This window comes from Halalkalibacter sp. HAAS-P014, assembly GCF_056619965.1.
In genome coordinates this window covers 1-56,996 of the sequence record NZ_JBWQTV010000005.1, presented here as the reverse complement: position 1 = coordinate 56,996, position 56,996 = coordinate 1, and the positions used below count along the sequence as shown (strand labels likewise).

Genomic DNA, 56,996 nt, shown 5'->3' with positions numbered 1-56,996 from the left:
CAATTTCCTTTACAGCATTCATTAACTCGAATCGGCTACCGTAGTTAAGAGCAAAATTTAAAATAAGCCCTGTATTATTTTCCGTATCTTTTACCGCTTTATCGACAGCCCTTTTCGTATGTTCCGGTAAGCTCTCAATACTCCCCATTAAACGCACTTTCACATTATTTTCCATTAGGGACGGTAACTCTTTCTTAAGGAATCGTTCAGGAAGCTTCATAAGAAACTCAACTTCTGTTTTTGGTCGCTTCCAGTTCTCTGTTGAAAATGCGTATAATGTTAAGACTTCCACACCAAGTTCATCTGCTTTACGAACAATTTTATTAATGATCTTCATTCCTTCACGATGACCAGCTATTCTTGGTAGACCTTTTTGTTTAGCCCATCGTCCATTTCCATCCATGATAATAGCTATGTGTTTTGGAATGTTTATATCATCTAATTCTGTTGTTTTCTCTTCTGATGAATAAGATGTTTTCCACTTTGATATTTTTTCAAGCATGTTGGCGCCCTCCATATGTGTAGCAGCAGGTTCATTCTTCTATCTTTACCTTTTTTAATGGTACTCATAACCACTAAGAAAGTGTAAAAAACCCCCTATAATGAAAAGAGGGTCTTTTACTATGTCTATTTTACATGGAACTAGCTTATACTTCCATAACTTCTTTTTCTTTCTGCTCTGCTACATCATCAACCTGAGCAATACTTTTATCCGTTAACTTTTGAATATCATCTGTACTGCGACGAAGTTCATCTTCTGTCATTTCGCCATCTTTTTGACCTTTTTTCAAGTCATCGTTTGCATCGCGACGAACGTTACGTATTGCTACTTTTGCATCTTCAGCTGCTTTTTTCACCAATTTAACAAGGTCTTTTCGACGCTCCTCTGTTAATGGTGGGATCTGAATACGGATCACTGTTCCATCATTAGACGGAGTCAACCCAAGGTCAGCCATCTGAATTGCACGCTCGATATTAGCAATAGACGATTTATCAAAAGGCTGGATTACTAGTAATCTCGCTTCAGGAACTGAAATCGTTGCTAATTGATTAAGAGGTGTCTCAGCACCATAATATTCTACCGTTATACGATCTAGTAATGCTGGATTTGCTCGGCCGGCTCTTAATTTAGCTAATTCACGATTTAAAGCTTCAATGGCTTTTTCCATACGTTGTTCTGCATCTTTTTTCACTTCAGCTGACATTATGAGTTCCCCCTTACTAATGTACCAATTTCTTCACCAAGTACTGCTCGCTTAATGTTTCCTTCTTCCATAATTGAAAATACAATTAACGGAATATCGTTATCCATACATAATGATGAAGCTGTCGAATCCATAACAGCTAAACCTTCTTTTAGGACATCCATATAAGAAATCTTCGTATATTTCTTCGCATTAGCATCAACAGAAGGATCTGCGCTATAAACACCGTCTACTTTGTTCTTAGCCATAAGGATTACTTCTGCCTCAATCTCCGCAGCTCTCAGTGCAGCAGTTGTATCTGTAGAGAAATACGGATTACCAGTTCCAGCTGCAAAAATAACAACACGTTTCTTTTCAAGGTGTCGAATAGCCTTTCTGCGTATGTACGGTTCTGCTACTTGGCGCATTTCAATTGAAGTTTGTACTCGCGTTTCTACACCAATATCTTCTAAGCTGTCTTGCAAAGCCAAAGAATTCATAACCGTTGCTAACATCCCCATGTAATCAGCCGTTGCACGATCCATCCCTTTGGCACTACCAGCCATCCCACGCCAGATATTGCCACCACCAACAACAACAGCTACTTCCACTTCAAGTTCAACAATTTCTTTTACTTGCTTTGCTACAGATTGAATAACTAGTGGATCAATACCATAACCTTGTTCTCCGGCTAAAGCTTCACCACTTAGCTTCAATATTACTCTATTATATTTTTGCATGAAAACCTCCGACATGAGATGAAGTTTTTATTAAACTCTTTCAAAAAAGGGACACATTGTGCCCCTTTCAACATTATTTCTTAACTTGAGACATTACTTCTTCAGCAAAGTTATCTTCGCGTTTTTCCATGCCTTCTCCAACTTCATAACGGATAAAGCTTTTTACCGTCGCGCCTTTGCTTTGAACATATTTACTTACCTTTTGATCTCCATCTTTAACAAATGGTTGATCAAGAAGACATACTTGTTCAAAGAATTTAGAAAGACGGCCTTCCACCATTTTTTCAACAATATTTTCAGGTTTCCCTTCATTTAGTGCTTGTTGCTTAAGCACTTCACGTTCACGTTCAACCTCTTCTTGTGATACTTCATCACGAGAAACATATGTTGGGTTGATTGCAGCAACATGCATTGCAACATCCTTTGCAAGCTCAGCATCAGTTGAATTACCAACAACTGTTAGGACACCAATACGTCCACCCATATGTAGGTACTCACCGAATACATCGCCATCTTCTTTTTCAATAATTTCAAAGCGACGAAGAGAGATTTTTTCTCCAATTTTTGCAATAGAAGCATTTACAAATTCTGAAACAGTTTGTCCTTCTGCAAATGGTTGGTTTAGAGCCTCTTCGACTGAAGAAGGTGAATTAGAAATTAAGTGAGAAGCCAAATCGCTAACTAATTTTTGGAAATTTTCATTTTTCGCAACGAAGTCAGTTTCAGAGTTCACTTCAACAATAATCGCTTTATTGCCTTCTGTTTTTACGAAAGCAAGACCTTCTGCAGCTACACGATCTGCTTTCTTTGCAGCTTTAGCAATTCCTTTTTCGCGAAGAAAGTCAACTGCTTTCTCCATATCACCGTTTGTTTCAGTTAATGCCTTTTTACAATCCATCATTCCTGCGCCAGTTTTTTCACGTAACTCTTTTACCATGCTAGCTGTTACAGCCATTAAAACCGCCTCCTTAATAGTGTCAGTATGTACAGGTATATCAAACGATAAACCAAATAATTAGCTAATTAAGTTTACAAAAAGGGTGGTAAAGGGTAATCCCCCTTTACCACCCTTTTTTAGTAAATGAAATTAAGCTGTAGTTGTTTCTTCAACTTCTTCTTCCTCTGCTGCTTCTTCAGCAGAAGTAGCTTCGATTACTGCATCAGCCATTTTACCAGTTAAAAGTTTAACAGCACGAATTGCATCATCGTTACCTGGGATAACATAATCAATTTCGTCAGGGTCACAGTTTGTATCTACAATCGCAACAATCGGAATGTTCAATTTATGAGCTTCCGCAATTGCAATGCGCTCTTTACGAGGATCAATAACAAAAAGTGCATCAGGAATTCCTTGCATATCCTTGATACCGCCTAAGAACTTCTCTAAACGTTCCATTTCCTTTTTAAGAAGAATAACTTCTTTTTTAGGAAGAACATCGAATGTACCGTCTTCTTGCATTTTCTCAAGGTTTTTAAGACGAGTAATACGCTTTTGGATTGTTTCAAAGTTCGTTAATGTACCACCTAACCAACGTTGGTTAATGAAGTACATGCCACAACGCTCAGCTTCTTCTTTAACTGAATCTTGAGCTTGTTTTTTTGTACCAACGAAAAGGATTTTTCCTCCGTCAGCTGCTAAGTCACGTACAAAATTATACGCTTCCTCAACCTTTTTGACTGTCTTTTGTAAGTCAATAATGTAAATACCGTTACGTTCTGTGAAGATGTAGCGATCCATCTTAGGGTTCCAACGACGAGTTTGGTGACCGAAGTGTACCCCAGCTTCTAATAATTGCTTCATGGAGATAACTGCCACATCAAACACCTCCTTTAAAATTGGTTTTTTTAGCCTCCGCTCTCATCATCTCTACGCGACACTGGAAATCCAGCACCATCACATAAATTAGAAAGCGTGTGTGATTAACACCGTTGTTTACTATATCATAACAAAAGTGGTGTTGCAAGCAAATTTAGACATTAACGATAAAATTTCAACATTAGCTCAACTTCGCCTTTTCCTAACCTTAACTTTTTCGCAATTTGTTCAGCATCTAGGCCTTGCTTAGACAAGGCAATTACTTTAGCTGTATCTGATTGCTCATAAATTGCATCTTTTTCTAGAGTAGGAATCGTTGGAGGCTGATATTGGTCATATTCCTCTTGTTCTTGTGTGCTTTTTTTATCTAGCTCAAGTTGATTGCGATTTCTATTTTCATTCTTTTTGCTTGCATCGTCATCAACATTTTCACTTTTAATCTTTCGCTCCTCATCACTTTTGCCTTTTTCGACTAGTTTTATTAACCGTTCATTTTCTTCTTTTATCTCTGCTGTATATGAAAGAAGCAAGTCTTCAATTTCTCGTTTCAACATTTCGTTATTTTCACCAGAGTGAACGGGTACCTGCCTTTTCATAAGCGTTAATATCCAAAGAAATGTAAAAGCATGCAGAAGTAGACTTATCGTAAGCAGTAATGTAGTCATAATAATCCTTTCTCATCCAGAGACGTCTATCGTTTTTCCTTTAAAAGGATGTTCAGCTTGTCTCTCATCTACATCTTGATTGTGATTATGTTCCTGATTTGGGGCATTTCCACCTTTGTTCCCTTCATCCCGATTCAATCTTGCTTGTTCTGATGAATCTGACTCATTCACTTGTTTGCGCTTTCGCTCATCATTTTCTTTTTGATACTGACTGATTAAACCTTGACTAACCTGGGCACGTTGTTGCAATTGCTCTTGTAACTTACCTGTTTTTTGCGAGATTGGAACTGATCCTTGTGCTTCAATTGGACGCAAACTCATCGTTAAACCTCCCTATACTATTATTTAGCTGAGATGATGATTTCACTTTCAGAAAATGAAATTTTCGGTTGATAATAAGTTAGCGAAAGGTTTCTTCTATATTTCCCAAATTGAACACGTACATTGGGATAAATGACTTTTTCTGCTGTTATAAACCCTATATTATTATAGAGGTTTTCATCTTGAGTGTCAGGTAACGCTTTTGTTAATTCATCGATTCTTTGTTTCGTTAACTTAAATGAGTTCTGTACCTTAAGCTTCATTATTTTTTCTTTACTATCTAATTGACCTTTTTGTTTTTCCTTTTCTAAATAAAGCTTTAACAATTTACCAAGTTTCATAAACTCTTCTTTTGTGAGGCTAAGCTTCCTTTCGATATCTTCTCTATCATTGACCAGGCTTTCATTTGTTCCGACAAAAAGGCTAGTTTTCGTTTGCATAGCATTTCCGATTTCATTTGCCTGGATGCTTTTTTTAGCTGATAGAACTCCCCCAACTATTAAGCCTTTTCCTTCTATGCAAATTATCTCTTCATCAGATGTACATGTACTATGTAAAATAGCTTGCCTCACTACCAATGAACCTTTGCTTGTTACATGCCCCTCATTAACAAATGTCGTTTGAACTAAACCTCCGGCTTCAACATACGATTTGTTCTGTCCAACGATTCCAGCGCCGATAAAAATCGAGCCACCAGCTTTTAATTTAGCAGCCTCCACCGTTCCAAATACTCGAATATCGCCTCCTGCTTCCACCTTAAATCCAGCAGGAACATTCCCTCGAACAATAACATTTCCAACAAAAGAAATATTACCTATCTCCATATTAACATCACTAGAAACCTCAAATATTGGGTGCACATGAACTGTAAAATTTTCAATGCTTACTTGACCATCGATAAGCGAATAAAGAGCTTGTTCTTTTTCAGATAAACGTGTATTCTTTCCTTCGCGTAAAGAAAAATCTTTACCAGGAATAGGTAAAAGTTCTTCACTATAAACATTATAGCCACTTTCACCATCAGTAGCATTTATCTTATGTCCTACCTTATCTCCTATTTGAGCAGAAGGAATTTCTAGAATATCTTTTAAATTCACTTTCTTCAATGAATGTAATTCTTTTTTTGGCCCTTTTGCTGTTATCGGTTGTAAATAAGCTGGCTCCCCATTTTTTGGAGGAATTCCTTTTGCTATTTCGAGTGGGGTTGAAAACGTTTCGTTCTTTGTTGTAAGCATCGCTATTACTAATTGATCAACCCCATATGTTATACCAATTTTTTCTAAAAACTCATAAAACATATCAGTAGAAACTTTTATTTCATCTGGAAGCTTCTTATGTTGTACAATAAGAGCTTTCATCTTATTCTTTGTAACAGTAACTTCATAAAACGATGCTAAGTCGCACATGTTTTCCAATCCTTATTCTAGATTTTGTTTTTTTTATTTAGAACTTGCTGAAGTTTAAACAGTGACTTGGAGTGTATTTGTGAGATACGCGAAGTTGATAAATCGAGAACTTGTCCTATTTCTGTTAATGTTAATTCCTCATAATAAAATAAACTAATAACAAGTTGCTCTTTTTCTGATAATCGACTTATTACTTGTGCTAGTTCCTTTTTTGTTTCATCGGCAAACACATGTTGTTCAGGAGTCTTCCCCTCTTTATCCTCAATCGTTGCTGCATACGTTTCATGTCGGTCCAATTCTTGAGTTTTTTCATCGATTGATAATAAATTTGCAGTGTAATTCTCTGCCATAACTCGTTCAACATCTACTGTATCCATATTGAGCTCGCGAGCAACCTCTTCACTTGTCACAAATCGCCCGTTCTGCTGCTCTAGTTTTTCTATTGTCGCTTCAACTTTTTTTATCCTATCTCTCATCGATCTTGGAAGCCAGTCTTCTTTTCTTAAACCGTCTAGAATCGCACCTCTAACACGAAAAGATGCATAGGTGTCAAACTTTAAATCTCGATTAGGTTCAAATTTTTCAATTGCATCATATAAACCTATCAAACCATGACTTTTTAGATCCTCCTTTTGAACACTCCTTGGAAGTCCGACCGAAATTCGCTGAACGTGGTAATGAACCAGGGGCATGTAACGACGAATTAATTCATCACAAGCAGTATAACTTCGTTCCGCAATCCACTTATCCCAAAGAAGTTGGTCTTCTACTGTTGTTACATGTCCCATAAAGCACCCTCCACTACATACTTATTGATTAATTTATAAAGGAAAAAGTCATTCAACTTGATAAATTAGATTTGTTTTGTTCCTTTATTCACCGTACGAATATGTAATAATTTTGACTCTGGATTAAATTCAATCGTTCTACCACTCTTCCCTCCTACGTCAGCTGACATAAGAGGGATTTTTAATTCTTTTAATTTCTCTTTTACAGCGTCTACATTACGGGGGCCAATTCTCATTAGGTCACTGTTTCCTGCAGAGAAAGAAAACATTTGTGCCCCCCCAGCAATCTTAGCTTTAAGATAATTTTTTGCACCCTTTTTTTTCATTGCTACGATTAGAGCTGGGATTGCTGTATCCGCATATTTAGCTACATTCACATTCTCTTGTCTGGAAAGAGAAGAACTAGGTAACATAATATGTGCCATCCCTGCAATCAAGGTAATTTCATCGTAAAGGACGACACCGACACATGAACCAAGTCCTGAAGTTCGAATCGTGTTTGGAGGAGTGACGACATTAAAGTCTGCCATCCCGACTTTAATAATATCACTCATCAACACCCACTCCTAATACCGTAAAGATTTTCCCAAAGGTTTCAGGATCAGGCAGTAAGAAGAAATGCCCTGAAATTTGTTCTTTTTCCAAACCCACATCTACTTCCATAATCTGTGTGTCTACCACAATGGCATAATCACTTACTTGAGAGACTGGAAGCAGACCATAACTTAAAATAGCTCCAGCCATATCTACGCTAATATCAGGAACAGATGGTTGAATTGATAAATTCATAAAATCTGATAAAGAAGATAAATAGGAGCCAGCTAAAATATTCCCAACCTCTAGAAGAGCAGAAACCCCCATCTCTTCATAGGGAGGATCTTTTAGCTGAAACGATTCCTGTTTTAACAAATGGCGTACTAACTTTTCCGAATCTTCAACAGTTGAAATAAAAAACAAACTACCTGGTACATCCCCCATAATTCTTAAAAAAATTGCAGCAACCTGCGTATCAGCACCTCCCACTTGTTCTGGAAGATCTTGAAATGCGACAATTCTAACTGCAGGCACGCTCATATTAATCGTCTTATTTAGCAACTGGGAAAGAGCTGCTGCTGCATGTCCCGCACCGATATTTCCGACCTCTTTTAATACGTCTAAATGGTATGGCTTAAAACTCTTGATTAAATCCATTTAATACTCCCCTCGCTATATACTCCGGGCTATACATTCAGCTATTTGATTAACATGAACACATTCATCCACTAACTTCGTTTGAATCGCCACTTTAGGCATGCCAAAAACAATACAAGATTCTTCTGCTTCGACTATTGCATAGCAAGAAGATTGTTGTTTTAATTGTATCAGTCCATCCGTGCCGTCTGAACCCATCCCAGTCATAATGACAGCTACAGTTTCAATTTCACCAAATTGGGCTAGGGATTCAAACAGAACATCAACAGACGGACGATGTCCTCGTCGTGGTTCTTCTTTATGTGTGTCGATAACGTAAGCTGAACCTATTTTCTTTACGCAAAGATGGTAGCCTCCTGGGGCGATGTAAGCTGTTCCATTTTGTAAAACTTCCCCTTTTTTCGCCTCTTTCACGGTAATTACTGAAAGCGAATTTAACCTGTTGGCTAGAGAGGATGTAAAACCAGGTGGCATATGCTGCACTATTAATATAGGAGCCTCTATTGATGTGGGAAGCCTAGTTAACACATCCTTTAATGCACGTGGTCCACCTGTTGATGTTCCGATTGCGACTATTTTCTTTTTTTCAGATTTCTTGTAATGATTAATATTAAGATTGAGATGTGGCGAAGGAGCTGTTTGTCGAAGCTTAGCCTTAGTAGCTTGTAATACTTTTTCTATGAGGATATGCTTCACTTTTCCTATATCTAGAGAAATCGCCCCTGAAGGCTTGGCTACAAAATCTACTGCGCCATACTCAATAGCAAGTAACGTATTTTCAGCTCCAACACTCGTTGTGCTGCTCACCATGACAACTGGACAAGGAGCTTCATCCATTAGGTGCTTCAAGGTTTCAAGCCCATCCATTATCGGCATTTCAACATCAAGAGTAATGACATCAGGCTCTAAAGTTTTTCTTTTCTTGAGAGCCTCTTCACCATTACGGGCTGTTCCAATTACGTTAATTTTTGGATGTTGATTAAGTATTTCAGATAACACTTTTCTCATAAAGGCAGAATCATCTACCACAAGTACTTGTATAATTTTCCCCAATTCTATACACTTCCTATAGCGAATCAGATTTACCCACTTTTATAGCTTGCTTCATTTTATAAATAAACTTCCTGAATTTTGTTTGCTCTTGTTCTTTCTCACCAACATAGGCTGCTACAATTTGATTCATGGCTTTGCTAGCCTTTAGATGCTTATTCCAAGTTACGAAAGGTGTCTGAGCTTTTACTGCTTTTGATACATGTAGATCATCTGGAATAGACCCTAAGGCTGTAATTTCCTTTTCAAGGAATTGCAAAGCAACCCTTTTAAAACTATCTATTGTTCGTTGCCCCTCTTTTTCAGAATCAGCACGATTAACAATTAAGAATAAAGGCTTTTCGTTTTCTGTTAGATAAATGTACTTTAGCATAGAATACGCATCGGTTATTGAAGTTGGCTCAGGTGTCGTTACAAGAAAGACTTCATTTGCAGCAAGAACAAAAGCTAAGCTTTCTTTTGAAGCTCCTGCACCCATATCAAGAAAAATATAATCAAAATTACGACCAATTTGTTCAAGTTGCGTGAAAAAACGTTGCAATTTCTCCTCATTTAAGTTGGCTAACTGTGAGAACCCTGAACCACCTGCAATATATGAAATCCCGACCTCCGATTCCTCGATTATGTCCCAAACAGATAATTGATTTTCCAGCATATCCATCAGATGATACTTTGGAGAAAGCCCCATTAAAATGTTTAAGTTCCCCATACCAATATCTAAATCGAGTATGACAACACGTTTGCCAAGTTGAGATAAAGTGATGGCGAAATTCAAACAAACATTTGATTTTCCTACTCCACCTTTCCCACTAACAACCGCAATTACTTTTCCCTCATTTAGATTGTTTAAATCAACTAACTTTCTCAAGTTTGTCGCTTGATCATTCATTGCGATCACCTAATAAACAATCTATTAATAAAGATTCAGATGCCTCCATAATATCATCTGGAACATTTTGTCCAGTCGTGATATACGCAATTCCTAAGTTAAGTTCAAATGGTATATTGGCAATTGCTCCATACGTACTTGTTTCATCTTGCTTTGTTAAGATCACTTGATTTAACGGAATGAGATTAAATTTATTGACAATATCTTTCATATCCTCATATTTTGAGGCTAATGAAAGAACTAGATAAGTTTTTGCATCTTGCTCAAAATCGATCACTTTTGATAACTCCTCAACATATAAATGGTTTCGAAAATTACGACCAGCAGAATCAACAAGTATAAGATCATAGTGTTCAAATTGTTCAATTGCTTTTTTAAAATCTTCTATTGAATACGCTACTTCCAGTGGAATATTTAAAATTTTTGCATATGTCTTTAATTGCTCAATTGCTGCAATCCGATAAGTGTCTGTCGTGATCAGCGCAACCTTCTTCTGTTTCTTTAGCACACAATGAGCAGCTAATTTCGCAATGGTGGTTGTTTTCCCAACACCGGTTGGCCCAACGATATTGATGACTTTCTTATCAAAAGACAGGCCACCAATTGGGACCGTTTTTAACAGCGAAGACAAATACGTATATAACTTTTTATTAATATCAATTTCATTTCGTTCATTAGACGAATGCTCAAACCACTCTTTCATCAGCTGTTTCATTATGGTTAAGCGAACGGTTTCAGTTACACCTTGCTTCCGTAACTGATCGTCTATTACTTGAAATGGCTTTGGGTATTCGTTCGTTCTGTAGTTTTTATCTTCATTTAATCCTTGTACTAGGTCTTTCAATTGATTAATCTCTTTTAATAAATGACCTTGTGTTCGAACATCTTCTTTCGGTGCAGGTGTTGAAATAGAATGTCTCTTTTCAGTACGTGAAATAGAATCGTGTCGTCGATGTCTTGGAGCTTTGGATAAACTCGGGTCAATTGCTGCAACTACTTCAACCTGCTTTTTTGTAAAAAAACCAAGGAATCCACCAGTTTCAAGTTCTTTTGAGTTCAAAATAACGGCTTCATCCCCCAGTTCCGAACGAATCAATTTCATGGCCTCGTGAATCGATTGTGCTTTATATTTTTTCACTTTCATTCTACATTCACCACTCCTACACTTTGCACTTCAACATCAGCTTCCAATTCATTGTATGACAAGATTGGAATATGGGGTAAATACCGTTCTATTAATTGTCTAACATACATACGTACAGCTGGGGAGCAGAGAATAACAGCTTGTTGCCCCATTTGAGCAAGGCGATCCGTTTCAGATGCAGCAGATTCTAAAATCGCTTGAGATGTATTCGGATCCATCGATATAAAATTTCCGTGTTCTGTCTGTTGAACAGCATCAGCAACTTTCTTCTCTACATTCCCACTAAGTGTAATAACATACAGTGGTTCCCCAGGTGTCGTCATCTGTTTTGATATTTGTCTCGATAAAGACTGACGCACATACTCCGTTACTAAATCCATATCCTTTGTCAAATGACCATAGTCAGCAAGAGTTTCAAAAATAATTGGCAAGTTTCGGATGGATATACTTTCTTTCAAAAGATTCTTTAATACCTTTTGAATCTCACCAGTTGAGAGTGTGTTAGGTGTTACTTCTTCTACAAGAGCTGGATAAGTTTCTTTTAAATGTTCAACAAGCTGTTTTGTTTCCTCACGCCCTAATAATTCGTGTGCATGACGCTTAATCACTTCCGTTAAGTGAGTTGAAACAACCGATGGTGGATCAACAACTGTATAACCGGACAATTCTGCTTGTTCCTTCATCTCTTCCCCGATCCATTGTGCTGGCAAACCGAATGCTGGTTCAACCGTGTCTATTCCAACAATACTCTCGTCATCAAAACCTGGACTCATAGCCATATAATGATCAAGTAGTAAATCACCTTTCGCAATTTCATTTCCCTTTATTTTAATTGTATACTCATTCGGTTGAAGTTGAATGTTGTCACGAATGCGAATAACCGGAACAATCATACCAAGCTCAAGTGCCATTTGACGCCTGATCATTACAACCCGATCAAGTAAATCTCCTCCTTGATTTGCATCGGCTAGTGGGATAAGACCATAACCAAATTCAAATTCAATAGGATCAATTTGTAATAGATTGACGACACTTTCTGGTGACTTTAAATCATCTTGTTGTTCCTCATCGTCCGTTTGCTCTTCTTCATTTAATGTCACTTCTTCATTTTTTGCTAAGAAATAGCCACCTACTACAAGCAATAGTGCAATTGGAAAAGTAAACATTGGACTTATTGGCGTTATTACACCTAGAAGAAAAATCGTTCCACCAGCAATGTAAAGCATTTTAGGATATGCAAATATCTGTTTAGTAATGTCATGCCCTAAATTCCCTTCAGATGCAGCGCGTGTGACAACAATTCCTGTAGCCGTCGAGATAAGTAAGGCAGGAATTTGACTGACAAGACCATCTCCAACAGTTAAAAGCGTATATGTAGCAGCTGAAGTCGATAAATCCATGCCCATTTGCATCATCCCAATAATTAACCCAAACAGTAAGTTAATGATAACAATGACAATACCAGCAATTGCATCCCCTTTAACAAATTTACTCGCACCATCCATTGAGCCATAAAAATCCGCTTCTCTTTCTATTTTTTCACGTCGTTCTTTCGCTTCAATATCTGAAATCATACCAGCATTTAAATCTGCATCAATACTCATTTGTTTACCAGGCATAGCATCTAGTGTAAAACGAGCTCCTACTTCTGATACACGTTCAGCCCCTTTTGTTATAACGAGAAATTGAATCACAATCAAAATAAGGAATACAACAAAACCAACTAATGCGTTTCCACCAACTACGAAATTTCCAAACGTGTCTATAACATTTCCGGCATTTGCCTCACCCAGAATAGAACGTGTAGTTGAAACATTTAACCCTAGTCGAAATAACGTAACTAGTAAAAGCAATGTCGGAAAAATAGAAAATTGTAATGGCTCCCGAGTATTCATTGCAACGAGAATTATGATAAGGGCAAGAGATATATTAATAATAATTAAAAAATCCAACATCGCCGTTGGTAACGGGATGATTAGCATAATAACGATAAGAATAACACCTAATAAAACTGATAGGTCTCTTGCTCCCACAAAACGTCTCCCCTAACTAAATCAATATTTATTCATTAATTTACTTGTTTATTTTTTAAACGATAGACATATGCAAGTATTTCTGCTACTGCCTTGAATAATTCTTCTGGAACCTGATCACCTATATCGGTTTGATGATACAGAGCACGTGCTAAAGGTCTATTTTCAACGGTTATAACGTCGTGTTCTGACGCAATACCTTTAATTTTCTGAGCCATAAAATCAACACCTTTTGCAACAACAAATGGTGCATCTGCTTTTTCCTCATCATAACGCAGTGCAACGGCAAAATGCGTAGGATTCGTAATAACTACATCAGCTTTAGGAACTTCCTGCATCATACGTTGCATCGCCATTTCCATTTGTTTCTGCTTGCGTTTTGATTTAATTCTTGGGTCACCTTCCATATTTTTATGCTCATCTTTAATATCTTTTTTTGACATTTTCATTTGTTTTTCGTGGTCATATTTCTGATATAGATAATCAGGTATCGACAATATGAGCAAAAGGATCGCAACAGAAATACCAAGAGTAGCTGTCAATTGGGCAATGACAATAAAACCATCACCTACACCTTTTTGTGAAAGCATCATAACTTCTTCTAAACTAAACCAAATAATAATAAAAACAACAACGCCCGCTAACGAAATCTTCAATAATGATTTCAACAGCTCTACAATTGCCCGAATCGAGAAAATTCGTTTTGCTCCCTTGATTGGGTCAAGCTTTGATAGCTTCATTTTAATAGCTTCTGGTGCAAACAGTACACCAACTTGGATAAGACTAGAAAATACCCCCGCTATTAATGCAATAAGCATGATTGGAAATAAGACAATTGCTGCTTCAAAGACCAACTCTAAGAACATATCCCAAATATTTGCTTCGGTTACCTCCATTAACAGGTAAGATTGAAAGGTATGTTTTAATAAATCAATAAGTGTCTGTCCCAGTAATCCTCCAAATAACCACAAGAATAAAAAAACCAACAGTAATATAATAGCGGTATTAACGTCGGTACTTTTGGCTACTTGTCCTTTTTTACGACTGTCTTGGCGCTTTTTCGGGGTTGCTTTTTCCGTTTTCTCTTCGGCAAAATACTGAAGGTCAACTCGTAATTTGAACTTGTCCATACTATGCCCCCCCGAGTAATTGTAAAAGCGTTCGCATTGCTATTATCATTTGATCAAATAAGCCCTGAACGATCATAAAAAAAACACCCATGTAAATCGTTAGTAGTATTAAACCAACAAGTATCTTTAGTGGCATCCCAACGACAAACACATTCATTTGTGGTACAGCTCTTGAAACCATCCCAAGCCCAACATCAACTAAGAAGAGTGAGCCCACAATCGGAAAAGCCATTTGGAATGCGATAATAAACATCGCGTTAAAAGTGGTGACTATATATTGAATGATATTCTCTTGACCAAAAGGAAGAAAGAGTTGATCCATTGGAACAAAATGATAACTATAGAAAATACCATCTAGCAATAAGTGATGTCCATCTACTAGTAACAAAAAAAGCAATGCAAATGTATATAGATAACTACCTGTTAAAGGAGTTTGGGCCCCGGTCTGTGGGTCTACAACATTGGCGATCATAAACCCCATGCTATAATCAATAAAACCTCCAGCCACTTGGATAGCATATAAAAGAATAGCAGCAATTAGCCCAACAAATAACCCAACTAACACCTCTTTGATAATAATTAAATAATACATGGCATCAATGATAACTACTGGTGAATCAAGGGTAAATACCATCGTCCAAGCTAAAAAAAGAGCTAGTCCAATTTTTAATGTATTGGGAATAGAACGGTGTGCATAGAGTGGCAAAACTGCTAAAAAAGCAAGAACTCTAACAAAAACGAGCAGAAACGCTGGTAATAAATTGATAAACTCAAGCATTATCCTATAAACCTATGGAGGTTACTAAAAATATGATAAGCAAAATTAGTAACATTCGACAGCATCCATGGGCCAAAAAGAATTAATGCGGCAAAAACCCCAACAATCTTAGGAATAAATGCCAGCGTTTGCTCTTGGATTTGCGTAGTTGCCTGAAAAATGCTAACTAAGAGACCAAGTCCAAGTGCAACTATTAAAAGAGGGCCAGCAACAAGCAAAACCGTCCATACTCCATTTTCAGCCATACTAATAACAAATTCAGGACTCATACAGTCACCATCCCCTAATTAAAGCTAAGCAACAATGATTGAACAATCAAATACCAACCATCTACTAAAACAAATAATAAAATTTTAAAAGGTAAAGCAATCATAACCGGTGGTAACATCATCATCCCCATTGACATTAATACACTAGCAACAATCATATCTATTACTAAAAAAGGAACAAAAATAAGAAACCCTATTTGAAATGCCGTTTTTAATTCGCTAATCGCAAATGCTGGGACCAAGGCTGTTAAAGGAATATCATCAAGCGTTTCTGGTCGATCCAGACCCGCATATCCCATAAAAAGTGCTAAGTCTTTCTCACGCGTATGATTAGCCATGAATTCTTTAATTGGTAATGCTGCTTGGTAAAAAGCTTCCTCTTGATCAATTTCACCTTCTAAGAAAGGAGTTAACGCAGTTTCATTCACTTCAGCAAATACAGGTGCCATAATAAAAAATGTAAGAAAAAGAGCAATCCCGATTAAGACCTGATTCGGTGGCATCGACTGAGTGGCTAGCCCTTGCCGAACGAACGATAAGACAATGACAATTCTTGTGAAACTTGTCATTAAAATTAGAATTGAAGGCGCCAAAGACAGAATAGTCAATAAGAGAAGCAATTGAATTGTTGTCGCAACATTCGCAGGCTCATCCGTAAGAAAATCTAAATCTAAGCCTGGGAGATTTGTGACTGCTGAAATGATGAAACTATCGAGCATTATTTGTCACTCTCCCTTACAGCATCTTGTAATTTTTTTTGTGATTTAGATACATCTTCTAATTGATTTTCTAACAAGCTCTTAAAAGGAACGTTTTTAGAGACTGAATCTGTCTGCTTTTTTTGTGTAGACTCTTTTTTAAGAGTTAGTTGATTAGTCACCCAGCTAAAAATCCTATTAATGGGCTGATCAAATTGTTCTAATTGCTCTTGATAACTACCCACAATCGCTTTAATTTCATCTTCTTCTTCAATTTCTTTCAATAGTTGTATTGAGTCACCAACGCCAACAACTAGTACACGATTCCCTACTTTTACTAACTGGACTGATTTATTTGCTCCAAGGGGTACTCCTCCAATATTTTGGAGGTTTTGCGAAGAACGATAAGATTGTGATCGTCTACTCAAGAAACGCAATAGAGCATAAATGAGTACAATGACAAGAGCTAGTGCACTAATCATTTGCGCAAAAATGAGGAAGGTGCTTCGTTCTGCCAGTATTTCTCCAGACGCTTCAGCTTCCTCTTCATAGATAATAGCGTCGCTTTCTTCAATACCAGCCGGTTCTTCTAAATTACCGTCCCCATTTAAAGTCTCCGAGACTCTTCTATTATCATCTGTTGTCTCTGCTACAACAGCCTCTTCAAAAATACAAACAGATAGAATCAGAATCAGAGCCATTACAAAAAGATTTCTGCGCATATATATAGCTCCCCCGTTTCGTTCTTATTACCTTAACCTAACGTTTTATTTATAGCCTCGAGAACTCGATCAGCTTGAAAAGGTTTTACTATAAAATCTTTCGCGCCAGCTTGTATTGCATCAATCACCATTGATTGCTGCCCCATAGCCGAACACATTATAATTTTAGCACTAGGGTCAATGGCTCTAATTTCCTTCAATGCAGTTATTCCATCCATTTCTGGCATTGTTATGTCCATTGTAACAAGATCTGGGGACAGTTCCTTGTACTTCTCAATAGCTTGTCCCCCATCATTTGCTTCCCCTATAACTTCAAAACCATTTTTGGTTAAAATATCTTTAATCATCATTCTCATAAAAGCTGCATCATCAACAATCAGCACTTTTGCAGACATAAGTTTAATTGCCTCCTATTTTAAATTTTTAATCCGATCCTGTTGACTTACAATATCCGTAACTCTAACACCAAAATTCTCATCTATTACGACAACTTCTCCCTTAGCAATCAATTTTTGATTAACTAAAATATCAACTGGTTCACCAGCTAATTTATCAAGCTCAATTATAGAACCCTGTGTAAATTCAAGAATTTCTTTAATTGATCGTTTCGTTCTTCCTAATTCAACTGTTACTTGAAGTGGAATGTCTAATAACATATCTAGATTGTTAGACTCACTTTGTGTGAGATTAGGTGTTTCAAAAGTAGAGAAAGCAGCAGGTTGAACGTCTACATTACGCTCAGCAAACCCTCCTAAGTGTTGCTGGGCTCGTTGTTCATATGGAACAGTTGAAGGTTGCTCATAAAGACCATCATTTGTAGATACCTTATCTTTTTCCTCTACATGCGTATTGACGGCCTCTTGCACCGGCTCGGAGTTTAGTTGATTTGTTGGCGCCTCTAGTTTCGGTTTTTCTTCCTCAATAGTATCTTCATTAGGATTCATCAATTCTTCGACTAAATTCTTTGCAAACGAAACCGATAGTAACTGCATGATATTTGAATCTATTAAATCTCCTACTTTAAGACGAAAAGAAGTCTTAACAAGAATCTCATCTTCTGGAACTTGAGAGGTACCTTTGTCCTTTTTTATATCCAATAAGTCAATTCCAGGAGGAGAAATATCTACCCGTTTATTAAAAATCGTTGACATCGATGTAGAAGCAGATCCCATCATCTGATTCATTGCTTCTTGCACAGCACTAATGTGCATCTCACTCAAGTCTAATGAAGGATCAATTCCATCACCACCTAACATTAAATCGGCAATGATAGCAGCATCCTTCGTTTGGATAACTAGTAAATTTACCCCTTGAAACCCTTCTGTGTATTCGACATGTACAGCAACATGAGGTTGAGGAAATTCTTCCTCTAGTTTCTTTCTATAGATTACAGAAAGCTGTGGCGTGGTAATATCAACTTTTTGATTTAATAAAGTTGATAATGCAGTCGCAGCACTTCCAAAAGATATATTCCCTATTTCACCTAGAGCATCTTTTTCAATTTCTGTTATATAGTCCGATAATTGTAGTGCCTCGTCACGATCCTTCGCTTCATCTTCATCTGGACCACTTACACCTTTTAGTAATTCATTAATTTCGTCTTGGGAAAGCATGTCATCATTCATTTTCCTCTGCCTCCTCAATTATTTCCGTTACTTGGACAGCAACTTGGTTTTTGATTTTCCCTGGTTGTGCATAATATTTTTGTTCACCACCAACTTTAACAGTAAGTGGTCTATTGATAGGTTGATCTAGTTCAATCACGTCTCCAACACTTAAATGTAAAAATTCATGAATAGAAATTTCAGAGCAACCGAGCTCCGTTTGAATTACTAATGGCGCCCTTCTTATGTTAGTTTCAATACTTTCTATTTCCCCAGATTGTCGTTGTTTTTTCTTCTCCTGCATCCAATAATGAACTGATAGTTTTGGTAATACCTCTTCTAATACAACGTGTGGTAGACAAATATTAATCATACCTGATGTTTCTGCAATGGTTGTAGACAGCGATATAACAACAACTGTTTCATTAGGAGATACCATTTGCAAAAATTGGGGATTCACTTCTATCTCTTCCATAACAGGATCAAGTTCAATTACCGAACTCCACGCTTCTTGAAAGCTATCCAATGTTCTTTGGAAAAGTTGTGACATGATTCTTGTTTCAATTTCAGTTAAATTATCTATCTTATTAACACTAACTCCCTTTCCCCCTAACAAACGGTCTAACATAGCATAAGCAATATTAGGATTGATCTCCATCAACAACCTTCCATCTAATGGATACGGTTCAAACACATTCAGTATCGTCATTTTAGGGATAGAGCGTATAAATTCTTCATACGGAAGTTGATCAACAGATGTAACTGAGATTTGCACGTATGTTCGTAATTGAGCAGAGAAATAAGTGGTTAATAGGCGAGCGAAATTCTCATGTATTCGAGAAAGACTACGAATCTGGTCTTTTGAAAATCGCAAAGCTCTTTTAAAGTCATACACTTTTACTTTTTTCTCTGTTTCTTCTTTTTTTAATTCTTCAGCATTCATTTCTCCAGTAGAAAGTGCTGATAACAGGGCATCAATCTCACCCTGCGATAAAACGTCAGCCAAGACCCTCACCTCTTTATCCCGATGTACAACTACCGTTATTGAATGATCCAAGTATTTGTATATACTCGAACAACTTCTCCTTCTTGCATCAGTATATTTATTTGATCACGAATATCACTTTCGAATGTCTCAATCCCTTCAGAACCGGTTAAATCTGATGAGCGCTTACTTGATAGAGATCTTATAATAATATTGTTTACTTGAAAATCTCTTTTCTTTATTTCACTTAATGCTGACCTGTTATCTACTTGTATCCGAAACGAAGCTCGGACATAATCATTAGAGAGCAGGTTTGTCGTTATTTCATTCGTCTCAAACGATAAATTAATAATCTCGTCGATTGTTGGCTCAGCGTTTGGATCGGGTTCATGCATATATTGATTAACGAGTACTAATACCAACACACCGACAAGCGTCAGGGCCATTAAGATGATGAGCATTATGTTTACTAGCTTATTTTTAAACATCAAGACCCCTCCACATTTTTATGAACCGAAATTAGTCCTATTTGAGTAAACCGACTGTTGATAATCTTCTTTACCTCTTCCATAGAGTTACGAACGACTATTTTCTTCCCACTTATAAGTGTAATTGTTGTATCGGGAAAAGCCTCAATTTGTTCTATTAACATTGCATTTAGCAGGAACGGTTGACCGTTCAAACGAATAAGTTCAATCATAGATAAATGAATGGGCTAGACGATGCTAGCCCAATCCTCCTTAGAAATGGTCATAGTATAGTTAAAAATACTAAATTTAGTTTATCGTTTTAAGTTTACAAGCTCTTGTAAAATTTCATCGGATGTTGTAATAATTCGAGTATTTGCTTGGAATGCACGTTGAGCAACAATCATTTCTGTAAATTCTTCTGATAAATCGACATTAGACATCTCTAACGTACCCGCAACTAACGAGCCTGTCCCTTCTAAACCTGGAGTTGTGACATCTGCGTCTCCAGAGTTTACAGAAACTTGATAAAGGTTACTCCCTGCCTTCTGTAACCCTTCAGGATTCGCAAAGTATGCTAACGAGATCATAGCAACTGTATCTAAATTTCCTTCTGCGTCAATAACATTTACTGCACCCGTTTGACTAATACTAAAACTTTGCGAATCTGCAGGTATGTTTATGATCCCATTATCTTCATCTAGTAGATAGTAACCATCTGAGTTAACAATGTTACCATCTTGATCTAAATAAAAGTTACCTGCCCTACTATAAAAAGTATTGTCTCCTTCCATCAGCCTAAAATAACCATCTCCCGAAATTCCAAGATCTAATTCACGATTTGTATTTTGAAGGCTACCTTGCGTATGAATTGTATCAATCGAAGCTAATTGTGAACCTAACCCGACTTGTCTCGGGTTAGTACCACCTAAATTCTCTCCCGGCCCTGATGCGCCAGCAATTTGTTGGCTAACCATATCTTTAAACGTTGTTCGGCCCTTTTTATATCCAAAAGTATTCACATTGGCAATATTATTTCCAATTGTATCCAATTTCGTTTGCATATTGTTCATTCCAGAAATACCTGAGTACATTGAACGTAACATGTTAGATCTTCTCCTCCTATTGACTGCTTCTGTCAGTCCACAGTCAAACGACTTCCCTTATCGGGTCCAGTCCATTTTTTTAATCCATAATAATTGTACCGTTTATATTGGTAAAGATTTGGGCTTGTGCTTCTTCACGATTTAATACCGTTATAACTGTATCATTTTCTGCACTAACAACTAGTGCAGCAGTATTAGTAATAACTAAAGAGTCTTTTACACCTTTTAATTTTGCTTCCTTGACCTTATCTTGGATTGCCAACCATTCTTCCTGAGAAAATTCAATTCCCCTAACATCCATACGCTGTTTGGCATGTTTGCTCAGCTCTAGCTTTGTTGTCGTTTCTAACTCCTGTTGTAATAATTTATGAAATTGATTCACTTGTGATGGTTTAACATTTTTACGAGCGGGCTTTGGAAGTGTATGCAATGATTGTGCATGAATCCTTGGATCCATTTTCACGCCACATCCTTATAGCTCTATTTTTTATACTTCATTTGTTTTCAGTGTTTCATCTGCCTTACTTACTTGAACTAGTTGTTCATTACTGATCCATCTACCGTCATCAAGCTGAATCCGTAATTGTCCGTCTGATTCAAGTTTCACTGACGTTACTATGTTATCAAGAAATTCTGTCCTTGATCGGTATTCATCAATTGGCGCTTCACGCTTCCACTGAACTTTCTTACCAATCAGTTCACTATGTTGAACTAAGTTTTGGCTCGATTGCATCGAAACAAATTTCTGCATCGCTTGATTCATATTTGTCATTTGCTCTAAAGAAGAGAATTGGGCCATTTGTGAAATAAACTCGCGATCGTCCATAGGATTTGCCGGATCCTGATTTTGAAGTTGGGTAATTAAAATCTTCAAAAAGTCATCCTTCCCTAAAATCCCCTGATTCGATTGTTCCATTTGTTTTGGTTTGTTGCTATTAAGTATCAATCCTTCATGGATACTAGTCATCCTATCACCTATATTTGCTCATTTATTGTAATTTCATTTAAGACGTCTTGGAATAAAACCTCGTCTTCACTGTCAATTTCCTCTGCCGGTTCTTCCTTAGAGTCAGAGTCCTCTTTTGGCTGATCTTCTCTTGAAAATTCATTGTCTTGATAACTCACTTCAATTCGTTCAACCGTTATTTGTTGTTGAATAAACGCTTGTCGTAATTGTGCAATTTGCGATTCGATAAGGTCTCTAGTTGCAGCTGTACCAGTCAAAATACGAGCTGTCATAGCTCCTTCAACTTGAATAAGTTGAATATTTAATCGTCCTAAATGTTCTGGAAACAACTTAATTGAAAATGTTTGTGCCCCTTGTTGATTTTGTATGAATGTTCCACGTTTCAATATCGTTTGAAATTGCCGTAAAAACTGTTGTTGCTGTAATTCTTTAGGAAGTCTATCACTAATGTATAATGGCATCTGCTCTAACCTGGTCATTCTTTCGATAGGTTGAGATCCCTTTGTTTCATTTTCCGTTCCTAGTGTGCCAGCAGCTACCACCTGTTCATTTTGTCGGCTAGTTAGTCGAGATTTTGGCATCTCAACACTTCCATCACTTTGCACAACTTCTTGAGATAACCTGTTAACTCTCGCTATATCCTTGGCATTTAGGTCCGTTTGAGTTAGCTCACTTTTCTTTTCCAGATCTTGGTCGAACGAGGTTCTACCTGGATTTGTTAAACTTCTTTCATTTAAAATCTCTACAATTAACTGACTATATCTTTTTAATGTACTTTCCTCTAGATTAATATTTAATTGTATATTTTCAGCTTTTACGTTACCATCCACCAACAGCTCTATAAGCTGCCGATTCAGTAGTAGGTCAGCATCTTCTCTATTAACATTTTTAAACTGCGTTTTTTCTAGTATAGATTCTAATTTAAGCATAAAATCTTGAGAAACAATTTCTTCAAAACGCCCCTTAGATGGTAAATCTGCATTCGAATAAAAATATGCAATAAACGCGAACTGTTTTTCTTCAGGCCATTTCAATACTTCATCAAAGATTTCTTCTTTAGAAGAATCCCATACAGTCCTAAACTCTTCTAGCCATTCATTGGGCAATAACTCTTGATCAACCTGAGTTTCTTCATGTCGTGTTTCAAGATTCGGTTTCAACAATGGATCAACTTTGTCTGAAAGAAGATGAGATTCATGTATATCACCTTCAAAACTAGTTGTCTTTTTTGTTTCTATTGTTGTTTCGGTCAATTCAGTCAGACCAGTTAACAATTGCAAAAAACTGGTTCCACCTTCCTTTGAATTCACTTTTAAAGGGACCGAAGTTGGGGTGGAATTCATATGCAAAGACCCTGATGTTACTAACACTCCACTCACTATTTCACCTCCTTTCAGTCATATCGCTAGATGGTTATTATTCTACAAACCTACTCATTAACTCTGCCGCAAGGTCACTCTCCATTTTTGATAGAATTGCAGCTCGATCATTGATTGAAACCTGAGAAAGGTGCAGCAGTGCCTCTTCTATCGGTAATTCCGATATGATTCTTGCAGCATTTTTAGCTGACATAGCTTCGTATGTTCTGGCAATATCTTTTAACTCTAGATTTGCTTCTACCTGTACTTCTTCTTCTAGTTCAACTTCTTCTTCTAGTTGCTCAATCTCATCTTTTAAGAGGAGAATCTCTTCTTCATTCCCTGCAATCACATTTATCAACCGTTCGATGTCTGCTTCTTGCTCAGCAATTTGCTCATGCAGTATATTCACATCAATTTCTTCAATCTCTTTTTCCTCTGAAACTGTCGAAGAGAGAACTGGTATGTTTGAAACAACTCCCTTTGCTTTATCGAGTACATCGAAGCCTAAAAAAGAAAAAACAACTGCAAATAAAATAATTGCAAAAAGAATTGGTATACAAATCACAAGAAAAAACCATTGTATTTTGCTATAAGATCTTTCTTTCTTACTCATGCTTTCACCTTATTTCAACGCTTTGCAAATAATTGAATCGAGAGCTCGTCCATCTGCATTCGTTCTAGTCTCTTTTCTTCTTCTAAATAATGTTCATGTTTTAATTGTTTCATTTTTTCATATTTCTTAACTTCGATTGTTTTAATTAGTAACTCTCTTTCTTTTCCGTTCATTTTTTCACGTGCTGATTGAGTTAAATGTTGCTTCTGTTGGATCTCTTGTTGCAGACGCATGAGTTCGTTTTGATTTTGTTGCAGGTCAAATATAGATGTACCTGCTACGATTTGCTTACGGGCATTATCTTGTAATTCCTCTTTATATTTAAGTAATTCGTACAATTGTGTTGCTACATGTTCAAATTGATCAATTGACTCTTGGTACTCAGCATGTACTTTATTTTTTTCTCTTTCTCTCACTTGCATGACTTTTTGTAAGGTAAATTGGAAAGACATCACTTACGTCCCCCTTTTTCAAACTCATCAATTAATCTGGCGACAGACTGATCAAGGGTTACGACTTCTTGCGTACTTTGCTTTAAAAAATTGATAATCTTCGAATTCATTTGAATCGCTTCATCAATTTCCGTTGAGGCTCCTCGTTTATATGCTCCAATTTTTATTAAATCTTCATTTTCATCATAGACTGATAAATAGGTCCTAACTTGATCAGCAATTGCCTTATGAGTCTCATCCACGATATCAGCCATAACACGACTTACACTTTTCAAAACGTTTATAGCTGGGAATTGTCCTTTATTTGCTAACTTACGATCGAGCACTAAGTGCCCATCCAAGATCCCTCGCACTGCATCAGCTATTGGTTCATTCATATCGTCTCCATCTACTAAGACCGTATAAAATGCTGTAATACTGCCTCTTATGTTTGTTCCTGATCGTTCCAATAATTTAGGTAACATCGCAAAGACAGAAGGCGTATACCCCTTTGACGTAGGAGGCTCCCCTACTGCTAACCCAATTTCTCGTTGTGCCATTGCAAAACGTGTCACAGAATCCATCATTAAATTTACGTGCAGGCCTTGGTTTCGAAAATATTCTGCGACAGCTGTTGCGGTCATCGCCCCTTTTATACGCATTAAAGCAGGTTGGTCAGATGTTGCTACTATTAAAACGGTCTTCCGTAAACCCTCTTCCCCTAAATCTCTTTCTATAAAATCTTTTACTTCTCGTCCCCTCTCACCAATTAGAGCGATAATATTGACATCAGCTGCAGAGTTTTTAGCTAGCATTGACAAAAGTGTACTTTTCCCAACACCACTTCCTGCAAAAATACCAATACGCTGTCCTTTTCCTACTGTGAAAAGTGAATCAATCGCTCTGATTCCCAGAGACATTTTCTCATTAATTCGAGGTCTTAATAATGGATTAGGGGGAGGGTTATCCGTTGGAAAAGAGGTAAGCCCTTTAGGTAATTTCTCCTTGGAAAGTAATTCTCCACAACCATCTATTACTTTTCCAATCAATCCAGCTCCCACTTTTATTTGTAATGGTTTACCAGTTGCTTCAACTAAGCTACCAGGCGAAATCTCCATCGTACCGTTTAGAGGCATCAGTAAAACATTTTCATCACGAAAGCCTACTACTTCAGCTTTCACTTTCGTCCCATTTGCTTTATCGACAATTATATAACAAAGATCTCCAATCGATGCCTTCGGACCTTTTGATTCAATAGTTAACCCAACAACCCTTGTAACCTTCCCGTACCACTTGTAAGGAGAGAGTGTAGAGACTGACTTAATAAGTTCCTTTACGCTCATCGTCAGCCTCCTCCCTTAATCTTTCAAGCAACTTAACCTTTAATTCATTTAGTTGTTTATCAACGGTTGCGTCTATACGCCCGTATTTTGACTCCACCACACATCCATTTTTCATTAATCCTGCATCTGGGTAGATAAATAGATTTTCAGTGTGACTAAGCAACTGTTCTAACTCATCTTTTTGTTGAATTGTCTTCTCATACCACTCAGGATGTACATAGATTCTTACATTCTCGTGCTCTCTAACTTCTATCATTACTTGTTGAAGCAAAGAAGACCATAACATCTCATCTTCTTCTAACTTCTTCTCTAACATACGTTGCGCTAAAGCCGCAGCCAACTCGATAATTACTGGTTGTGAAGACTCAATCGTTTTATCATAATCAAGTTCAGATTGTTTGATAATTTGATGAGCTTGATCAATTAATGAAGCGTAAGTATCGAGTCCTTCCACTTGACCTTGTTCATAACCATCTCGATATCCTTGTTCCTGAGCTTGTTGCTTAATCTGTTCCATCTTAATTTTTGCTTGTTCTTGTTCGTTCGCTGCCTTCTCCCGAAGCGCTCCAGCTTCTGCCTCAGCTGCTTCAATAATTTGTGCGGCTCGTTGCTCGGCCTTTACAATATCATTATTTAGCTGATCTATTTTTAACTCAAGTTGCTCTATTTCATGCAATTGATCGTTTTCATTGAAAAAAGGTGTATTAGGATTATCGCGAGCCCCTTCTTCAAACAGATTACGTATTGAAATTTGTTTGAATTCAGTATCGATATTCATTTTATTTCGTGACTTGATAATTTTAGACAATAATATCGTCTCCCCCACCACGAGCAATAATAATTTCACCAGCTTCTTCTAATCGACGGATAATCGCAACAATTCTTGATTGTGCTTCCTCTACATCTCGTAAGCGAACAGGTCCCATAAACTCCATCTCGTCCCTAAACGTATCTGCCATTCTTTGAGACATATTACTAAAGACAATATCTTTAACTTCTTCACTAGCAACTTTCAATGAAAGCTGTAAATCCTCATTTTCAACATCTCTAATAACCCGTTGAATCGAACGGTTGTCAAGGGTAACAATGTCTTCAAAAACAAACATTCTTTTCTTAATCTCTTCTGCAAGCTCAGGGTCCTGTATTTCTAGAGCATCAAGAATCGTTCGTTCTGTACTTCTATCAACGCTATTGAGGACTTCGACAACCGATTCAATTCCACCAGCAGCTGTATAATCTTGAGTCACTGTAGATGATAATTTTTGCTCTAGGATTGCCTCAACTTCATTGACAATTTCAGGTGACGTACTGTCCATAACAGCAATTCGTTTTGCCACATCGGCTTGTACTTCCTGTGGCAACTCTGATAATATTTGCCCTGCTTGCACAGATTCCAAATAGGATAATATTAAAGCGATCGTTTGAGGGTGTTCGTTTTGGATAAAATTTAAGATTTGCGACGGATCCGCCTTCCTCGCAAAATCAAAAGGTCTAACCTGCAAAGTTGATGTCAACCGATTAATAATGTCCATAGCACTTTCTTCACCTAGTGCTTTTTCAAGTATGCTTTTAGCATAACCAATCCCACCTTGAGCAATATAATCTTGGGCAAGGACTAAAGAATGAAACTGCTCAAGAATCTCTTCTTTCATACCACTATCAACTTTCCTAACATTTGCTATTTCAAGAGTTAATTGTTCAATCTCCTCTTCTGATAAATGTTTATAGACTTGGGCTGATACATCAGGACCAAGAGAAATGAGGAGGATTGCTGCTTTTTGCTTTCCAGTCAAGCCTTTATTTGTAGTAACCAAATCTTTCCCTCCTAATCTTCCGATAACCATGTACGTAATAACTTCGAAAATTCATCCGGCTTTTCTTTTGCCATTTTCTCTAGCTGTTTACGTTTTGTTGCTGATAAACTATCCTCTTCATTTGGAAGATCTGGTACTTCATATCTAACTTCTTCTTCTACAAACTCTTCTTCATTTACTACCTTGCTCTTTCTAAACAACAAGAATACGAGAATTAAAATAAGTGCGATCAGTATTCCTCCAACCACATACATCCACGCCGGAATAGCTTGGATCGGTTGTTGATCAAGTGTAACTTTTCCGTCAAATGGTTGTGAAGAAACAATAATTTTTTCATCTATTGCTTCTTGAGTAAGCTCTTCAGCATAAACACCCGAGATACTCGTACGAACGATTGTCCCTAACATTTGCGAAATGTCATCCATTCTATCTTGTGGCAAAACATCTAATCCATCTGGAGGTTCTACCATTACTTGAATACCAAGATCACGAATTTTATAAGGGCTCTCTACAATATCACGGTTTATACGATTCACTTCATTATTAATACGATCTTCAGTTCGTTCCCATTCTGATGGGCCTTGACCAGTTCCCCCAGGGAAATTAGGAATTTCATCTCCTGCTCCAACGACACCACCTTCAACAGTGCCTTCACCTTCATATGTCTCAGCAATCCTTTCAATACTAACTGCGATACCTTCCATATTTTCGGGATCCACTGGTTCAACTAATGCTTCAGTTCGATTTTCTTGAGTGAAATCTATATCAGTTGATACCGAAACAATCACCTTATCATGCCCTACAACAGTTCCTAACATTTGTTGAAGGTTTCGTGTTAGATCACGCTCAATCTCACGTTGAATTGACCTTTGCTGTTCATAGGCAGAAAACGTCGAACTATGATCATTACCCTCATATAAATAATCATTAAACATCTGATCAGAAATGACGATATTTTCTATAGGGAGGTTTGGAACACTTTTCGATACAAGGTGAAAAAGCGCTTGCACTTGTGTTGGTTCCAGCTGGTAACCAGGTGATAAATCTAGTACAACAGCAGCAGTCGCGGACTCAGTTGCTGCATTTAACCATACACTTTCTTCCGGTAAAGTGATCATGACATTTGCGTTATGAACTCCATTAATGTTCCTTATTAAATTACCTAATTCAGTTTGCATAGCAGCCCTTTCCATAACAGAAAACTCGCTATCAGTCATCCCAAAGCCCATTTGGTCTTGAAAAAAACTATAGTCAATTGTTCCACTTCTCGGAAGGCCTTCTGCCGCTAGTTCAACCTTTAGTGAATCCACTAAAGGTTCTGGTACCATAATAGTCGTCCCGTTATCAGAAATGGTCGAAGGTATGCCACGCGCATCTAAAGTTTCTTTAATTTGTCCCGTCTCTTGCAAAGTTAAATTATTATAAAGAGCAACATAATTTGATCTAGATACAAAAAACACCAAAAGGATCAGAAGCACTATGACTAAAATAATAGAACCGATCAAAATACCTTTTTGTTTATTTGTCCGACCACTCCAATATTCTGTGAGGTGCTCTTTATAGCTTATTAATTTTTCGTTCATGTGGTCTCCTTCCTCCAAAAACGGACTTTCGAAATTACACTTGCATTCTCATTATTTCTTGATAGGCTTCAACCACTTTATTTCGCACTTCAACTGTTGCTTGTAGTGTAATGCTTGCTTTTTGTCCGGTAATCATTACATCATGTAAATTATCAATTTCTCCCTTTGCAAGAAGCTCTGTTTTTTTAGCAGACTCTTGTTGTATCCCATTCACATCTTTTATAGCTTGACTTAATGCAGTTTTAAAAGTATTTTGTGCCTCTGCTGGTGTATATTTAGGTTTTGTTAATGTTGTGGGTTGTAAAAGTGTTGAATGTACACCTTGTATATTCATAGATAACTCTCCTATTTACCAATTTCTAAAGCTTTTAATAACATATTTTTAGAAGCATTTAAAGATGTTACATTCGCTTCGTAAGAACGAGTAGCACTCATTAAATCAACCATTTCTCTCAGAGGGTCTACATTAGGCATTTGAACATACCCTTGTTCATTAGAGTCCGGATGTTCAGGGTTGTACACTAATTTAAAAGGCGTCTCGTCTTCGATAATTCCAGAAACCTTTACCCCACTACCAATGTCATTAGTAGATTCATTGAGTGCTCTGTTTAAAAATTGTGCAAATGGCTGTTTCTCATTAGGTTGCATCACAACCATTTTCCTCCGATACGGTTGCCACTCCCCATCAACAATTGATGCTCTAGTTGTTTCAGCATTCGCCATATTAGCAGAGACAACATCCATTCGTAAACGTTGTGAAGTTAATGCAGAAGCACTTGTGTTAAATCCAGTAAAAATAGACAAATTTAATTCCCTCCTCTAATTACAGTTTGTAAACTAGAAAACCTTCCATTGATTCGATCAATTAGAGAATTATAATAGATTTGATTTTTTGCTAAGTTCGCCATTTCCAAATCAATATCAACATTATTTCCGTTATGGTTATACATTGTTTGCCTATTAGTTTGAACGAATGGTTCGGTTAATCTATTGCCAAATTCAAAATGCCTTTCTTCTGTCCTATTCGCTTTCAAAGAATTATTCACTGCTTCATTTAATGTATGCTTAAAGCTAACTTGTTTAGCTTTGTAATTTGCTGTATCTACATTTGCAATATTTTGCGTAATCGCTTGTTGTCGCAATTGAGAACCGGCAAGTCCCCTTTCTAGTACTTGAAACGATTTACTTCCAAAAAGATCCACGACACATCACCTTTCGACACATTTTACTCATCCGACATTTTTTTCATTTTCACATGTTTTCACATACTATCTATGAGAATTGTATTAAATCCAACTCTAAAAGTCTAACACCGATTTCTGGTAGTGTTCAATTCGAGATAAAAGAACCAAAAAATAAAGAGGACTTTAGTAACATAACACTATGCGTATGTTGTTATTTATTGTCGATTTGACCCAATTTTCGACTTATTTATACAATTATACAAGGGGAAATCATATCATATTTCAGTAGAATAGAACAAAAAAAGAACGTAATTAATACGTTCTTTTTTCAGCTTATTTACTTTGCTTTCAACTTATCTAATTCTAATAGAAACTTGTCATTCAGGACCTTAATATAAGTTCCTTTCATCCCTAATGAACGAGATTCAATCACACCAGCACTCTCTAATTTACGAAGAGCATTTACAATGACTGAACGCGTAATACCAACACGGTCAGCTATTTTACTTGCAACAAGCAAGCCTTCTTTCCCATCCAATTCATGGAAGATATGTTCAACTGCCTCAAGTTCACTATATGAAAGTGAGCTGATAGCCATTTGAACAACCGCTTTACTTCTTGCTTCTTCTTCAATTTCCTGAGTTTTTTCATGAAGAATTTCCATCCCAACAACAGTTGCACCATATTCAGCTAAGATAAGATCATCATCGTTAAAAGAATCATTCAAACGTGCAAGGATTAGCGTTCCTAGACGTTGTCCCCCACCTTGAATTGGAACAATTGTCGTTAGACCCTTGCTAAATAATTCCTTATTCTCAACAGGGAAAGCAGTATATTCACTTTCAATATCAAGGTTAGATGAAGTTTCATCAATTTTGAAGAGGCCATCTGTGTATTCTTCTGGAAAACGACGTTCTTCTAACATCTTTTTCATACGCTCATTTTCAATTTCTTGTTTAATGGCATAACCTAATAACTTACCACGACGACTAACAACAAATATATTTGCACTAATTGTATCGCGAAGCGTTTCTGCCATATCCTTAAAATTCACATGCTGTACACCTGTTTTTTGTAACATTTCATTAATTTTTCTTGTTCTTGTTAGTAAATCCATAACTGCCTCCTACTACTTTACAAAATAAATTGGCTAAGATCTCGATTTTTTGCAATAGAAGCTAACTTTTCTTCTACATACTCTGGTGTAATAACAATCTCTTCTAAATTTATATCTGGTGCTTCAAAGGATAGATCCTCAAGTAATCTTTCGAGAATCGTATGCAATCGTCTTGCACCGATGTTCTCCGTTTCTTGATTTACTTCTGTTGCAATTGTCGCAATCTTATGAACAGCTTCGTCTGAAAATGTAACTTTTATACCTTCTGTTTCTAGAAGTGCCACATACTGTTTAATTAAAGCATTATTTGGTTCAACTAAGATGCGAACAAAATCTTCAACAGTTAAATTGGCCAGCTCTACACGGATAGGAAAGCGACCTTGCAGTTCAGGTATAAGGTCGGATGGTTTTGCTATATGGAAAGCTCCTGCACCTATAAAAAGGATATGATCAGTCTTAACAGAACCATATTTTGTTACAACAGTGGACCCTTCTACAATCGGTAAGATATCACGTTGAACCCCTTCACGTGAAACATCTGCTGACTGTTGACCTTTACTAGCAACTTTATCAATTTCATCGATGAATATTATTCCGAGTTGCTCAGCTCGTGATACAGCGTCCTGCGTCACCTCATCCATATCAATTAATTTTTGCGCCTCTTCTTCCGTTAAGACCGCCCTAGCTTCCGAAACTGGTAAGCGTCGTTTTTTTCTTTTTTTAGGTAACATTCCACCAAGCATTTCCTGCATATTCATGCCCATTTGTTCCATGCCTTGCCCTTGAAACATATCCATAAAACTTTGTGACTGTTCATCTACTTCCACAGTCACCAAATGATCTTCAAGCTCTCCTAACGCAAGCTTATGTGCCATTTGACGACGTTTTTGTGATAGATTTGCGTCTTCACTTTGATCTTCTTCTACCTCTTGTGCACCTTGTTGACCGAATATCATCTCAAATGGATTTTTATAAGAAGACTGCTTTTTTGCTTGAGGAACAAGCAAATCAACAATTCGCTCATTTGCATTCGTTTCAGCTTGTGAACGTACCTTATGCATTTTTTCTTCTTTTACAATTCGGACACTTGTTTCTACTAAATCCCTGATCATTGATTCAACATCTCGTCCAACATATCCAACTTCAGTGAATTTTGTAGCCTCTACCTTCACAAATGGTGCTCCTACTAACTTAGCTAATCTACGAGCAATTTCAGTTTTCCCAACACCAGTTGGTCCGATCATCAAAATGTTTTTGGGTGTAATTTCATCCTTCATCTTCTCTTCAAGTAAACTACGGCGATAACGATTGCGCAACGCAATTGCAACCGATTTCTTTGCTTCTTCCTGTCCGACAATGAACTGGTCCAAACGGTTAACAATTTCTCGAGGAGTTAGATTTGACTTCACATTACCACTCTCCTATTTGGTATCACACACTAGTTTAGTTCTTCAACAACAATATTTAAATTTGTGTAAACGCATATTTCTCCAGCTGTTTCTAAAGAAGCTTGCGCAATTTCTTTAGCTGATAAATTAGGCGCATGCTTCTTTAACGCTCGTCCTGCTGACAATGCATAATTTCCACCCGACCCTATCGCAAGGATTCCATCATCTGGCTCGATGACTTCTCCTGTCCCTGAGACAAGCAATAAGTGCTCTTTATTCATCACGATTAACATAGCCTCAAGTCTTCTCAAAACTTTATCGCTTCTCCACTCTTTTGCTAATTCAACAGCAGCACGTTGGAGATTGCCATTATACTCCTCGAGACGACTTTCGAATTTTTCAAACAAAGTAAAAGCATCAGCCACCGAACCAGCAAACCCAGCAATCACCTTGCCATGATAAATAGTACGCACTTTCTTTGCAGTATGTTTCATCACAACAGCATTTCCAAACGTTACTTGACCATCACCAGCCATTGCGCACTTTCCATTGTGCCTGATTGCAAATATTGTTGTAGCATGAAAAGTTTGATCCATCATTATCCTCCTTACACCCTTCAAGACCTTGGATGAGAATGTTTATATACTTCTCGCAAACGATCTTTTGTAACATGTGTGTAAATTTGCGTTGTTGATAAATGCTCATGGCCTAGTAGCTCTTGCACCACTCTTAGATCGGCTCCATTATTTAACATATGTGTTGCAAACGAATGTCTGATATCATGAGGTCGAAGTCGTTTGCTACTAACCTGTTGCATCCTCTTTTGAACAATCGTTCTTATACTGCGATCTGAGAGTGTTCCACCACGGTAATTTAAAAACAATGAAGTATTATTGCTTTGCTTTGCTTTCGTTAAAAGGTCGTTTCTTCCATTTTCAATATACTTCTGTAAAGCATCTATTGCAAATGCTCCAATCGGTGTATACCGTTCTTTCCGTCCTTTACCAACCACTAACACTGTTCCAATTGCAAAATCTATATTATCAATTTGCAATTGGCTGCACTCACTTACTCTCATGCCCGTTGCATAAAGCAGCTCCAAAATAGCCCGGTCTCTTTGATCAATTGGTTTCAGTCCTCTTAATGAGTCAAATAACTCCACCATCTCCTCTTCATAGAGAAAATGGGGTAGGCGATCCTCATTTTTAGGTAAAACGACTGACATGAATACATTTTCTTTTACCCGATTCTCCCTCATATGAAACATATAAAAACTTCTTAATGCAGATATCTTTCTTGAAACGGTTTTTCTTGAATATTGCTTATCAAACATAAGTGATAAATATCCTCGGACAGTTTGCACCGTCACGTCAGAAAAGGAAAAAATTCCACGGACGTTCATAAATTCCATAAAGTCGTATATATCTCTTTTATAATTCGTAACCGTATGTATAGAACTATTCTTTTCTAATTGTAAATATGAAACAAATAAATTTACCCAGGACTGTTCATTCAACTTAAAACACTCCTTTTAACACTCGCAAAGCTACTAAATTCTATCATGATTTAGTAGCTATGACAACGATATTTACACTTTTTTCACAAAATTCTGAATCGCATTCAACGCTCTGTTCGCCAAATGTTCATACCTTTCTTTTTTGTCACGAATTCGTTCTTCTAATGGCGGCAAAAGACCAAAATTTGCATTCATAGGTTGAAAATTCTTTTTATTCGCTGTTGTGATATAGGCAGCCATACTTCCTAAAACAGTTGTTTCCGGAAAAGTAATTAATTCTTCCCCTTGTACATATTTAGCAGCATTGATTCCTGCTACTAATCCAGCTGCTGCAGATTCCACATATCCTTCTACTCCTGTTATTTGTCCAGCAAAGAATAAATCATCGCGATCCTTATATTGATATGTAGATTTAAGCAAATTAGGAGAATTAATAAACGTATTTCGATGCATTACTCCATAACGAACAATCTCTGCATTTTCTAAACCTGGAATCAACTGCAATACTTCTTTTTGAGGTCCCCATTTCAGGTGCGTTTGAAATCCAACAATGTTATACAGTGTACCTGAGGTATTATCTTGTCTTAATTGGACAACAGCAAAAGGCCTCTTACCTGTCTCAGGATGCTCTAATCCCACGGGCTTCATTGGTCCAAAAAGCATTGTTTTTCTTCCACGCTTTGCCATAACTTCTATTGGCATACATCCTTCAAAGAAGATTTCTTTCTCGAACTCTTTTAGAGGTACCGTCTCTGCCTCTATGAGAGCATTATAAAAACGATCAAATTCTTCTTCTGTCATTGGGCAATTTAAGTAAGCAGCCTCTCCTTTATCATATCTCGACTTCTTATAAACTTTTGTCATATCAATCGAGTCTGTTTCAATAATTGGTGCTGCCGCATCATAGAAATATAAGTATTCCTCTCCAGTCAACTCCTTAAGTTCCTTAGAAAGATGCTCTGATGTTAAAGGACCTGTTGCTATAATCGTCGGGCCTTCAGGAATCGAAGTTATTTCTTCATTGAATACAGTCACATTCGGGTGATTTCGAACTCGATCTGTCACTGTCCCGGCAAATTCATGCCGATCAACTGCTAATGCCCCTCCTGCAGGCACAGAGGCACCATCAGCCGCCTCAATGATTACTGAGTCTAAATTACGCATCTCTTCTTTTAGAACGCCCACGGCATTAGTAAGCGCATTCCCTCTTAACGAATTACTACAAACCAATTCAGCAAATTTATCAGTATGGTGAGCCGGCGTTTGCTTTACCGGACGCATTTCATATAGATGGACCGAAACACCACGCTTAGCAAGCTGCCAAGCAGCTTCACTACCTGCAAGCCCAGCGCCGATCACGTTAACATGTTGCTCAGACAAAAAAATCCCTCCAACTTCACATTAGAAATGAGGGTGACTCAAAAAGAGATCCAATTCGTTAGTAGCACTCGAGTTAGTGCGTATTATACACCAACTTGTATTGTGCCAGTTTACGAATCAGACTCTTTAGTTGCTGAGCCACCCTCTCTCATCAATAAACTATATTATCACAATCCAAGAGCCAACTTCAAGATTTGTATATTCAAGTCTTTAATTGGCATCTTCTTTGTAATCACAAGCTGAGCATTCCACATGAACACCCTTTTTCGTCTTCTTCTCTACAAGCATCTTTTCACACTTTGGACAAGGTCTTGCAATCGGTTTATCCCATGAGATAAATTCACATTCAGGATATCTGTCACAACCATAAAAGATACGTCGTTTTTTACTCTTTCGTTCTACAACGTTACCTTCTTTACAAGAAGGACACTTTACACCTATTTCTTTCACAATTGCTTTAGTATTGCGACAGTCTGGGAAGTTAGAACACGCCATAAATTTACCGTAACGGCCCATTTTATAAACCATCTCATGACCACACTTCTCACAATCTTCACCAGCCGGCTCATCTTTAATTTCTACTTCTTTCATTTCTTCTTCTGCAACTGCTAAACGCTTTTCAAATCCATTGTAGAACTCATCGATAATACGTATCCATTCCTGCTGTCCTTCTTCAATTGAATCTAAATCATTTTCCATTTTCGCTGTAAATTCTACATCAAGGATCTCTGGGAAGAATTCAACGATAAGTTCCAATACGATTTGTCCAAGTTCTGTCGGCACAAACCTCTTATCCTCAAGGGAAACATAACCTCTTCTTTGAATCGTATCTAAAGTAGGTGCATAGGTTGACGGGCGCCCTATCCCAAGCTCTTCCATCGTCTTTACAAGTCTAGCTTCAGTATATCTAGGCGGTGGTTGTGTGAAGTGTTGATTCGGCTCAATTTCCACTTTTTCAACCTTATGCCCTTCTTCTAGATTAGGAAGTAGTCGATCTTCTTCTTTTTTACCGTCATCGTTTCCTTCAATATACACTTTCATAAACCCGGCAAACTTCACTTTTGAACCCGTAGCTCTAAACTGGACACCATTTTGTTCAATATCAACAGTCATTGTATCCATTATTGCCGGTGCCATTTCACTTGCAACCATTCTTTCCCAAATAAGCTTATAAAGTCTTAACTGGTCCCTAGATAAGTAACTTTTTACTGTCTTAGGATCTTTAAAAACTGAAGTTGGTCTAATTGCTTCGTGAGCATCTTGAGCTTTTTTATCTTTTTTAACTGCACGCTTTTCTTTCCTTATATACTCCTCACCAAACGTTTGTTCAATGTATTGCTTTGCCTCTTCTTGAGCTGTCTCAGATATTCGAGTTGAGTCCGTACGCATGTACGTGATCAAACCAACTGCTCCCTCTTTCTTATCAAGCTCAATTCCTTCATACAATTGTTGGGCAATCATCATTGTTTTCTTTGCGCGAAAGTTTAGCTTACGAGCGGCTTCTTGTTGAAGGGAAGAAGTAGTAAAGGGAGCAACTGGATTACGTTTACGCTCCTTCTTTTTTACAGAAGCTACGTCAAATTGATTACTCGTTAATTTGGCAAGAATTTGCTTTACTTCATCTTCTGACTTTAACTCTTGTTTTTTCCCACTTATACCATAAAACTTTGCATCAAACGTTTCGCCCTCAAGTGAAAACTGAGCCGGAATACTCCAGTACTCTTCAGGGACAAAGTTTTGTATCTCATTTTCACGTTCAATGATCATCTTAACAGCAACGGATTGAACTCGCCCTGCACTTAATCCCTTTTTTACTTTCTTCCATAATAATGGACTAATATTGTATCCAACTAAACGATCAAGAATTCTCCGTGCCTGTTGGGCATCAACTAAATCCATATTTATTGGTCTAGGTGTTTTGAAAGCGTCCTTAATCGCTTGTTTAGTGATTTCATTAAAAACAACCCTACATTCTGAGTTTTCATCAATAGATAAACTGTGAGCAAGATGCCATGCAATCGCTTCACCTTCTCTATCGGGGTCAGCCGCGAGGTAAATTTTCTTCACTTTTTTTGCGGCGGTTTTTAACTCTTTTAAAACGGGACCTTTTCCACGAATTGTAATGTACTTGGGCTCATAACGGTTTTCTACATCTACTCCCATTTGACTTTTTGGTAAGTCTCTAACATGTCCCATTGAAGCTTTCACAATAAATTTTTTCCCTAAATATTTTCCAATGGTCTTTGCTTTGGCGGGAGATTCAACGATTACTAAATAATCGGCCATGTAAGCAACTCCCTCTCTCTCGAAGATAATATTAAAATCTTCCCTATTATTAAACACACTTTTGCTATTTGTCAAACAGAAGTTAACAACAACCAGAACAAAAAGAGGTTGTTTTTTGTCGAAAAAACAGTTTTTATTAAATTTTTTTACTCTAACTCTTGCAAAATATCTTTCTCATCTATTACTAATTTAGCTCCTTGTTGGATTAATAGGTTGGTGCCTTTTGATTGTGGAGAGAAGATAGAACCCGGAATTGCAAAAACGTCTCTTCCTTGCTCTAATGCTTGATCTGCCGTAATTAGTGAACCACTTTTTTCTTTCGCTTCAACCACAAGTACCGCTTTAGATAAGCCACTTATGATCCGATTCCGAGCAGGAAAATGCCATTTTTGGGGTGGTGTATTAGGTGGGTATTCTGAGAGGAGAAGATGATTTTTCGACATTTGTGAGAATAAATGAAAATTTTCTTTCGGATAGATATGAGCCAAACCTGAACCGAGAACAGCTATTGTTTCACCTCCAGCTTTTATTGCCTGAGAATGAGCTAACGAGTCTATTCCACGAGCGAACCCACTAACGACCGTCCAATTCTGTCTTGAGATCTCAGGGATAAGGGCTGAGACTGTTTGAATACCTATTTTCGTAGGCAGTCTAGTACCTATGACAGCCAAACGCCTTTCTGACTTGATTATTTTCTTTGCTCCAATTCCGTATAAAACCAATGGTGGGTCATAAATTTCTTTTAACAACAAGGGGTAATCGTGATCAAGCAGTGTAATTGTAAATATACGCTTTGAATGAAGGCTAGCGAGGGTGTGATCAGGGGTAGTTGCATGTAAATACTTATATAGGATCTCGGCTCGCTCAAAGGGGATCAAGAACTGCTCTGAAAGATCCTTTATTGAAAATTGATAGACATGCTTTAACTCGGGGTCTTGAACCAAGATTGTACGTAATAGAGCCCTTGTCATAACTGGACAACTATGGACGTGAATTAACCGTTTTCTTAAGTCAGGCATTATTCTACCATCTCCTTATAGCAATAAGAAGAAAGCCCTCTAGTGAGAGGACTTTCTTCTTATTTACATTAGTTCGTTACTTTATGCGTTGTGCACTTTTCAAGCAATCCTTGCTCTTTTAGTGCAGAGATTAATGTTTCACCCATTACTGATGGTGTTTCAGCTACTTTAATACCGCAGTTTTCCATTGTTTTGATTTTTTCTGCTGCTGTACCTTTTCCACCAGAAATAATCGCACCAGCGTGTCCCATACGTTTTCCTGGAGGCGCTGTTTGACCACCAATAAATCCAACAACTGGTTTTGTCATATTTGCTTTTACCCATTCAGCAGCTTCTTCCTCAGCTGTTCCACCAATTTCACCAATCATGATAACAGCATACGTGTCTGGATCTTCATTGAATAAGTTAAGTACATCAATAAAGTCAGTTCCATTAACCGGGTCACCACCGATACCTACAGCTGTTGATTGTCCGATACCATTCGTTGATAATTGGTGAACCGCTTCATACGTAAGTGTACCAGAACGAGAAACTACGCCAACATGACCTTTTTTATGGATGTATCCTGGCATAATACCAATTTTACATTCTTCAGGCGTAATAACACCTGGGCAGTTCGGTCCCACTAAACGAGTTTTCTTGCCTTCCATATAGCGTCTTACGTTTACCATATCTAAAACAGGAATTCCTTCAGTAATACAAATTGCTAAATCTAGTTCTGCATCAGTTGCTTCCATAATAGCATCTGCAGCAAATGCAGGTGGAACATAAATAACTGATGCATTTGCACCTGTTGCTTTCACAGCATCTTCAACTGTGTTGAATACTGGAATTCCTTCAACTTCTGTACCACCTTTACCAGGTGTTACTCCACCAACAATATTTGTACCGTACTCAACAGCTTGTTGTGTATGGAACAAACCTGTTGCTCCTGTAATCCCTTGCACAATTACTTTTGTATCTTTGTTAATAAGGATACTCATTCTCTCATGTCCCGCCTTTCTATTTCACTAATGAAACGATTTTTTGTGCGCCATCAGCCATTGAATCCGCAGCTGTAATGTTCAATCCTGAATCTTTAAGGATTTGTTTACCTAAATCTACATTTGTTCCTTCTAAACGAACAACTAGAGGAATTTCAAGACCTACTTGTTTTGTAGCCTCTACAACACCCTCAGCGATAATGTCACACTTCATAATACCACCAAAGATATTAACGAAAATACCTTTAACACTATCGTCAGAAAGGATGATCTTAAACGCCTCTGTTACCTTTTCTGCAGTAGCACCGCCACCTACGTCAAGGAAGTTAGCCGGATCACCATTGTAATGTTTGATGATGTCCATCGTTGCCATCGCTAGACCAGCACCATTAACCATACAACCAATATTTCCATCTAATGAAATATAGCTTAGATCATATTTCGAAGCTTCGATTTCCTTTTCATCTTCTTCTTCTAGGTCACGATACTCTAAAATGCCTTTTTGGCGATAAAGAGCATTTGAATCAAAGTTCAATTTTGCATCTAATGCCATAACTTTACCATCACCTGTTGTGACAAGAGGGTTAATTTCTGCAATCGAGCAATCTTTCTCAACAAATACTTGATAAAGACCTAGCATAAATTTAACGGCTTGACCCACAAGTTCCTTAGGAATATTTATGTTAAACGCAAGACGACGCGCTTGGAATCCTTGAAGACCAACTGCAGGATCGATTACTTCTTTAAAAATTTTCTCAGGAGTTGCTTCTGCAACTTCTTCAATTTCTGTTCCACCTTCTTCAGAAGCCATCATTACTACACTTGAAGTTGCACGATCTAATACTAAACCAATGTAGTATTCTTTTTTAATATCGCACCCTTCTTCAATTAGTAAGCGCTTTACCTCTTTACCTTCTGGTCCGGTCTGGTGAGTAATTAACGTCTTACCAAGAATTTCATCAGCATATGTACGAACTTCATCTAAATTCTTTGCGACTTTTACACCGCCAGCTTTCCCACGTCCACCTGCATGGATTTGTGCTTTTACAACATTAACACTTGAACCTAATTCCTTTGCTGCTTCAACTGCTTCCTCAACAGAAAACGCTACTTTCCCATTAGGAACAGCAACACCATACTGGCGTAGAAGCTCTTTCCCTTGATACTCGTGGATATTCATTCTCTCTCCATCCTCCTATCAACTGCATGTAATTTCATTCCATTCTTCACTTTTATGTGAATGGCTGAATCCTTTTCTATTCTACCATTGTTTTCTCAAATTGGGGAGGGGTAAATCCCTCACCAATTCAAATTAGTAGAAAAACTTCGACATTTCACGTTTAGAACATGATTAAGAAGCCGTGAAAGAAATATTGTCATATAGTTTATTTCTTGGCTTTAAACAACTATTTTTCAGTTTTATCTACTTGTTTTTTTTGATCATTATCGTTATTTTCTTTTTCTTTTTGTTTAGAAAAAAACTTTGCTAACTTTACCTTTGCATCCGTTTCTTGTATGGAATGGTGAATACCAAATTCATGAGCATATTCTTCTTTAAATCTTGTAAGATCGGGCTTAGCTTCAGGGATAACAAATTTTCCATCTTTCATATCTACCTGTTCCTTTCTTAACAGAATTACCAGAAAAAAGCTGGCATTAATAGTGTGCCCTAAAAAAACACATCTATTATTTGCCAGCTTTCTTTTCATGTTGATCAATTTGGTAAATAAAAGCAAAAACTTCAGCAACTACTTCATAAAGCTCATCGGGAATCGTCTGATTCAATTGCAATTGCGCTAACATTTCAACAAGAGAAGAATCTTCTTGAATGGGAATATTATGTTCCTTCGCTTTTAAGATAATTTCTTCTGCTAGTAAACCTTTTCCCTTACCAATTACCTTTGGTGAGTCATCCGTCTCAACATTATACCGTAGTGCAACGGCCTCCTTTTTGACCTTATTTGATTTATTCATACGCGGATATCAACTCCTTGATAGCTTGAAACTGGTTGGTATGTTGAAGTCAGATTTCCATTTTTTATCGCTTTAATAGGTTTCCAAGTAACGGATAGAAGTTGATAATCGTGTTCTTTCAGAGCCTTTTTTAAGGTTAGGGATAGAAGCTCAATTAAAGCTTGTGGTTTTTCTTTCTCATTAAAGATGCTAATCGTAACGACCCGATTTTGGATCTGTAAATCTACAATCGTTTCTTCTAACCTTTCCAACTCTAGATAAAAAAGAATACGGCAATAGGATGAATCTAATTGTCCATCCTCTGTTTTTTTACCTTCCCATTGCATTGTCATATCAGTTTGTAAAATACCAAAATTTAAAGGTATTTGAAATAAAAGTTGATGCTTGGGGCCTATCTGCTCGTGCATCAACAATTGTTGTGCTGTTAATTGCAACAGTGTTTGATTTGCTTGCTTTTTAATTGGTGTAGTAAGCTTTTCAGTTTGTAGACTAATTAATAAAGCTTTTAACTGATCCTCAAAAAGTGGCTCTTTTGGAACTTCACCATGAAGAAAGCGAACAATATTATGCTCATAATTATATCCTAGCATCGAAACAATTGATTTAAGATGCGAAACATTTATTGATTCTTGGCCTAGAGTCGGCATTATTTTATAGATCAATTCTACTATTTTATTCGCTTTGTCATTTTGCACATTTTTTAGAAGAGTTGCTAGCTCCATCAACTGTTCACTTATTGGTTTTTTTGTTCATTAACTTGAAATGCTAAATATGACTCATTTGAGATAACGATTTGCTTTTGAAGCATTGCCGCAATCGTTTCAAATCCTTTTTCATTGAGTTGCTGCAGTGAGCCTAATATTTGCAGACTGTTCGTAATCGTCTCTCTAGAAAATGGGATCTGTCTACTAGCTAATTTTTCAACAAGTGATTCCGCCCCTTTGGCTTCAGGCAATCCTAGTTGTTGGATTATCCCCTCTTTAGAAGATGTAAAAGCTTTGTGACCTTGTAAAACCTTTAGATGTGGAAGGCCTTTTCCATCCTTCACCTCAAACCAATACCGTTGTCCCACAATTAAAGCTGCCTCAAGGTGTGCGGTTAACTGCATACCATTCATCGTTAACATCGCCAAGTTATTAGGAAATACTTTCGTTACCTTCCCTTGTAAAAGTTGTCCTCTTGTTAAAGTTAAAGCCTTTACTTGCTGAACGTTGTTTGTATGTAATGTAGGTTGACTTTGGATATGAGATTGAAACATGACTTGTCTCCTATTTTTTATACGAAGTCTCTTATTGGTTTAAACGATCTGCGATGCTCTCTAGTAATACCAAACTGTTTAATCGCTTCAAGATGCTCTTTGGTTCCATAACCTACATGACTACTAAATCCATAACCAGGAAATTCCTGATCAATTTCTTTCATATAACGATCGCGTGTTACTTTTGCCAATACAGAACTAGCAGCAATTGATAAACTTTTCTGATCTCCTTTAACTAAAGAAGTTTGTTCAATAGGAATATTAAGGGAAATCGCATCAAGCAATAAATGATCTAATTTAACATCAATATCAGTAATAGCTTTTATCATGGCAAGTTTCGTAGATTCATAGATATTAATTTCATCAATTTGATCTACATGAATCATCTTTACAGAATAAGCAATAGCTTTCTCCTTAATAACTTCATAAAAAATTTCACGTTTCTCTTTCGTTAACTTTTTTGAATCTGTTAAACCTAATAACTTAAAGTCAGAAGGCAAGACAACCGCTGCAGCCACGACTGGCCCAGCTAATGGGCCTCTGCCAACCTCATCAACCCCCGCGATATGCATGCAACCTTCTTTACGTAATTGTGCTTCATAGGTTAGCATTTCCATATGCATTTTTTCCAATGCTAATCTCTTATTTTTCTTTGCTTCATAACGTTTCAATAGATTCTTTACACCTTTACGCTCATCTTGCAAAAGGTTCTGTAGCAGCTTATCATCTATATCATTTCGGGTCATTAATTTTTCTTCTAGTTCTTTTATCGAAAGTGTCACTGCTATTCAACTCCTTACTTCTTATATCGGCCATCATTTTTATTACGATAAGCACTTTTTTGATAAAAAATTGAAAAACCGGTGATAAAGCCTATTTATGGCCCTATCAACCGGCTCTATATATTATCTGGTCTTTCTAACGATATTCTACCCAAAGTCCCATTACGCATTTCACGTAAGATGATCTCTGCAGCTTTGTCGTAATCTATATAGCCCCCACTTAATAAACAACCACGCTTTTTTCCTATTTCTTCAAATAGAGTTAATCCATCTTCTGGAACGTCATCTAATTTGTAACGTTGCTTTATTAAAGTAGGATAGTGGTCTTTTAAATAATTTAAAATAAACAACGATATATCTTGAAAATCTAACAACTCATCCTTTATCGCACCTGTTGCCGCTAAGCGATAACCAATTATTTGATCCTCAAATTTCGGCCACAAGATCCCTGGTGTATCTAGAAGTTCTAATTCTTTCCCAACCTTAATCCATTGTTGTCGTTTCGTCACCCCTGGACGATCTCCAACCTCTGCTGTGCGCTTCGATGCCAGACGATTAATTAGGGTAGACTTACCTACATTTGGAATACCTAATATCATTGCACGGACAGCTCTAGGCTTCATTCCTTTAGAGATCATTTTCTCAATGATCGGCTTTGCTAATTGTTTACATGCATTTGGAATCTTATCTGTTCCTTTACCAGTTTGCGCATTAACAGAAAGTACTTTTGCCCCTTTTTCCTCAAAATAGGCTTTCCATTGTTCGGTAACTGACTGGTCAGCCAAATCGGCTTTATTTAATAAGATTAATCTCGGTTTATGAGAAACTATTTCATCAATCATTGGATTTCTAGACGCTAATGGAACTCGTGCATCTAAAAGCTCTATCACAACATCAATAAACTTTAGTTTTTCTGTCACTTCTCTTCTAGCTTTAGCCATATGGCCAGGAAACCATTGAATCGTCATTACGCTCACCTCCTACTTTACGATGCGAAAATTTGAAATAGGCCAAAATACAATATTAGCTTTTCCAATAACATCATCAACATGAATCGTTCCAATATCACGACTATCTTTACTTCTCCCTCGATTATCCCCTAGGACGAATAATTCATTTTCAGGAACTGTAATCGCTTGGAAATCTCCCGTTAACCTATCCCCATTGTATACTTGTTTTAGTTCATCTAAAAATGGCTCATCCATCGCTTTGCCATTAACAAAGAGTACATCATCACTGTACTCAATCACATCTCCAGGTAAACCAATAATACGTTTTATATAGTCCTTCCCAGCCGGAGCATGAAAAACAATAATATCAAATCGGTCAGGTTGCCCAAAAGTATAACCGACTTTATTAACGATCATTCTATCAGTGTGTTCTAGTGTCGGCATCATCGATTCCCCATCAACGATCACTGGAGCAAATAAGAACTGACGAATAACAAATGCAAGGACAAGTGCTATAACGACCGCTTTCAGCCACTCCCAAGATTCTTTCTTCTCCTTACTCATGTATCGCCCTCCTCCGTTATGTAAATAATCACAAGCAATAGTTTACCACATCTAACGTCTAGATGTCGGCCTATATTTTTTTAGGGTATTTGAGCGTGTAATAGAGCAAGCCATGGACTTTCACTCTTGTATTTTATAAAAAAAACCTTCCGAAGATCCTTTATTGAAAAGGATTCCCCTTCATTACATATCTAAAAAAAAGAGCTTAGTCTCCTAAGCTCTTTTCCTCGCTCTTTATCGAATTTCTTTAATACGAGCTTTTTTACCACGTAGGCTACGTAGGTAGTAAAGTTTAGCACGACGTACTTTACCGCGACGCTTCACTTCGATCTTAGCGATCTTAGGTGAATGTAATGGGAATGTACGTTCAACTCCTACACCGTACGAAATCTTACGCGCTGTGAAAGTTTCGCTAATTCCAGTACCACGACGCTTAATTACAACGCCTTCGAATAACTGAATACGCTCACGAGTACCCTCAACAACTTTAACGTGGATAACTAAAGTGTCACCAGGACGAAACGCTGGAAGATCACTACGTAGTTGCTCACTAGTAATTTCACGGATAATGTTGTTCATATAATTCCACTCCTTCCATACAGATGCTCATGTTAGCCAAATACTACAGCGGAACATCGTAATAACAGGCCTTAAGCCACAAAAACTATAATACCATATGCATACATGAATCACAAGAGGGATTTCAAGAAAAGGTCGATTTTTCTCTTTCATAAAACCTAAGACTAGGTGTAGTTTTTTTACTTTTCACAAAAGCAAATACACTCACAAATAAGTGGTCATCATTCTTTTTTCGAAAATTCCTCTAACCATTTCTTTTCCTTCTCACTTAAATCTTTATCAGCAAGCAAATCCGGGCGTCTTTCCCACGTTCTCCGAAGTGACTCACGTTGCCTCCATTCCTCGATATTTTTGTGATGTCCTGATAAGAGCACATCGGGCACTTTCATACCACGAAATTCAGCTGGTCTTGTATAATGAGGGTGTTCTAATAAACCGGTCGAAAATGAATCGGTTATCGCTGATTCCTTGTTTCCCAGTACCCCAGGTAGTAAACGCGCAACACTATCAGCAATGACCATTGCTCCTAGTTCTCCACCTGTTAATACGTAATCACCAATCGATATTTCATCCGTAACAAGATATTCTCTCACTCTCTCATCATAGCCTTCATAATGGCCACAGAGAAGAATGATATGCTCTTCTCGACTTAGTTCCTCTGCTTTTTTTTGATTGTAGCGTTGCCCTTGAGGACAAAGCAACACAACTCGAGGTTTCGTTTGTTTGTCTTTATTCAAATCTTCGACAGCATCAAATAGTGGTTGAGCACGTAATACCATACCCGCTCCCCCACCGTATGGATAATCATCTACTTTTCGGTGTTTACTTTCCGTATATTCCCTAAAATCAACAACATTGAAGGAAACAGCTCCTGATTCTTTTGCATGCTTCAATATTGAACTCCCAAAAACGTTTGTGAACATCTCAGGGAAAAGAGTTAAAATATCAATCTTCATTCAATTAGCCCTTCTAGAACATGAACACGAATAACATTGTTCTCGATATCAATTTCTTTTATAACGTCCTCAATATACGGAAGTAAAATATCTTTTCCCTCACCGAAGCGCTGAACAACCCAAACATCATTCGCCCCAGTTTCAAAGATTTCTTTTACTTTACCAAGCTCTTCCCCTTTATCCGTCACAACCTTACAACCAATAATTTCATGATAATAAAATTCGTTCTCCTCTAGTTCGTCTAAATATTGTTCGGAGACGTACAAAGTACAACCTTTAAAACGTTCGACGTCGTTTATTGAGTTGTAGCCTTCAAATTGCAACAAATCGAAATTTTTATGACGACGGTGATGACGTACATTCACAAAAATTTCTTTATCACTCTCCCCTTTTATCATTAATTCAGTCCCAACTGCGTAACGTTCTTCAGCAAAATCTGTTGTAGATATAACTCGAATTTCTCCCTTAACTCCATGAGTATTAACAATTTTCCCTACTTTAAACCACTCAGTCATCATCATTCCTACTTTCTCGAATTTCTTTCACAATTCCATCTTGAATAATTATCTCCGGTATCGAATCAACATCTGGCCAAGGTTCACCTTGCTTTATTTCAATTATGCTCTCTACTGTACCTTCACGAATTTCCGTACCTGATTTTAGTTGTTTTACTTGTTCCATTTTAAAATTGAGGTTTTCAATCGTTTCCTCGCGTTCTTTTATTACTTGTTTATAGCGTGCTCGTATTTTATCTTGTTCATGCTTGCTAGAGCCTTTAAGTTTTTTATGTAAAAGAAACGTAAATTGTTCAATCTCACGCTTCGATTGCAAAAGTTCAGCTTCAAACTGATTTATGAGTTTTTCTTTCCTCTGTTCAGTTAAAACATGTTTTATCACTGCATTTCTAACTATTTTCATCACACACCCCTAACATAGGACGTTCTCTGACAGGATATTCACTTACTGATATCGATGCATTCTCTGACTCTTTTAGCATTTGAATATCTTTATAATAGAAAAAGGGAGAGGTTATCCCTCACCCTTTCTTGCGTTACTAATCCACGATGTCTAATCGAATTCGTTGCGTAGGCGCTGCAGCAAATAATACCGAGCGAATCGCTTTAACGGTCCGACCTTGCTTCCCTATAACCTTGCCTATATCATCAGGATGAACAGTTAATCGTAAGTTAAGAGTTTGGCCCTCTTCTACTTCTTCAACTTGAACATAATCAGGATGGTCAACAAGTGCATTTACAATGTGTTCAACTAACGCTTTCATAATATTCTCCTTTTACTAGTTAATAAAAAAGAAGAGACAATGATTATAGTAGCACTACAGAGCGATCATAGATATCACTCAGATAAGCAAAAAGCATGAGAAGATTTTCTCACACTAATTGCAGCAATTATAGTCATTACTTAGAGTTTTTTGCGTTATGCAGCTTTTCCATTAAACCTTCTTTAGAGAAAAGGTTACGTACTGTATCAGAAGGTTTTGCACCTTTTAACATCCAGTCAAGAGCTTTCTCTTCAGAAATTTCAACCTTAGCTGGTTGAGTTAATGGGTTGTACGTTCCGATCTCTTCGATGAAACGACCATCACGCGGTGCGCGTGAATCTGCTACTACTACACGATAAAATGGGGCCTTTTTAGAACCCATACGTTTTAAACGAATTTTTACTGCCATTCGTGGGACACCTCCAAAAATATTCACACAAAAATTTATAATATCATCAATTTCTCTAGATTTCAACTAGAAAAATGGATTTCTAGGTTAAAATGGAAGTTTAAAACCTCCAAGACCTTTACCTCTTTTCTTTCCTTTACCAGAGGTCATGCCGGTCATTTGTTTCATCATTTTCTTCATATCTTCAAATTGCTTGAGGAGTCGATTTACATCTTGAATTGACGTTCCACTACCTTTGGCAATTCGGCGACGTCTACTAGCATTCATAATACTAGGATCCTGTTTTTCTTTCTTTGTCATTGAGCGAACGATCGCTTCAACTTTACCGATTTGTTTATCGTCTACTTTTAAATCTTTCAATCCCTTAGCTTTATTCATCCCAGGCATCATATTTAAAAGTTCATCAAGTGGACCCATACTTCGCACTTGATCAAGTTGTTCTAAGAAATCATCAAATGTGAAATCCATATTGCGCATTTTCTTCTCAAGTTCACGGGCTTTTTCTTCATCAACATTTGTTTGTGCTTTTTCAATAAGTGAAAGAACATCACCCATGCCAAGGATTCTAGAAGCCATACGTTCTGGATGGAATGGCTCGAGTTGGTCAATTTTCTCTCCCATACCCGCAAATTTAATCGGTGTATTCGTAACAGCCTTAACTGAAATCGCAGCACCACCACGTGTATCACCATCAAGCTTTGTTAGAACAACCCCGGTAACGTCTAGTTGTTCATTGAAACTCTCTGCAACATTGACTGCATCTTGTCCAGTCATTGCATCGACAACCAGTAAAATTTCATCAGGTGTGGCAACTTCTTTTACCTGTCTCAGTTCATCCATTAGTGTTTCATCAATGTGCAACCGACCGGCTGTATCGATTAAAACATAATCGTGATGATCTTCTTTTGCCTTTTCGATGGCTTGCTTCGCAATCTCAACTGGGCTAACTTGATCACCAAGTGAAAAGACTGGCATATTTAATTGCTTCCCTAATGTCTCCAACTGTTTAATTGCAGCAGGACGATAAATATCTGCAGCAACGAGCAATGGCTGCCTATTATGTTTCTTTCGTAAATGATTAGCAAGCTTCGCTGTAGTCGTAGTCTTACCTGCCCCTTGAAGTCCAACCATCATAACCACAGTTGGTGACTTAGGTGCGACAGCAATTTTGCTTTGCTCACCACCCATTAATGAAGTTAACTCTTCATTAACAACTTTAATTACTTGTTGTCCAGGCGTTAAGCTTTTCATAACTTCTTGCCCAAGCGCTTTTTCTTTCACACTTGCAATGAATTGTTTGACAACTTTAAAGTTAACATCCGCTTCAAGTAATGCTAAACGAACTTCACGCATCATCTCTTTAACGTCTTGTTCGCTTACTTTCCCTTTTCCACGAATTTTGGTTAACGTTCCTTGCAGTCGTTCCGCTAAACCTTCAAATGCCATGTTGTCGCCTCCTAGTCTAATTTCTCAAGAGAGTCAAGCAGTGACATGATCTCTTCAGGAGTCGCATTTTTTTCTACTGCTGATTTCATTTTCGTTATGAGTTTTGAACGCTTCTTGAATTTCGATAAAAGCATCAACTTCATTTCGTAATCTTCTAACATTGCTTCTGTACGCTTAATGTTATCATATACGGCTTGGCGACTAACTTCAAACTCCTCAGCAATCTCACCTAACGAGAAATCATCAAGATAATACAATGACATATACTTACGCTGCTTCTGTGTTAGCAATGACTGATAGAAATCAAAAAGATAATTCATCCTAAATGTCTTATCTAACACATAACCAACCCCTTGTTAAGTGATTTCCCTTTACGAGATATTATGTTACAACACCTCGTTATAAGTGTCAAGTTTTTTTCTTAACAATCTCGAATAACTGAAAAAGTTGCCTTACTACAGCGATTTTAGACACCCTTCCATTTAGTTCTTTATTCCTCTTCTACTTCAGCCTCTACTAACTCTCGGAACAATCCGTAAACAAATTGCTCTGCATCAAATGCTTGTAAGTCATCCATCTGTTCACCAAGACCGACAAATTTAACAGGAATATCCAATTCGTGACGGATTGCTAAAACGATCCCACCCTTTGCCGTTCCATCAAGTTTCGTTAACACAATGCCAGATACATCCGTTGCTTTGCCGAACGTCTTAGCTTGCGACATTGCGTTTTGTCCTGTAGTTGCATCCAAAACCAACAAAACCTCGTGAGGTGCACCAGGAACTTCACGTTCAATTACACGCTTAACCTTTTCTAGTTCATTCATAAGGTTTACTTTATTTTGAAGCCGGCCTGCCGTGTCACATAAGAGTACATCAACATTACGAGATTTAGCAGCTTTGAGCGCATCATACACTACAGCTGCTGGATCTGAGCCTTCTTGTTGCTTAATAACATCTACCCCCACTCGTTCTCCCCATACCTCAAGTTGTTCTATTGCACCTGCACGAAACGTATCTCCGGCGGCCATCATAACCGATTTTCCTTCTTGCTTTAACTGGTGAGCTAATTTACCAATTGATGTTGTTTTCCCTACACCATTTACGCCTACTACCAAAATGACAGTCATCGCACCTTCTTGCAAATTAAGGCTTGTATCATCACCTTCTTTTTCTAACAATTCAGCAAGTTTCTCCGAAATAACAGGTTGAATTTCCTTAGTATCTTTTATATTGCGAAGGCGCACCTCATCTTTTAATTGGTCAATTAATTCCATCACTGTTGTTACACCAACATCTGAACTAATTAACAGTTCTTCTAATTCTTCAAAAAAGTCTTCATCAACTTTACGGTACTTATAAACTAGTTGATTCATGCGACCAACAAATGAATCACGTGTTTTCTCAAGTCCCTCTTTAAACTTATCCGTCACGTCTGTCGTTTGATTCGTAATCTTATCTTTCAACTTTTTAAAAAAGCTCATATTCTCACCTATCTCTCTTAGTATTAATAAATTTTCTTTTGCAAACCCAACAGTCAAATCTTAAAACCTTGCTTTACCTTGGAAACATCAAAAGGGAAATACCCTTATGATGTCCCCTTTACTAATTCTTTTGTTTCTTCCAATTTAACCGATACAAGACGAGACACACCTGATTCTTGCATTGTAACACCATACAACACGTCTGCTTCTTCCATCGTTCCTTTACGGTGTGTAATCACGATAAATTGAGTAGCCCCACTAAAATCTTTTAAGAAGTGTGCAAATCGACTGACATTTGCTTCATCAAGAGCCGCCTCCACTTCATCGAGAACACAAAATGGAACGGGGCGCACTTTTAATATAGCAAATAATAATGCAATAGCGGTTAACGAACGTTCCCCTCCAGATAACAGAGCTAAATTTTGCATTTTTTTGCCAGGGGGTTTCGCCAAAATCTCTACTCCAGTTTCTAAAAGGTTCTCAGGATCTGTTAACACTAAGTCGGCATGTCCACCTCCAAATAGGTCTTTAAACACCGTTTGGAAATGCTCACGGATTGACACGTATGACTCTTGAAACCGCTTTGTCATCTCTTCATCCATCTCAGAGATAACATCATGTAAAGTCGTTTTAGCAGTAAGTAAATCCTCCTGCTGTTCGGTTAAGAATTCAAACCGGTCACGGACACGTTCATACTCTTCAATAGCTCCTAAGTTTACGGTTCCAAGCTCTTCAATTGCAAGCTTGATAAGTTTCACTTTTGTTCTAGCCTCTTCAGGCACTAATGTAAGTTTATACATTTGCTTCGCGGCTTGAAACGAAAGCTCATATTCATCACGTAGATGTGTCAACCTATTATCAAGTTCCACATCCATCCTATTTACTTTCACTTCAATTTTACGACATTCATCCGCAAGACTTACGTGTTCTGTTTGCTGAAGTTTCAATGTATGTTCGAGCTCATTATAAGCCTGATCTACTTCTTCACGTTCCTTTTTCATTTCAGCAATCGCATCTGCTAATTCTTTTTTACGCTCGCGTCCACGCTCGATCCTGTGTTCAAGACCACTTTCTCCGTTAGAACGATCTGACATTTCCCCAACAAGCAAATCAAAATGATCTTTAAGCTCCGTTAGTTCTTCTTCTAACCTTGCTTTTTGCAAAGTAAGACTCCTCGCACGTTCCTCTATAGAATGGTATCGTTCCTTCGCTGTTGCAACTTTAATTTTTTCTTGAGTCAATTCTTCTTGCAGACTATCTCTTGATTTTCGTTGTTCTTGTTGCTGCCCTTCTAACGTCTTCACTTGTTCCTCTAGCGTTTCTGCCTGTTCTCCCGCTGCTTCATATGTTCGTTTTAATTCATCAAGACGATTAGTAAGGCGCTCTACTTCATCAAGGTATCCTGATTTATCGCGATCAAAACGTGAAAATTGGTCTTGTGATCGTTCAACCTCTCGTTCAAATTCACGCACATTTACTTTAGCACTTTGAACCTGCTCGCGTGCACTCTCCCCTTTTTGACGGAGATCTTCTAAGTAACGTTCGTTCTCTACAAGCTTTTGTTTCAACGCTTTCACTTCATGCTCTAGTTGCTTAGTAACATGATCTAACTTCAACAATTTCTCTTTTAAATCTTCCAATTCTCTTTTTCTGCCAAGAAGAGGTGTTTGCTTTTGCTTTACTGAACCTCCAGTCATCGAACCACCCGGATTAACTACGTCCCCCTCTAAGGTAACAATTCGAATGCGATGTCCGGAAAGTTGCGCTAATTCGTTTGCACCTTGAAGGTTTTTGGCAACAACCACATTCCCCAATAAATTGGAAATGACACTATCATAAACACGATCATTTTCCACTAATGATTTCGCAACACCTATAAAATGAGGATGATTCTGCATTTGCTCAAGTTGAGATACAGGAATCCCTTTCGGCTTAATGATCGGTAATGGTAAAAATGTAGCCCTCCCTATTCGGTTTTGTTTTAAAAATTGAATGGCAAACCTCGCCTCAGCTTCTGACCCCATTACAATGTGTTGAGAAGATCCTCCAAGAGCAATTTCAATAGCAATTTCAAATTCTTTAGGTACCTGAATAAGTTCTGCTACAGCACCATGTACCCCGTTTAATTGTTTACCTTTTGCTTTTAAAACCTCTTTAACACCATGGAAAAAACCTGAAAAATCAGCTTGCATTTCTTCGAGAACATCTGCTCGAGACTGCAGCTTTTGAGTCAATTGATACGTCTCATATAACTGAGTTTCCTTTTTTTGATACTTCTGCTTATCTTGTTCATAAGCGCGTTGCTGATCACGATAAGTTGAAACAACTTCCTCTAGATTTCTTTCTTTTCTTTCTACAACTTCTTTTGCAGCTGAAAGCTTTACCATCAATTGCTCACGATGATCGAGTAACTCTTCATTTTCTACTAATAGGCGTTGTTGTTGAATCTCCTGTTTCTGAAGCTGCTCCTCTAAATACCGGCGCTCGTTACGAATGCTAGCTTGTTCATTCAACACTTCAATATAATCTGATTTTAGTTGATCAATTTCTTCTTCCACATCTACATTAGATCTCTGAATTAATTTCTGCTTTTGCCTGACTGACTCTTCCAGCATCGATAAATTTTGACTAGCTTTCTTAAGAATAGTCTGTTCTTCTTGCCACTCACTTAGAACCGTTTCAAATTGCTCTTGTTTATCTTTAATAGAGCGGTCAAGTTGGTCCTTATTTTGAGTTGCATTTTTCTTACGCTCTTTTAATACTTCACGTTTTCCTTCACTTTTTTCTAGTTCTTCACTTGCAAGTAGAAGTTCTTCTTGTAATTTTGTAAACTCAGTAGATAATTGATTCGTTTTCTCACGCAAAGAGACCCGTAACTGTTCCATTTGTTCAAGTTTTTGTTGACGCTGTTCATATGTTTCTAATAAGTTTGTTAACTTCTCTTTTTCCGTTGTCCATGTTTCATGCAGCTCATCTATTTCATGCACAAGTAAAGCAATATCTACTTCTTTTAGCTCTTCTCGTTTTTGCAAGTAATCTCTTGCAATAGAAGCCTGGACTTCTAATGGCTCCACTTGTCCTTCTAGTTCATGTAATATGTCTTCCACACGGTTAAGGTTCTCTTGCGTTTCTAATAAACGCTTTTCTGCTTTTACCTTTCGCGTTTTATACTTGAGAACACCTGCTGCTTCTTCAAAGATCACGCGCCGATCCTCTGCTTTATTACTTAAAATCTCTTCGACTTTTCCTTGACCAATTATAGAGTAAGCTTCTCTTCCTAAACCAGAATCCAGAAATAAATCAACAATATCCTTTAAGCGACAGGGTTGCTTATTTAAAAGATATTCACTGTCACCTGAACGATACACTCTACGTGTTACACTAACTTCACTATAATCAATTGATAAATGTTGATCTTCATTATCTAAGATCAAACTAACTTCAGCATAATTTAATGGTTTCCGACTATCACTCCCCGCAAAAATAATATCCTCCATTTTTGACCCTCGGAGTGACTTAGCGGATTGTTCACCTAGAACCCAGCGTATACTATCTGAAATATTACTTTTTCCACTTCCATTTGGTCCAACAACTGCTGTAACACCCGGAACAAAATCAATATTGATTTGTTCAGCAAAAGATTTGAACCCAACGACTTCAAGTCGCTTGAGGAACATATTCCTTCCCCCTAACTTAAATTAACAACTTATCTATTTTACCATAGCAAAAAGCTTATTTACAGATTGAGAGGACAAAAGGACAAGTCTATGATACGATACTTACATAATTAATCAAAAGGAGCGAAACGATGAATCTTGATGTAAATACACGTGATAATATTGAATTTATGTTAGAAGAGATCAAAACGAAAATTCAAATTGTTAATGCAGCTGCTCTAAATTCAAAAAGCTTCGATACAGAACAATATGAAGAGCTTCGTGACATATATGAAATGGTCATAAAGAAACAATCATTCTCAGTAAGTGAACTTGATGCCATTGTAACCGAGTTAGGTAAATTACGAAAATGATGATAGTACGATAAAAAAAATGTCCTCTCGCTTGAATACGAGAGGACATTTTTTATTTTAACTTTTCTTGTTCACTTAATTTCATTAGTGCTTGTTGCGCAGCATGCTGCTCTGCTTCTTTCTTTGAACGACCAGTGCCAATACCAAGGGTAGATTCATTCAATTGCACTTCGGAAACAAATTCTCGATTATGTGCTGGACCACGCTCTTGTACGATGATATATTGAATTTGCCCTAGGTTGTCACGCTGAATGAACTCTTGAAGCTGACTTTTGAAATCCATCATATGAGAAAAAGCACCGTCATTAATTTTCGGAAACATCGTATCATTTAAAAATTTAAAAACGGATTCTAATCCTTGATCTAGATAAAGAGCACCAATGAAAGCCTCAAATACATCGGCTAAAAGTGCAGGTCGAGCTCTCCCTCCAGTCATTTCCTCTCCTTTTCCAAGTAAAACAACTTCTCCGAATTTCAATTCTTGAGCAAATTGAGCAAGCGATGGCTCGCAAACAATTGATGCTCGTAATTTTGTCATATCCCCTTCACTCATCGTTTTAAATTTTTTAAATAAAAACTGTGAAACAGATAACTCTAAAACGGCATCTCCTAAAAATTCTAGTCGTTCATTATCTTGGAAGGAATAGATACGGTGCTCATTCACATACGATGAATGGGTGAAAGCTTGGATTAAGAGCTTTTTATTTTCAAAAGTCAACTCAGTTCGTTGCATTAAAACATCAAACTTTTTCTTCTGGTCTTCAGTAAGACTCATTTTTCTATTTCCCCGTCTTCGATCATTTGAATAATGGGACTTCGATTTTCGATAGTATTTCGAAGATTGTGGCATAGCGACCTCCAACATCATTAATTAAAACCAACGGATTGTACGTATGATGAATTTATTAATTTTTTTCTAGACTTGAAAGTAAGTCCCACATGGCAAGCATATGGGACTTCCCTCACCTACTGACGGCTGTTTATGTAATCAACTACATCAGCTACAGTTGAAATTTTTTCTGCTTCCTCATCAGAGATTTCTAGATCAAACTCATCTTCAAGTTCCATAACAAGTTCTACAACATCTAATGAGTCCGCCCCTAAATCATCTTTAAAAGAAGCTTCTGGTTTAACTTCTGCTTCTTCTACTCCAAGACGATCAACAACGATTTTTGTAACACGTGATAATGTATCTGCCATGTTCGTTCACCTCCTCTCAAAGTTAAAGTTCAATGTTGATAAAGACTAGGAAAAGTTTACCGATGAACACCCCTTCTGTCAACCTGTTATTTCCGAGATTTATTGAAAAGGTATA

At 37.4% G+C, this 56,996-nt stretch carries 67 protein-coding genes (1 of these 67 running past the window's edge); 1 reads left to right on the top strand and 66 read right to left on the bottom strand.

Translation table 11 applies throughout. The features are described 5' to 3' along the window. The 64 genes from AC1FXZ_RS04080 to smc form a co-directional block, all read right to left on the bottom strand. Nucleotides 1–502 carry the 5' portion of an isoprenyl transferase gene (locus AC1FXZ_RS04080; protein WP_480051258.1) on the bottom strand. It extends 266 nt beyond the left edge of the window, so 502 of the gene's 768 nt are visible here — the first part of the coding sequence; the start codon lies at nt 500–502; its stop codon lies off the left edge, out of view. Between the two features lie 145 nt (nt 503–647). Next, a complete protein-coding gene (frr, locus tag AC1FXZ_RS04075) occupies nt 648–1,205 on the bottom strand; it encodes a ribosome recycling factor (RefSeq protein ID WP_480051256.1) in 558 nt (185 codons plus the stop codon). After that, on the bottom strand, nt 1,205–1,924 hold the full coding sequence (pyrH, locus tag AC1FXZ_RS04070) for a UMP kinase (RefSeq protein WP_480051254.1): 720 nt from the start codon (nt 1,922–1,924) through the stop codon (nt 1,205–1,207). Before pyrH ends, frr begins: the two co-directional genes overlap by 1 nt. Nucleotides 1,925–1,997: 73 nt before the next feature. Further along, nucleotides 1,998–2,879 (bottom strand): translation elongation factor Ts, encoded by an 882-nt coding sequence (gene tsf / locus AC1FXZ_RS04065; RefSeq protein ID WP_480051252.1) that lies wholly within the window; start codon nt 2,877–2,879, stop codon nt 1,998–2,000. A 132-nt stretch (nt 2,880–3,011) separates the two neighbouring features. Next, on the bottom strand, nt 3,012–3,740 hold the full coding sequence (rpsB, locus tag AC1FXZ_RS04060) for a 30S ribosomal protein S2 (protein ID WP_480051250.1): 729 nt from the start codon (nt 3,738–3,740) through the stop codon (nt 3,012–3,014). Between the two features lie 161 nt (nt 3,741–3,901). Continuing rightward, nucleotides 3,902–4,405, bottom strand: coding sequence for a DUF6115 domain-containing protein (locus tag AC1FXZ_RS04055; RefSeq protein ID WP_480051248.1), 504 nt, complete (start codon nt 4,403–4,405; stop codon nt 3,902–3,904). Between the two features lie 12 nt (nt 4,406–4,417). Next, entirely contained in the window at nt 4,418–4,726 is a 309-nt protein-coding gene (locus AC1FXZ_RS04050) for a hypothetical protein (protein ID WP_480051246.1), read from the bottom strand. A 20-nt stretch (nt 4,727–4,746) separates the two neighbouring features. Beyond that, nucleotides 4,747–6,132, bottom strand: coding sequence for a DUF342 domain-containing protein (locus tag AC1FXZ_RS04045; protein WP_480051245.1), 1,386 nt, complete (start codon nt 6,130–6,132; stop codon nt 4,747–4,749). Between the two features lie 17 nt (nt 6,133–6,149). Then, entirely contained in the window at nt 6,150–6,920 is a 771-nt protein-coding gene (locus AC1FXZ_RS04040; protein WP_480051243.1) for a FliA/WhiG family RNA polymerase sigma factor, read from the bottom strand. A 65-nt stretch (nt 6,921–6,985) separates the two neighbouring features. Beyond that, a complete protein-coding gene (locus AC1FXZ_RS04035) occupies nt 6,986–7,474 on the bottom strand; it encodes a chemotaxis protein CheD (protein WP_480051241.1) in 489 nt (162 codons plus the stop codon). After that, nucleotides 7,467–8,111, bottom strand: coding sequence for a chemotaxis protein CheC (locus AC1FXZ_RS04030; RefSeq protein WP_480051240.1), 645 nt, complete (start codon nt 8,109–8,111; stop codon nt 7,467–7,469). The genes AC1FXZ_RS04035 and AC1FXZ_RS04030 overlap by 8 nt, the downstream gene beginning before the upstream one ends. Nucleotides 8,112–8,126: 15 nt before the next feature. Further along, the gene (locus tag AC1FXZ_RS04025) at nt 8,127–9,170 is read right to left on the bottom strand and encodes a protein-glutamate methylesterase/protein-glutamine glutaminase (protein WP_480051519.1); all 1,044 of its coding nucleotides are present in this window, start codon (nt 9,168–9,170) and stop codon (nt 8,127–8,129) included. A gap of 7 nt (nt 9,171–9,177) precedes the next feature. Then, the gene (locus tag AC1FXZ_RS04020) at nt 9,178–10,050 is read right to left on the bottom strand and encodes a MinD/ParA family protein (protein ID WP_480051238.1); all 873 of its coding nucleotides are present in this window, start codon (nt 10,048–10,050) and stop codon (nt 9,178–9,180) included. Next, nucleotides 10,043–11,194: a flagellar biosynthesis GTPase FlhF gene (gene flhF / locus AC1FXZ_RS04015; RefSeq protein ID WP_480051236.1), complete on the bottom strand. Its 1,152-nt coding sequence runs from the start codon at nt 11,192–11,194 to the stop codon at nt 10,043–10,045. Before flhF ends, AC1FXZ_RS04020 begins: the two co-directional genes overlap by 8 nt. Beyond that, a complete protein-coding gene (gene flhA / locus AC1FXZ_RS04010) occupies nt 11,191–13,227 on the bottom strand; it encodes a flagellar biosynthesis protein FlhA (RefSeq protein WP_480051235.1) in 2,037 nt (678 codons plus the stop codon). The genes flhF and flhA overlap by 4 nt, the downstream gene beginning before the upstream one ends. Nucleotides 13,228–13,262: 35 nt before the next feature. Continuing rightward, nucleotides 13,263–14,357 (bottom strand): flagellar biosynthesis protein FlhB, encoded by a 1,095-nt coding sequence (flhB, locus tag AC1FXZ_RS04005; RefSeq protein WP_480051233.1) that lies wholly within the window; start codon nt 14,355–14,357, stop codon nt 13,263–13,265. A 1-nt stretch (nt 14,358) separates the two neighbouring features. Next, nucleotides 14,359–15,135, bottom strand: coding sequence for a flagellar biosynthetic protein FliR (gene fliR, locus AC1FXZ_RS04000; RefSeq protein WP_480051231.1), 777 nt, complete (start codon nt 15,133–15,135; stop codon nt 14,359–14,361). Continuing rightward, on the bottom strand, nt 15,135–15,404 hold the full coding sequence (fliQ, locus tag AC1FXZ_RS03995) for a flagellar biosynthesis protein FliQ (RefSeq protein WP_480051229.1): 270 nt from the start codon (nt 15,402–15,404) through the stop codon (nt 15,135–15,137). The genes fliR and fliQ overlap by 1 nt, the downstream gene beginning before the upstream one ends. 14 nt (nt 15,405–15,418) lie before the next feature. Further along, on the bottom strand, nt 15,419–16,123 hold the full coding sequence (fliP, locus tag AC1FXZ_RS03990; RefSeq protein ID WP_480051227.1) for a flagellar type III secretion system pore protein FliP: 705 nt from the start codon (nt 16,121–16,123) through the stop codon (nt 15,419–15,421). Continuing rightward, nucleotides 16,123–16,824, bottom strand: a complete 702-nt coding sequence (gene fliO / locus AC1FXZ_RS03985; RefSeq protein ID WP_480051225.1) for a flagellar biosynthetic protein FliO — start codon at nt 16,822–16,824, stop codon at nt 16,123–16,125. The genes fliP and fliO overlap by 1 nt, the downstream gene beginning before the upstream one ends. Nucleotides 16,825–16,856: 32 nt before the next feature. Continuing rightward, nucleotides 16,857–17,219: a response regulator gene (locus AC1FXZ_RS03980; RefSeq protein ID WP_480051223.1), complete on the bottom strand. Its 363-nt coding sequence runs from the start codon at nt 17,217–17,219 to the stop codon at nt 16,857–16,859. Nucleotides 17,220–17,234: 15 nt separating this feature from the next. Next, nucleotides 17,235–18,449, bottom strand: coding sequence for a flagellar motor switch phosphatase FliY (gene fliY / locus AC1FXZ_RS03975; protein ID WP_480051221.1), 1,215 nt, complete (start codon nt 18,447–18,449; stop codon nt 17,235–17,237). Then, nucleotides 18,442–19,434, bottom strand: a complete 993-nt coding sequence (gene fliM, locus AC1FXZ_RS03970) for a flagellar motor switch protein FliM (RefSeq protein ID WP_480051219.1) — start codon at nt 19,432–19,434, stop codon at nt 18,442–18,444. The genes fliY and fliM overlap by 8 nt, the downstream gene beginning before the upstream one ends. 35 nt (nt 19,435–19,469) lie before the next feature. Beyond that, the gene (gene fliL / locus AC1FXZ_RS03965) at nt 19,470–19,901 is read right to left on the bottom strand and encodes a flagellar basal body-associated protein FliL (protein ID WP_480051217.1); all 432 of its coding nucleotides are present in this window, start codon (nt 19,899–19,901) and stop codon (nt 19,470–19,472) included. Next, the gene (locus AC1FXZ_RS03960; protein WP_480051215.1) at nt 19,901–20,113 is read right to left on the bottom strand and encodes a flagellar FlbD family protein; all 213 of its coding nucleotides are present in this window, start codon (nt 20,111–20,113) and stop codon (nt 19,901–19,903) included. Before AC1FXZ_RS03960 ends, fliL begins: the two co-directional genes overlap by 1 nt. Before the next feature lie 81 nt (nt 20,114–20,194). Next, nucleotides 20,195–20,986 (bottom strand): flagellar basal body rod protein FlgG, encoded by a 792-nt coding sequence (flgG, locus tag AC1FXZ_RS03955; protein WP_480051213.1) that lies wholly within the window; start codon nt 20,984–20,986, stop codon nt 20,195–20,197. A 79-nt stretch (nt 20,987–21,065) separates the two neighbouring features. Then, nucleotides 21,066–21,443 (bottom strand): TIGR02530 family flagellar biosynthesis protein, encoded by a 378-nt coding sequence (locus tag AC1FXZ_RS03950; RefSeq protein ID WP_480051211.1) that lies wholly within the window; start codon nt 21,441–21,443, stop codon nt 21,066–21,068. A 30-nt stretch (nt 21,444–21,473) separates the two neighbouring features. Then, a complete protein-coding gene (gene flgD, locus AC1FXZ_RS03945; protein WP_480051209.1) occupies nt 21,474–21,953 on the bottom strand; it encodes a flagellar hook assembly protein FlgD in 480 nt (159 codons plus the stop codon). Between the two features lie 8 nt (nt 21,954–21,961). Next, on the bottom strand, nt 21,962–23,332 hold the full coding sequence (locus AC1FXZ_RS03940; protein WP_480051207.1) for a flagellar hook-length control protein FliK: 1,371 nt from the start codon (nt 23,330–23,332) through the stop codon (nt 21,962–21,964). Between the two features lie 37 nt (nt 23,333–23,369). Next, nucleotides 23,370–23,927: a MotE family protein gene (locus tag AC1FXZ_RS03935; RefSeq protein WP_480051205.1), complete on the bottom strand. Its 558-nt coding sequence runs from the start codon at nt 23,925–23,927 to the stop codon at nt 23,370–23,372. A 14-nt stretch (nt 23,928–23,941) separates the two neighbouring features. Further along, entirely contained in the window at nt 23,942–24,379 is a 438-nt protein-coding gene (gene fliJ / locus AC1FXZ_RS03930; protein ID WP_480051203.1) for a flagellar export protein FliJ, read from the bottom strand. Continuing rightward, nucleotides 24,379–25,701 carry a flagellar protein export ATPase FliI gene (fliI, locus tag AC1FXZ_RS03925; protein WP_480051201.1) on the bottom strand — a complete coding sequence of 441 codons (1,323 nt, stop codon included), beginning with the start codon at nt 25,699–25,701 and terminating at the stop codon, nt 24,379–24,381. Before fliI ends, fliJ begins: the two co-directional genes overlap by 1 nt. Next, the gene (gene fliH, locus AC1FXZ_RS03920; protein WP_480051199.1) at nt 25,679–26,509 is read right to left on the bottom strand and encodes a flagellar assembly protein FliH; all 831 of its coding nucleotides are present in this window, start codon (nt 26,507–26,509) and stop codon (nt 25,679–25,681) included. Before fliH ends, fliI begins: the two co-directional genes overlap by 23 nt. Beyond that, nucleotides 26,502–27,515 (bottom strand): flagellar motor switch protein FliG, encoded by a 1,014-nt coding sequence (fliG, locus tag AC1FXZ_RS03915; protein ID WP_480051197.1) that lies wholly within the window; start codon nt 27,513–27,515, stop codon nt 26,502–26,504. The genes fliH and fliG overlap by 8 nt, the downstream gene beginning before the upstream one ends. Nucleotides 27,516–27,526: 11 nt before the next feature. Continuing rightward, complete coding sequence (gene fliF, locus AC1FXZ_RS03910) at nt 27,527–29,098, bottom strand: flagellar basal-body MS-ring/collar protein FliF (protein WP_480051195.1); 1,572 nt, start codon at nt 29,096–29,098, stop codon at nt 27,527–27,529. A 34-nt stretch (nt 29,099–29,132) separates the two neighbouring features. Further along, the gene (gene fliE, locus AC1FXZ_RS03905) at nt 29,133–29,432 is read right to left on the bottom strand and encodes a flagellar hook-basal body complex protein FliE (RefSeq protein ID WP_480051193.1); all 300 of its coding nucleotides are present in this window, start codon (nt 29,430–29,432) and stop codon (nt 29,133–29,135) included. An 11-nt stretch (nt 29,433–29,443) separates the two neighbouring features. Then, nucleotides 29,444–29,896, bottom strand: coding sequence for a flagellar basal body rod protein FlgC (flgC, locus tag AC1FXZ_RS03900; RefSeq protein WP_480051517.1), 453 nt, complete (start codon nt 29,894–29,896; stop codon nt 29,444–29,446). Nucleotides 29,897–29,904: 8 nt separating this feature from the next. Continuing rightward, complete coding sequence (gene flgB / locus AC1FXZ_RS03895) at nt 29,905–30,300, bottom strand: flagellar basal body rod protein FlgB (RefSeq protein WP_480051191.1); 396 nt, start codon at nt 30,298–30,300, stop codon at nt 29,905–29,907. Between the two features lie 319 nt (nt 30,301–30,619). Continuing rightward, entirely contained in the window at nt 30,620–31,399 is a 780-nt protein-coding gene (gene codY, locus AC1FXZ_RS03890) for a GTP-sensing pleiotropic transcriptional regulator CodY (RefSeq protein ID WP_480051189.1), read from the bottom strand. Between the two features lie 17 nt (nt 31,400–31,416). Further along, entirely contained in the window at nt 31,417–32,808 is a 1,392-nt protein-coding gene (hslU, locus tag AC1FXZ_RS03885; protein ID WP_480051187.1) for an ATP-dependent protease ATPase subunit HslU, read from the bottom strand. A gap of 29 nt (nt 32,809–32,837) precedes the next feature. Next, complete coding sequence (hslV, locus tag AC1FXZ_RS03880) at nt 32,838–33,383, bottom strand: ATP-dependent protease subunit HslV (protein ID WP_480051185.1); 546 nt, start codon at nt 33,381–33,383, stop codon at nt 32,838–32,840. Nucleotides 33,384–33,403: 20 nt separating this feature from the next. Beyond that, nucleotides 33,404–34,303 carry a tyrosine recombinase XerC gene (xerC, locus tag AC1FXZ_RS03875; RefSeq protein WP_480051183.1) on the bottom strand — a complete coding sequence of 300 codons (900 nt, stop codon included), beginning with the start codon at nt 34,301–34,303 and terminating at the stop codon, nt 33,404–33,406. Between the two features lie 72 nt (nt 34,304–34,375). After that, nucleotides 34,376–35,683 (bottom strand): FADH(2)-oxidizing methylenetetrahydrofolate--tRNA-(uracil(54)-C(5))-methyltransferase TrmFO, encoded by a 1,308-nt coding sequence (gene trmFO / locus AC1FXZ_RS03870; RefSeq protein WP_480051181.1) that lies wholly within the window; start codon nt 35,681–35,683, stop codon nt 34,376–34,378. A 210-nt stretch (nt 35,684–35,893) separates the two neighbouring features. Next, nucleotides 35,894–37,969 carry a type I DNA topoisomerase gene (topA, locus tag AC1FXZ_RS03865; RefSeq protein WP_480051179.1) on the bottom strand — a complete coding sequence of 692 codons (2,076 nt, stop codon included), beginning with the start codon at nt 37,967–37,969 and terminating at the stop codon, nt 35,894–35,896. Nucleotides 37,970–38,115: 146 nt separating this feature from the next. Then, nucleotides 38,116–38,988, bottom strand: a complete 873-nt coding sequence (dprA, locus tag AC1FXZ_RS03860; protein WP_480051177.1) for a DNA-processing protein DprA — start codon at nt 38,986–38,988, stop codon at nt 38,116–38,118. 68 nt (nt 38,989–39,056) lie between these two features. Beyond that, a complete protein-coding gene (gene sucD, locus AC1FXZ_RS03855; protein WP_480051175.1) occupies nt 39,057–39,971 on the bottom strand; it encodes a succinate--CoA ligase subunit alpha in 915 nt (304 codons plus the stop codon). 19 nt (nt 39,972–39,990) lie between these two features. After that, complete coding sequence (gene sucC / locus AC1FXZ_RS03850; protein WP_480051173.1) at nt 39,991–41,151, bottom strand: ADP-forming succinate--CoA ligase subunit beta; 1,161 nt, start codon at nt 41,149–41,151, stop codon at nt 39,991–39,993. 226 nt (nt 41,152–41,377) lie between these two features. Next, on the bottom strand, nt 41,378–41,581 hold the full coding sequence (locus tag AC1FXZ_RS03845) for a small, acid-soluble spore protein, alpha/beta type (protein WP_480051171.1): 204 nt from the start codon (nt 41,579–41,581) through the stop codon (nt 41,378–41,380). Nucleotides 41,582–41,657: 76 nt separating this feature from the next. Continuing rightward, the gene (locus AC1FXZ_RS03840; RefSeq protein WP_480051169.1) at nt 41,658–41,945 is read right to left on the bottom strand and encodes an EscU/YscU/HrcU family type III secretion system export apparatus switch protein; all 288 of its coding nucleotides are present in this window, start codon (nt 41,943–41,945) and stop codon (nt 41,658–41,660) included. Then, a complete protein-coding gene (locus AC1FXZ_RS03835) occupies nt 41,942–42,667 on the bottom strand; it encodes a hypothetical protein (protein ID WP_480051167.1) in 726 nt (241 codons plus the stop codon). Before AC1FXZ_RS03835 ends, AC1FXZ_RS03840 begins: the two co-directional genes overlap by 4 nt. 11 nt (nt 42,668–42,678) lie before the next feature. Further along, entirely contained in the window at nt 42,679–43,203 is a 525-nt protein-coding gene (locus AC1FXZ_RS03830) for a hypothetical protein (protein WP_480051165.1), read from the bottom strand. Nucleotides 43,204–43,220: 17 nt separating this feature from the next. After that, a complete protein-coding gene (locus AC1FXZ_RS03825; RefSeq protein WP_480051163.1) occupies nt 43,221–43,985 on the bottom strand; it encodes a ribonuclease HII in 765 nt (254 codons plus the stop codon). 116 nt (nt 43,986–44,101) lie between these two features. Then, the gene (gene ylqF, locus AC1FXZ_RS03820; RefSeq protein WP_480051161.1) at nt 44,102–44,953 is read right to left on the bottom strand and encodes a ribosome biogenesis GTPase YlqF; all 852 of its coding nucleotides are present in this window, start codon (nt 44,951–44,953) and stop codon (nt 44,102–44,104) included. Between the two features lie 12 nt (nt 44,954–44,965). Beyond that, nucleotides 44,966–45,499, bottom strand: a complete 534-nt coding sequence (gene lepB / locus AC1FXZ_RS03815; protein WP_480051159.1) for a signal peptidase I — start codon at nt 45,497–45,499, stop codon at nt 44,966–44,968. Nucleotides 45,500–45,733: 234 nt separating this feature from the next. Then, entirely contained in the window at nt 45,734–46,078 is a 345-nt protein-coding gene (rplS, locus tag AC1FXZ_RS03810) for a 50S ribosomal protein L19 (RefSeq protein ID WP_034629686.1), read from the bottom strand. Nucleotides 46,079–46,299: 221 nt separating this feature from the next. Then, nucleotides 46,300–47,034, bottom strand: coding sequence for a tRNA (guanosine(37)-N1)-methyltransferase TrmD (gene trmD, locus AC1FXZ_RS03805; RefSeq protein WP_480051157.1), 735 nt, complete (start codon nt 47,032–47,034; stop codon nt 46,300–46,302). Beyond that, a complete protein-coding gene (gene rimM, locus AC1FXZ_RS03800) occupies nt 47,031–47,549 on the bottom strand; it encodes a ribosome maturation factor RimM (RefSeq protein ID WP_480051155.1) in 519 nt (172 codons plus the stop codon). Before rimM ends, trmD begins: the two co-directional genes overlap by 4 nt. Continuing rightward, nucleotides 47,542–47,952: a YlqD family protein gene (locus AC1FXZ_RS03795; protein ID WP_480051153.1), complete on the bottom strand. Its 411-nt coding sequence runs from the start codon at nt 47,950–47,952 to the stop codon at nt 47,542–47,544. Before AC1FXZ_RS03795 ends, rimM begins: the two co-directional genes overlap by 8 nt. A 136-nt stretch (nt 47,953–48,088) precedes the next feature. Beyond that, on the bottom strand, nt 48,089–48,313 hold the full coding sequence (locus AC1FXZ_RS03790; protein ID WP_480051152.1) for a KH domain-containing protein: 225 nt from the start codon (nt 48,311–48,313) through the stop codon (nt 48,089–48,091). Between the two features lie 136 nt (nt 48,314–48,449). Beyond that, a complete protein-coding gene (gene rpsP, locus AC1FXZ_RS03785) occupies nt 48,450–48,722 on the bottom strand; it encodes a 30S ribosomal protein S16 (RefSeq protein ID WP_480051151.1) in 273 nt (90 codons plus the stop codon). An 87-nt stretch (nt 48,723–48,809) separates the two neighbouring features. Beyond that, nucleotides 48,810–50,168, bottom strand: coding sequence for a signal recognition particle protein (ffh, locus tag AC1FXZ_RS03780; protein ID WP_480051149.1), 1,359 nt, complete (start codon nt 50,166–50,168; stop codon nt 48,810–48,812). A gap of 11 nt (nt 50,169–50,179) precedes the next feature. Further along, nucleotides 50,180–50,488, bottom strand: a complete 309-nt coding sequence (locus tag AC1FXZ_RS03775; RefSeq protein WP_480051515.1) for a putative DNA-binding protein — start codon at nt 50,486–50,488, stop codon at nt 50,180–50,182. A gap of 170 nt (nt 50,489–50,658) precedes the next feature. After that, entirely contained in the window at nt 50,659–51,651 is a 993-nt protein-coding gene (gene ftsY / locus AC1FXZ_RS03770) for a signal recognition particle-docking protein FtsY (protein WP_480051147.1), read from the bottom strand. Between the two features lie 104 nt (nt 51,652–51,755). Next, a complete protein-coding gene (smc, locus tag AC1FXZ_RS03765) occupies nt 51,756–55,328 on the bottom strand; it encodes a chromosome segregation protein SMC (RefSeq protein WP_480051145.1) in 3,573 nt (1,190 codons plus the stop codon). A 131-nt stretch (nt 55,329–55,459) separates the two neighbouring features. Here smc and AC1FXZ_RS03760 point away from each other — a divergent pair, with 131 nt between their 5' ends. Further along, nucleotides 55,460–55,681: a DUF1128 domain-containing protein gene (locus tag AC1FXZ_RS03760; RefSeq protein WP_480051143.1), complete on the top strand. Its 222-nt coding sequence runs from the start codon at nt 55,460–55,462 to the stop codon at nt 55,679–55,681. Between the two features lie 52 nt (nt 55,682–55,733). Here AC1FXZ_RS03760 and rnc read toward each other — a convergent pair whose 3' ends face one another. Further along, nucleotides 55,734–56,531 carry a ribonuclease III gene (rnc, locus tag AC1FXZ_RS03755; RefSeq protein ID WP_480051141.1) on the bottom strand — a complete coding sequence of 266 codons (798 nt, stop codon included), beginning with the start codon at nt 56,529–56,531 and terminating at the stop codon, nt 55,734–55,736. Between the two features lie 116 nt (nt 56,532–56,647). Then, on the bottom strand, nt 56,648–56,881 hold the full coding sequence (gene acpP / locus AC1FXZ_RS03750) for an acyl carrier protein (RefSeq protein WP_034740877.1): 234 nt from the start codon (nt 56,879–56,881) through the stop codon (nt 56,648–56,650). Nucleotides 56,882–56,996 lie beyond the last annotated feature (115 nt).

What these genes read in the sequence shown, in the direction of transcription:
- AC1FXZ_RS04030 (WP_480051240.1), bottom strand. Translation starts at nt 8,111, where the DNA reads ATGGATTTAATCAAGAGTTTTAAGCCATACCATTTAGACGTATTAAAA.
- frr (WP_480051256.1), bottom strand. Translation starts at nt 1,205, where the DNA reads ATGTCAGCTGAAGTGAAAAAAGATGCAGAACAACGTATGGAAAAAGCC.
- sucC (WP_480051173.1), bottom strand. Translation starts at nt 41,151, where the DNA reads ATGAATATCCACGAGTATCAAGGGAAAGAGCTTCTACGCCAGTATGGT.
- AC1FXZ_RS04045 (WP_480051245.1), bottom strand. Translation starts at nt 6,132, where the DNA reads ATGTGCGACTTAGCATCGTTTTATGAAGTTACTGTTACAAAGAATAAG.
- AC1FXZ_RS03950 (WP_480051211.1), bottom strand. Translation starts at nt 21,443, where the DNA reads ATGGATCCAAGGATTCATGCACAATCATTGCATACACTTCCAAAGCCC.
- smc (WP_480051145.1), bottom strand. Translation starts at nt 55,328, where the DNA reads ATGTTCCTCAAGCGACTTGAAGTCGTTGGGTTCAAATCTTTTGCTGAA.
- lepB (WP_480051159.1), bottom strand. Translation starts at nt 45,499, where the DNA reads ATGAGTAAGGAGAAGAAAGAATCTTGGGAGTGGCTGAAAGCGGTCGTT.
- fliY (WP_480051221.1), bottom strand. Translation starts at nt 18,449, where the DNA reads ATGAATGATGACATGCTTTCCCAAGACGAAATTAATGAATTACTAAAA.
- AC1FXZ_RS03840 (WP_480051169.1), bottom strand. Translation starts at nt 41,945, where the DNA reads ATGAATAAATCAAATAAGGTCAAAAAGGAGGCCGTTGCACTACGGTAT.
- AC1FXZ_RS03830 (WP_480051165.1), bottom strand. Translation starts at nt 43,203, where the DNA reads ATGTTTCAATCTCATATCCAAAGTCAACCTACATTACATACAAACAAC.
- trmD (WP_480051157.1), bottom strand. Translation starts at nt 47,034, where the DNA reads ATGAAGATTGATATTTTAACTCTTTTCCCTGAGATGTTCACAAACGTT.
- AC1FXZ_RS03980 (WP_480051223.1), bottom strand. Translation starts at nt 17,219, where the DNA reads ATGTCTGCAAAAGTGCTGATTGTTGATGATGCAGCTTTTATGAGAATG.
- topA (WP_480051179.1), bottom strand. Translation starts at nt 37,969, where the DNA reads ATGGCCGATTATTTAGTAATCGTTGAATCTCCCGCCAAAGCAAAGACC.
- flhF (WP_480051236.1), bottom strand. Translation starts at nt 11,194, where the DNA reads ATGAAAGTGAAAAAATATAAAGCACAATCGATTCACGAGGCCATGAAA.
- rnc (WP_480051141.1), bottom strand. Translation starts at nt 56,531, where the DNA reads ATGCCACAATCTTCGAAATACTATCGAAAATCGAAGTCCCATTATTCA.
- fliF (WP_480051195.1), bottom strand. Translation starts at nt 29,098, where the DNA reads ATGAACGAAAAATTAATAAGCTATAAAGAGCACCTCACAGAATATTGG.
- tsf (WP_480051252.1), bottom strand. Translation starts at nt 2,879, where the DNA reads ATGGCTGTAACAGCTAGCATGGTAAAAGAGTTACGTGAAAAAACTGGC.
- ftsY (WP_480051147.1), bottom strand. Translation starts at nt 51,651, where the DNA reads ATGAGCTTTTTTAAAAAGTTGAAAGATAAGATTACGAATCAAACGACA.
- AC1FXZ_RS03960 (WP_480051215.1), bottom strand. Translation starts at nt 20,113, where the DNA reads ATGATTGAACTTATTCGTTTGAACGGTCAACCGTTCCTGCTAAATGCA.
- dprA (WP_480051177.1), bottom strand. Translation starts at nt 38,988, where the DNA reads ATGCCTGACTTAAGAAAACGGTTAATTCACGTCCATAGTTGTCCAGTT.
- flgG (WP_480051213.1), bottom strand. Translation starts at nt 20,986, where the DNA reads ATGTTACGTTCAATGTACTCAGGTATTTCTGGAATGAACAATATGCAA.
- ylqF (WP_480051161.1), bottom strand. Translation starts at nt 44,953, where the DNA reads ATGACGATTCAATGGTTTCCTGGCCATATGGCTAAAGCTAGAAGAGAA.
- fliP (WP_480051227.1), bottom strand. Translation starts at nt 16,123, where the DNA reads ATGCTCGATAGTTTCATCATTTCAGCAGTCACAAATCTCCCAGGCTTA.
- flhB (WP_480051233.1), bottom strand. Translation starts at nt 14,357, where the DNA reads ATGGACAAGTTCAAATTACGAGTTGACCTTCAGTATTTTGCCGAAGAG.
- AC1FXZ_RS04020 (WP_480051238.1), bottom strand. Translation starts at nt 10,050, where the DNA reads ATGAATGATCAAGCGACAAACTTGAGAAAGTTAGTTGATTTAAACAAT.
- codY (WP_480051189.1), bottom strand. Translation starts at nt 31,399, where the DNA reads ATGGATTTACTAACAAGAACAAGAAAAATTAATGAAATGTTACAAAAA.
- AC1FXZ_RS04040 (WP_480051243.1), bottom strand. Translation starts at nt 6,920, where the DNA reads ATGGGACATGTAACAACAGTAGAAGACCAACTTCTTTGGGATAAGTGG.
- rimM (WP_480051155.1), bottom strand. Translation starts at nt 47,549, where the DNA reads ATGACTGAGTGGTTTAAAGTAGGGAAAATTGTTAATACTCATGGAGTT.
- fliE (WP_480051193.1), bottom strand. Translation starts at nt 29,432, where the DNA reads ATGAATATACAAGGTGTACATTCAACACTTTTACAACCCACAACATTA.
- AC1FXZ_RS03775 (WP_480051515.1), bottom strand. Translation starts at nt 50,488, where the DNA reads ATGAATTATCTTTTTGATTTCTATCAGTCATTGCTAACACAGAAGCAG.
- hslV (WP_480051185.1), bottom strand. Translation starts at nt 33,383, where the DNA reads ATGGATCAAACTTTTCATGCTACAACAATATTTGCAATCAGGCACAAT.
- sucD (WP_480051175.1), bottom strand. Translation starts at nt 39,971, where the DNA reads ATGAGTATCCTTATTAACAAAGATACAAAAGTAATTGTGCAAGGGATT.
- pyrH (WP_480051254.1), bottom strand. Translation starts at nt 1,924, where the DNA reads ATGCAAAAATATAATAGAGTAATATTGAAGCTAAGTGGTGAAGCTTTA.
- AC1FXZ_RS03790 (WP_480051152.1), bottom strand. Translation starts at nt 48,313, where the DNA reads ATGAAAGCGTTAGTTGAACACATTGTAAATGCACTTGTTGACCATCCT.
- fliJ (WP_480051203.1), bottom strand. Translation starts at nt 24,379, where the DNA reads ATGTCTTTCCAATTTACCTTACAAAAAGTCATGCAAGTGAGAGAAAGA.
- AC1FXZ_RS04035 (WP_480051241.1), bottom strand. Translation starts at nt 7,474, where the DNA reads ATGAGTGATATTATTAAAGTCGGGATGGCAGACTTTAATGTCGTCACT.
- AC1FXZ_RS04055 (WP_480051248.1), bottom strand. Translation starts at nt 4,405, where the DNA reads ATGACTACATTACTGCTTACGATAAGTCTACTTCTGCATGCTTTTACA.
- fliO (WP_480051225.1), bottom strand. Translation starts at nt 16,824, where the DNA reads ATGCGCAGAAATCTTTTTGTAATGGCTCTGATTCTGATTCTATCTGTT.
- fliR (WP_480051231.1), bottom strand. Translation starts at nt 15,135, where the DNA reads ATGCTTGAGTTTATCAATTTATTACCAGCGTTTCTGCTCGTTTTTGTT.
- ffh (WP_480051149.1), bottom strand. Translation starts at nt 50,168, where the DNA reads ATGGCATTTGAAGGTTTAGCGGAACGACTGCAAGGAACGTTAACCAAA.
- rpsP (WP_480051151.1), bottom strand. Translation starts at nt 48,722, where the DNA reads ATGGCAGTAAAAATTCGTTTAAAACGTATGGGTTCTAAAAAGGCCCCA.
- fliI (WP_480051201.1), bottom strand. Translation starts at nt 25,701, where the DNA reads ATGAGCGTAAAGGAACTTATTAAGTCAGTCTCTACACTCTCTCCTTAC.
- fliQ (WP_480051229.1), bottom strand. Translation starts at nt 15,404, where the DNA reads ATGAGTCCTGAATTTGTTATTAGTATGGCTGAAAATGGAGTATGGACG.
- AC1FXZ_RS03835 (WP_480051167.1), bottom strand. Translation starts at nt 42,667, where the DNA reads ATGGAGCTAGCAACTCTTCTAAAAAATGTGCAAAATGACAAAGCGAAT.
- flgD (WP_480051209.1), bottom strand. Translation starts at nt 21,953, where the DNA reads ATGACTAGTATCCATGAAGGATTGATACTTAATAGCAACAAACCAAAA.
- AC1FXZ_RS04050 (WP_480051246.1), bottom strand. Translation starts at nt 4,726, where the DNA reads ATGAGTTTGCGTCCAATTGAAGCACAAGGATCAGTTCCAATCTCGCAA.
- AC1FXZ_RS03935 (WP_480051205.1), bottom strand. Translation starts at nt 23,927, where the DNA reads ATGAGTAAGAAAGAAAGATCTTATAGCAAAATACAATGGTTTTTTCTT.
- fliL (WP_480051217.1), bottom strand. Translation starts at nt 19,901, where the DNA reads ATGTTTAAAAATAAGCTAGTAAACATAATGCTCATCATCTTAATGGCC.
- AC1FXZ_RS03760 (WP_480051143.1), top strand. Translation starts at nt 55,460, where the DNA reads ATGAATCTTGATGTAAATACACGTGATAATATTGAATTTATGTTAGAA.
- acpP (WP_034740877.1), bottom strand. Translation starts at nt 56,881, where the DNA reads ATGGCAGATACATTATCACGTGTTACAAAAATCGTTGTTGATCGTCTT.
- AC1FXZ_RS03795 (WP_480051153.1), bottom strand. Translation starts at nt 47,952, where the DNA reads ATGAAAATAGTTAGAAATGCAGTGATAAAACATGTTTTAACTGAACAG.
- AC1FXZ_RS03845 (WP_480051171.1), bottom strand. Translation starts at nt 41,581, where the DNA reads ATGAAAGATGGAAAATTTGTTATCCCTGAAGCTAAGCCCGATCTTACA.
- rplS (WP_034629686.1), bottom strand. Translation starts at nt 46,078, where the DNA reads ATGAACAACATTATCCGTGAAATTACTAGTGAGCAACTACGTAGTGAT.